This is a genomic window from Olsenella sp. An293 (assembly GCF_002159495.1).
Classification (GTDB): domain Bacteria; phylum Actinomycetota; class Coriobacteriia; order Coriobacteriales; family Atopobiaceae; genus Thermophilibacter.
The window spans coordinates 1-55,505 of the sequence record NZ_NFIT01000012.1 but is presented as its reverse complement, the minus strand read 5'-3'; the positions used below and the strand labels follow the sequence as shown (position 1 = coordinate 55,505).

Genomic DNA, 55,505 nt, shown 5'->3' with positions numbered 1-55,505 from the left:
GGCACAGCTCCTGCGAGCCTCGACGAAGAAGTTCAAGTACGCCGAGGTAGAGCGCGGTGGCAGGCGGACAAAGCTCATGGAGCCCATCGACTGGCTTGCGAGCGCGGGCATGGTCTCGGTGAACGAGCTGACCACGTGCACGGAGGCCCCCCTCGTTCCGTACGACGAGGACGAGGGCAGCTTCTTCAAGGTGTATCTGGCGGACACGGGGCTCATGTTCTATAAGCTCGCCGTCAACCCGCGTCTGTGGCTCGAGGCGGAGTCCTCCTCCAATCTGCCGGTCTCCGCGGATTTCCGCGGGGCCTTGGCAGAGAATGCGGTCATGCAGGCGCTCGCGGCCAACGACCTTCAGACGTTCTACTGGGCCCCGCCGTCCTCATGGGGCGGAACGGGTGAGCTGGACTTCCTGCTGCAGGACGACGAGATGCGGGTCATCCCCGTTGAGGTGAAGTCCGCCCGGAGCGTGCGCGCGCGTACGCTGGCGACGTTCATGGACCACGCCCACTCCCCGTATGCCGTGATTCTCTCCGAACGCGACTTTGGCCGGAGCGTGGACGACGATGGACGAGAGATTCGCGAACTTCCCCACTATGCGGCGTTTTGCCTGGGCGAGCGCTGCCGGAAGGCGCCGCTCTAGCGGAGACGAGCAGGGCCGCCCGCCCTGCCTGAGCAGCCCCCCACGCGCGCTCGATCGCCTTTTTCTCCCCACCCGTGCTAAAGCGTTTTCCGCCTTATTTGTCGTGGCGGGCCGGGCGTCGCGGGGATTGTCGGCTGGCCCAGAGCGCCGCCTCAGAGCGGGAGGGCGACCACCGCGGCGGCCGACGCGACGGACACGGCGAGCCCGATCGCCTCCCCCGCCAGGAAGCCCAGCCAGTGGGGGCGGACGTCGAGGTAGGCGTCCTCGAGATCCTCGGTCCCGGGGATCCTCACGCCGCGCCCCCAGCAGAACCAGAGGGTGTCGAGCACGAGGGCGTCCCAGAGGTTGACGACGGACCACAGCGAGAAGCACCAGCCGAGCGCGCCGGCGAAGTCCCGCGCGCCGGACGCCAGCGCCACGGCGGCCAGCAGGGCCACGAGCGCGAGCGCGACGGAGAGCTTCCTGGCGGCGGTGCGCCTGAGCTCGGGGATCCTGCCGGCATACTCGGGGAGCGCCCTCAGGCGCTCGCGGACCGCGGGCGGGAAGTCCTGGTACCAGAACATGGGGTCGCGCCTGAGCGACGCCCATACGGCGGCGGAGAACAGCAGGCAGGCCGCCGCGGCCTCAGCGGCGAAGAGGGCGGGCGACATCGCTCACCCCCTCCCGAACAGGTAGTCGAGGAGCTGCTCGCGCATGAGGGCGAGGTTCTCCGCGAGGGCGTCCGCGTGCAGGCGCGCCCGGTTCTCCCAGGCGAGCGCCATCACCTTCATCATGTTCGCCGCGACGTGGGGGTCGACGCCCTCGCGCATCCCCCTCAGGCGCGAGGCGATCGCCGCGAAGACCGCCTCGTCGGTCGCGGGGTCGAGCACGGACCTCCCGGGCAGCTTCCCGGCGAGCCACGCCATGTCCTCCGGGGAGACCTCGCCGAGGACGCTCTCGCCGCCGTCGAAGGAGAAGCGCCCGAGGAGCGCGGCGACCTCGCCTCGGCCGAGCCCGCCCCGCTCGCGGGCGAGGCCGTCGATGGCCCGCCACATTGCGGCCTTGCCGTGCGTTATGCAGGCGAGCGCGAACGCCTCCTTGGTCGGGTAGAGGCGGTAGAGCGTCCGCTTGCCGACGCCGACCCGACGCACCGCCTCCTCGACGGTCATCTTCCGCACGCCCTTCTCCCGGATGAGGGCGAGCCCGGCCTCGAGGAGGGCCTCCTCGGTCGGGTCGAGCGGCTGCGGCGGTATGGCTGCGGGCATGGCGTCTCCGTCCAACGTGGTCCTACGGGTTGGACGCTAACAGGTCGTGGAGTCCTGTCAAGGGGGAGAGTTCCTTCGTCGCGAAGCACATCGCCTTCATCGCCGGCGTGCGCATCCTCTGTTCTTCACTTGAGGCTCGACGAAAAATGGAGCCGCAGCGCTCGAGGGTGGTCATGGCATGAACCCCGCAGCAGAATGCCGCGACGAAGCCGCTCCGTTCGAGCGCGGTGCCATCCTGCGGGATCCAGGCCAAACGCCGTCTTCTTGACGGATACCGTGTCGTATTTGAAGCGAGGGGATCGTCAACGCGCCATCGGGCGCGCTCCGCCGACGTCCTCGCTCTTCACGGCCGACGAGCGAGAGTGTTTCGATACTCGCTTGGAAGCATGCCGGTTTCGCGCTGAAAGATTGTCGAGTATCCCGGGGTCAAAAATGATTCGGCTCGGTGACCATGCCGCCGGCAAGCCGCCGCGCGTCAGCGTTCCTAGAACTCCCCCTTGACTTCGTGAACGCCCTCCCTCTCGCCGAATCGACGCCGCCTCCACTCGCTCGGTGCGGTTCCGTATTCCCTCTTGAACGCGGAGGAGAACTTGCTCGGGTTCGCGTAGCCGACGCGCACGGCGGCTTCGGCGACGCGCGCTCCGCTGGCAAGCAGGGCGGCGGCGACCTCCATGCGCCGCTTGCGGAGGTACCCCGCGACAGTGCTCCCGTATGCCCGCGAGAAGTACTGGTTGAGTGTCGCCGCGCTCACACCGAACGCCGACGCTAGCACGCGGGCGTCGTGGGCGCAGTCGAGAGAGCCCTCGAGCTCGTCGTGCACGGCGGCAACGATGCGCATCTGGGCGCGTGTGAGGATGAAGCGGGGTCTGGCGCAGGAGAGGTCGCGACGTTGGAGGCCAAGCAGCAAGCCGAGAACCTCGTAGGTGGCCAGAGCCCTGTCGGGTGCTTCGACGAGGGCGGCGATGCGTCTCATATGCCCGTTGAGCTCGCCGTCGCCGCTGAGCACGGCGGCGCTGCCCGCCTGTCGCGCGATGGCCTCGACGGCATCCTCGTCATCGAGCAGCGAGAAGAGCGGCGATCGAGCGATACGCGTGTTCACGAACACCTCGACGCCCCGGTAGCGTCCCGAGGGGTACCGGAACTCGGCGGGGCGCTCCTGCGAGCAGCTGATGCACACCTCGCCGGCCGAGACCGTCGCCAGACCCCCGCTCGGGACGTCGACCTCGCAGCGGCCCTCGTGGCACAGGTTTATCGTCAGCCATTTGCCCCGCGAGAACGCGGGGAGGGGGACGGACGGGGCCTCTGGGACGTTGGGGCACCGCTCGCACGCGAAGTCGACGTTGGCGACGAACAGGTCGCGCGACAGGGGTCGGCCTCGCATGCACCCGCTCCCGACCGGGTGCGACAGCACCAGCTCGTAGACGCCGTCGGCGTCTTGGACGAGCTCGACGCCGGAGGCGACGCGCAGGCGCGTCCCCCGGTTGCTCTCCGTATCGGTGAAGGGTGCGTTTCCCATAGGCTATCTCCCGTTCGCGCAGTCCAGCCCCATTCGTCTCAAAAGTTTATTTTATCTAACTTGATGAGATTTGGAGCTGAACCTACATCGCGGAGCTGAGGGGGCATACGTTTCAGGCTTACTTTGGTGGCCGCGGGCGTCATGCCCGTTTAAGGAAAGGAGCGATTCCATGAGACTATGCGATGTGGCGACGGGGCTTTCTGTCCGTATCGCATCCGTATCCGGCGACGACCGGTTCGTCTCGCGCGTCACGGCCATCGGGCTGACGGAGGGATGCGCCGTCGAGGTCCTGCAAAACGTCAAGAACCGGCCCGTGCTCGTGCACGTGCGCGACAGCGACGTGGCGCTCGATCGCGGCGACTGCATGCGCATCGAGGTGGAGGTGGTCGCATGAGCTGCGAGAGATGTGTGGCTTCCTGTCCCGCGGCGGGAGGCGCGAAGGCGCCCGCCGCCCGCAAGGCGGCGGGCGGCGTCACGGTCGCGCTGCTCGGCCAGCCCAACTCGGGCAAGTCGACGCTCTTCAACGGGCTCACGGGAGCGCGTCAGCACGTGGGCAACTGGCCCGGCAAGACCGTGGAGCGGAAGGAGGGGACGTTCGAGCGCGGCGGCACGGCGTTCCAGGTCGTCGACCTCCCCGGCTCGTACGGGCTCGCGGCCAACTCGCCCGAAGAGGAGGTGACGCGCGACTACCTCGCATCGGGCGCTGCCGACATCGTGCTCGTGATGGCCGACGCGTCGCAGCTCGAGCGCAGCCTCTACATGCTCGCCGACTTCGTTGCGGCGTGCCCGGAGCAGCCGTGCCTGCTCGCTCTCAACCTCATGGACGTCGCCGAGAACCAGGGCAAGCGGATCGACGCCGTCCTTATCGCGCGGCGGCTGGGCGTTCCTGTGGTGCCGCTCGTCGCCTCGCGCCCCGAGGGGTACGGCGCGCTGCTTGACGCGCTTGCACGCACGGTGCGCGAGCGGCCCGTCGTGGATGGCGCGCGCCTGCGCGAGGGGATCGCTGCCGCCCCCGACACGATCCAGGGCACGGCCGCGGCGAAGTTCGCCTGGATCGAGGGGCTGCTCGACGGAGCGGTGGAGGCGCCCGCGCGCCCGCACGCGCTTTCGCGCTTCGATCGCGTGGTCACGGGCTCGCGCTGGTCGAAGCCCATCACCATCGGCATGATCTTGCTCGGGTTCATCCTGGCGTTCGTACCGGCCATCCCCATCATGATGCTCGGCGGCGCTATCTCGTCGCTCGGGCAGGTCGTGGCGGGCGCGCTCGCGCAGGCGGGCGCCCCCGATGTTCTGGGCAGCTTCCTCGCGGGCGTGGTGTTCAACAGTTTGTGCTTCGGCACCATGATGGTGGGCTACGTCTTCGGTATCAACCTTGTGTTCGGCCTCTACGAGGAGGCGGGCTACATGGCGCGCATCTCCTACGTGTTCGACCACACCATGGCGCGCTTCGGGTTGCAGGGCAAGTCGCTCATGCCCTTCCTCATGTGCCTCGGCTGCACGATGGGCGGCGTGTCGGGTTCGCGCGTCATCGACTCGTGGGGCCAGCGCATGCTCACGGTGATGATGGCCTGGGCCATCCCGTGCGGCTCGACCTGGGGCGTGGTTCCGGTGCTCGCCGTGGCGTTCTTCGGCGTGGCCGGCGCGCCGCTCGTGATCGTGGGCATCTTCGCCGTGACGATTCTCATCATGTGGCTCGTGGGTAGGGTGTTCGGCCCGCGCTTGGTGGCGGAGGGCGAGCGTGCGGGCATGGTCATGGAGCTTCCGCCGTACCATCGGCCGCATCTGGGCAACGTCGCGCGCGGCGCCCTGCTCAAGAGTCGACAGATGTTCGTGCGAGCCATCCGGGTCGTCGCCCTCTTCGCCTTCGCGATTTGGGCGCTCACCTACACCGCGACCGGCAGCGTCGAGGGGTCGGTGCTCTACGCGCTCGGTACCGCCATCGAGCCGGTCACGCGCTTCTTCGGCATGGGTTGGCAGACGTTCACCGCGTGGTTGTGCGCCCTCGTGCTCAAGGAGTCCGCACTCGGGGTGCTCTCGGGGCTCTTCACGGGTGCCGCGACGCCCAACGCCGTACTCGTGGGCGTCATGACCGGCGGCGCCGCCGCGGCGTCGAACATCGGCGAGGTCATGGCCCAGGCCATCTCCGCGCCCGAGGCGCTGGCGTTCATCTTCGCGTTCACGTTCAACATGCCGTGCGCGGCGAGCGTGTCGGCCACCTGGGGCGAGGTGCACTCCACGAAGTGGACCGTCATCACGGCGCTCTTCTACATCTGCTGCTCGCTGCTGTTGGGGTGCGTCGTTTATCACGTGAGCTCGCTGTTCTTGTAGCGGGTTGTGCCTGAGGGGAAGGGCTGGTGCGATAGGGCGAGCAAAGTGTGGCGCGCCGCGGCATCCGAGGGGTTCCGATTACCGGATGTGCCTGCGGTCGCCTGCTTGAAGAGGCTTTTGAACCTGGTAACTCCCATGCCGGCGACCGATGCCACCTCCTCCTGGCTCGCGCCATCGCGCCAACGTGAGTTCGCGAGCTCCATGGCGGCGAGGATCCCGACCCGCGCCCGGCGGTCCTCGGGCAGGGCCGCGACCGCGGTGCCGACGAGGGAGCCGAGCAGCATCCTCGCCGCCCCCTCGTAGACGAGCCCCGCCTCCGGGGCCGCAGGGTTCGTACGCGCGATCTCGTTGAGCGCCCCGTCGTGGTGCTCGACGACGGCCGCGTGGCCGAACGGGGCACCCACACCGAACTCATGGAGGCGGGCGGCCTCTACGCCCGCCTCGTCCGCATCCAGGCCGAGAGCCTCGGCTGGAGCATCTCTCGGCGCGCAACGGGCGCATAGCGCACGGTCTTCGTGGGGAGACGTGGGCCGGGGCGCACCGCCCTGGCCCACATAGCCCCTGGCCAGCGCCCCGGCTAGGGGATGGTATCGCCGACATGCTCCCGAGGCGTTTTCCACGCGTTCCGGCTCTGCCCGGTTAGGCCAATTCACTCAAAAAGCGGTGCCGGCAGGCTTCCCCTGGGCGGCCCTTTTTGTCCGTAAAGGCAAGAGGGGCCGTCTTTTTGTGTCCCGTGCCTCTCTTCAAAGAAAGAGGGGCAGGATGGAGCACTCCCACGATTCCGTCCGACGTGGCGCACGCGGCGCCTCCGTCACCGTGGCCTTCCCCGGCGGAGCGAGAGTCTCCGTCGAGGTGACGGATGAGGTCGCCAGCGCCCTCAGGGACATGCAGCGCGAAATATGGCGGATCGAGCGCAGGGAGGCCCGACACACGCTCAGCCTCGACGCGATGGGCACATTCGTCGCGTCTACCGGTCCGGAGTCCGAGCCGGGATTTGATTTCCTGAGCAAGTGCAGGACAGGCGAACTCGTTGCGGCCCTGGTTCAGCTTCCCGCCGTGCAGCTCCGCCGCCTCCTCATGCACGCGGTCGCACAGCTCCCCGTCAAGGAGATCGCCCGTCGCGAGGGGTGCTCCGAGCGCGCCGTCAAGTACAGCCTCGCGAAGGCGAGGAAGAGAATGAGGGAACTTCTTGCCTGTAGAGTGGGAATAGGAAATCTGGCAGTTATGGGGGCATAAATCGTCACTTTTGACAAAAATGTCCCGACAAACGCGATATTTGCTATGCCGGTCCCAGTCGAGAGGCTGGGGCTGGCATGCGTTTGTTTGGGCGGCGGGACTAGCTCGAGTGGGTTTGCTCCCTCGGCTACTATGGCGTCGCGATCGATGCATCCGCCGGTATTTGCCGGTGCGGCACGTCATGCCTCATGCAGGCAATCATGGGACTCGATGCTGGGGCGCCGCGGGGCGAGGCGCTTCCTCGGGCGCTCCTTCGGTCCCGTCCCTGCGGCAGAAGGCCGAGCTGGGCAGATGATAAAATGAATCCGTCTGATCACCGCTGGCGAGTGTCGGCACCTCACGTTTTGGAGGGGGCGCATGGACCACGATTTCTACGAGTGGGCGTCCGATGCTCCGCTGCGTGCGCCCGACGGGTTTTCAGAGACGGCGACTGCGGCGGGGGTTGCCGCCTCGGCTGCGGAGCGTAACGAGATGCTGGCTTATGCGCTCCAGACCTTCAGCCGCGGCCACGCGCAGCTGCTCGGGCGTATTCTCTCTGGATACGAAAAAGCGAAGAAGCTGCAAATCCGCGGGATGATCGGCTATGCGGCGGCTGCAGTGCTGGCCCTGGTAATCCTTCTGGCACTTCCGCTCTCCATGGATATGGAGCTCAGGGTTCTTGTGTGGCTCTCGTTTGCCGGGCTGCTCTTCATCCCGTTCATTCCCCTGTGGATTCTGCTCTGCAATCACATTCTCGCGCCCGATTGGAATACCTATGCGACGTGGTACCGCCGTCGGGACCGTAAGGGGCTCGGTTTCGAGGATCTCTATCGCGCCATGGGCATGACGCGCCCGTAAAGGCAGGGAGAAAAGAAGCTGCGCCGGCACTCATCCGCTACGAAAGCGAGAACGCTGAAGACAGCTCCCGCTTTCCGGTCGCAGCAATATCCACCTGATGTTCTCTGGCAATGGAGTATTTCGGCCCTGTTTTCTCCAAGTAACGCGAAAACAGGGCCGTGCTCATCTAAGAGGCGAGGGAAATCGGAGGCGTCGGTCGGCGCGCGGCAAGTTCTCGCTGCGCGCCGTGCCCGTTCCTATTTAGTCGCCTCGAACTCCTTCAGCACCTTCTCGATGTCCGTTCCCTTGACCTTCTTGAGCGCCTCCTTGAGCGCGAACCGTTCGACCAAACCGAGCTTCATATCGGTGATCGGCTTGCCATCGCGCAGTTTCACACTTGCCATGAGCAGGTCGCGCACGTCAAAGACGCTTCCCCATACCTCGGGCACGCCGCGGTCAACATCGCAGAGCGTGTAGACGGCCTCCATGCCCGTGCGCATGGAGTACTCCGTGGTGAAGATGGTGTCGCGAGGTGTCTCGGCAAACTGGCCGATGAAGGCGAAGTTGACCGCACCGTCGGGCACCACGTCGGGGCGGTCGCCTGCGGCGCGCGGCATGAAGAACGCCGTGATGTAGGGCATCATGACGGGCACCGTGTTGGCATGGTTCGCGGCGAGCTCGGCGATGCGCGCCTCCGGAACGCCCATGTGATAGAGCCACTCCTGGCAGATCTCCTCGCCGGTGCAGTCGCACATGGGCTTTTTCACGTAGTTGCCGGGCTCGTTGGGGAAGAGGCCGTACACCCACACGCACAGCTCGTTCTTGGGCTGGTCGCGGAATTGCTGCTGGCGGTTGAGCGTCCAACTCAGGAGCCAGTTGGAGTCGGTGCAGGTCACGATGCCGCCGGTGACCACGTGGCCGGTGAAGGGGTCGCGCTTGCAGATCGCCTGGATGTAGGGCGGGATCTCGCCGTCGAGGGTCGTCACCGTAGCGCTCATCCACTTGGTCTTCTCGGGGTCGCCGCAGAAGGTGTCGGGACGGCCGAAGCTGGGGTCCTGTTCCGCGATGCGGCGCCACATATCCCAGCCGCCGCCAGGGGCAAGCTCAGGCTTCCATGCAGCGGGTTTGTCCTGCGCGCCCATGGTGGAGTTTTCGACGCAGCCGCCGTTGGTGATGAAGACGAGGTCGTTTTCGGTGAGGTCGATGACCGTGGTCGCGCCGGGTTCGGCTTCGCCGCTCACGGCGGTCTGGCTCAGCACGATGCGCGTCGCCACCTTCTTCGCGGGCGAGCTGTAGGGGTTGCGCGGGAAGGCCTCCTGCTGGATGCGCTGGATGGTGTCCTGGCCGGTGCCGGTGTGCTGGCGCACCGGGCCCGCGCCGCCTCCGATGGAGAACCTGATGTCCTCGACCTTCGTGTTGAAGTGGAACTGCACGCCCGCTGCCTTGAGGTATTCGACGAGGGGCAAGATCATCGACTCGTACTGGTTGTACCTGGTGAAGCGCAGGGCCGAGAAGTCCGGCAGCCCGGCGATATGGTGGATGTAGCGTTTGATATAGAGCTTCATCTCGAGTGCGGAGTGCCAGTTCTCGAACGCGAACATGGTGCGCCAGTACATCCAGAAGTTGGAGGAGAGCACCTCGTCGTCAAAGAAGTCGGTGATGGGACGGTCGTAGAGCTTCTCGTCGGGTGTGAAGAAGAGCTCCATGATCTCCATAGCCGCCTTGTCCGAGAGGCCGAACTTCCCGGCGCATCCCGCGTCTTGCCCGCGGTTCTTCGTTGCGCGGCAGAGCGAGTAGTTGGGGTCTTCCTTGTTGAGCCAGTAATACTCGTCCAAAACGGAAACGCCGGGGGTCTCGATGGAGGGGATGGAGCGGAAGAGGTCCCACATCACCTCGAAGTGGTTGTCCATCTCGCGCCCTCCGCGCATGACGTAGCCGAGGCCGGGAATGTCGAGACCGTCGCATGCGCCGCCGGGCACGCTGTCTTTCTCGAAGATGTGGACGTTCTTACCTGGCATCTGGGCGTCGCGAACGAGGTAGCACGCCGCGGAGAGCGCCGCGAGGCCCGTGCCCACGATGTAGGCGCTCTTGTGCTCGATGCCCGCGGGTTTCTTGGGACGAGCAAATGCTTCGTAGTTGCCGCTTGAATAGTACATGACAGCACCTTTCTAACGTGCGCATCGGGCGTGTCCCGTGCGTCTCGTTCCATGGTGGAGCTGCGATGGGCGGCGCACCATAGACAGTGCCGTGCCTCTGTACGGTTTCTTATCAATACGGCCGGATTGTACAGATGGGCGAGAAAGGCGGGCGAGGTGCCCGTACCGCGTTCCTACGGAGCGGCAGATCCTTCCGGAACGCTCCCCTCGCTTCCGGCGATGTAGCCGCCGGGAATCTCGAGCCGGTCAAGCGCGGTTTCGATGGCGCCGTCTGCGATGGTAGCCACGCGCTGCACCAGCTGCTGCGGGTCGTCGCGCATGTCTCGGGCGATCCAGTCCAGAACCGTCCCGATGAGCGCATGGGCGAAGAAGCGCGCGATGAAGTCCCTGTCCTGCTCGCGCACATGCCTTCGTGCTGCGTGCTCGTCGACCACGCTTTTCACCAGGTCGCTCACCACAGGGACGAGAAACCGTTCAACCTGTTCACGGCTCATGTCGTGATAAATGCTCGCGATGAAGGGCTTGTTCTCGCGCAGGGCGAGAAACGTGTCAAGAAGGCCGGTCTGCCAGGTGTCGGCGGTCTTGTTGCCGGCGATGGCTCGTGCGGCGTCCTCTTCGCACGCCCATTCGACCAGGTCGTAGATGTCCTGGAAGTGATAGTAGAACGTCATGCGACTGATGCCGCAGTCGTTGGTGATGTCTGCGATGGTGATTTTGTTCAGGGGCTTCGTAAGCAAAAGGCGCTTGAGCGACTCCTCGAGCGCGCGTTTAGTGAGCTGACTTGGCATGGGCCCTCCCGATGGTCGTTTCTCTCCGTATACCCGTGCGCGCGAGGGGGATTTGCGGACAACGGTGGTGGCACAAACAGAGCTGGCCATATCGGATGGCGGACACGCTGGTTTGGGCAGGAATCCTGGAGCCTAGAAAAGGCTCGTTTGAAATTGCTCCCCACATACTGCTTGGGAGAAAAATGGGAATACGGCGTCGGCGTAAAGTTTCTGTTGGTTTGATGCGGGCGCGGAGCGTCCCTCTTCGGATGCAGGTGTCTGCCGCGCGTAGACCGACCGCGCACTCAACTTCGCTTACGTCTCAAGTTTCACGAGTCTGCGCTGGCACACGTCTCGTATGAACGCTGCGGCGTTGCTGCCGAGGAGCGCCCTCCCAAGCTATTTCAGCAGCCAATCAACGAGGCTGCGCTGCTCAATGCCGTTATGGTCCGTCGCGCCGATGCGGTCCAGGGTGAGCAGCGTCTTGGGGTAGGCGTCCCCCAGCAGCTCGAGCGGACGCAGCTCGCGACGCAGCGTCGCCTCGTCCAGTACGGACAGCGCGACCTGATAGTAATGCGGTCTGCCCTCTCGCTCGGCAACGAAGTCGATCTCCAGATCTCCCACACGCCCTACGCGCACCGAGTGATAGCGCCGCAGCAGCTCTAGATACACGACGTTTTCCACGCGATGCCCGAGGTCGCTGCCGTCGCGTCCGAGCAGCAGGTGTCTGAAGCCAAGGTCGCCGAGGTAGTACTTGCCCCCCTGCTGCAGCAGGCGCCGACCCTTGGCGTCATAGGGGTCGGCCTTGAAGATGAGGTAGCATTCCATGAGCGCGTTGAGGTACTCGCTGACGGTGGTCGGGGAGACTTTTGAGCCGTTGGCCGTCAGCGTGTCCGCGACCGTTTTGAGCGAGAAGCGATTTCCAACGTTATCGGCGAGAAAGGCGAGAAGCGCGCGCAAGACCGGAATGCTGATGCGGGGGTGCCGCGTCGCCACGTCTTTGACGAGGACGGTGTTGAGCACACCGTCAAGGTACTCGGACACGTCCTCGGCGGGCAGTAGGGAGGCGTACGGCATGCCCCCCAGCGAGAGATAGCGGTTGAGCAGCTCGGTATCGTCCGCGTCGTCCGTAAAGGCGGCGCGGGCACCACGATACTCCGCGAACGAGAGCGGCAGGAGTCGGAACTCAACATAACGGCCGGTAAGCAGCGTGGCAAGCTCGCTCGAGAGCAGATCGGAGTTCGAGCCGGTGACGTAGACGTCGCAGTCTTCGCGCGTATACAGCGCGTCGACTGCTCGCTCAAAGCCCTTGACGCGCTGGGGCTCGTCGATAAACACGTAGCAGCTCGGGGAGCTGATGCGGGCGACGACGTAATCGTAGAGCTCTTGCGGCGTGGTGGGGGCAGCAAAGTCCAGACGCTCAAGATCAACCGAGACGATTGACCTCTCGTTCACACCGGATTCGACAAGGGCTCGCTGGGCCAGTTTGAGCGCGGTTGACTTACCGCAACGCCTCAGGCCGGTCACCACTTTGATGACGTCACGGTCCTTCCAGCGGAGAAGCCAATCAGTTGCCTGAGGGCGCGGGACGATGACTGGCTGGTTTGTCATGAGCGAGTCCAATCTGTCCAAACAAATGGATAAACCAAGGAAATATCTTAATTTTATCCATTTATCTAGACGGATATCGGTGAATTGGTAAATCTATCCAACAAACTGGATGTATTGAGGAATGGAATCAGCTTTGCGGAGCATCACACATCACCTGCGTGCCGCGGCCGCGGAAGAACTCGTCCCTCATTTGGCCGAAGATCTGCACGGTCGCCTCGTTGGCCGCGCAATCGCCCTTCCTCGACATGCTCCGGATGAACCCGTTCTCAGCGAGCGTCCTGACGTACGCCGCATGCTGGTGCTGTCAGTCCATGTCATCGACCGCATGGGCTGCGTCCCCGCGCGCTACGCCCACGTGGCAGCCGCCTACGAGGCCATGCGCATCGACTGCATGGCCTACGGGGAGTAAGCTGGCCATCTGAAGGCGAGGGGCGGGCCGCCTGCCGGCGATGCTTTATGGCACAGGCTCGGTCTTGGGCTTCATTGCGCTCGTCGCGGTCCCCCTGCTGTTCTGGCTCGCGCTTAGGGCACGCTCGCTGCCGCCCTACCTGAACAAGACCTCGACGAGCACGACGAACGCCGCAATCGCGGCAACGAGGAGGGCGGCGAGCCCCCACGTCTTGGGGTTACCCCAGTTCATGGCCCAGCCGATGCCAAAGCGCCGAGGCACCACGACGGATGAGTCCTCGCGGTTCACGTAGAAGACGCCGAGGCGCCAAAGTTCGTCGTCATCGTAGTCGAGCGCGCTCGACGCCGTCATGCGCCGCAGAAGCCTGGAGCCCGCCTGTCCGTAGACGAGCGAGACGGCGAGGTTGGGCAGGATTGCGCCGATGATGACGACGACGAGTGCCACGAGCGACTGGTCCGCGGTGACGACGCCGGCGAAGGCGAGCGGCATGATCGCGATCGACGCGGTCACCACGATTCCCGTGACCAGCAGCGCCGCGCTCTGGGCGCGGGCGAACGCGCCGTACGCGATGGCGGAGGCGACGGGGTGCTCGGGCGAGGCCGGCCTGCGGCTCCGCAGGATCTGCCAGTGCGACGCGGTGAGGCACAGCGCCATGAACGCCTGGACGGCGAGCGGCATGGCGACGACCTGCCAGCCCTTGGCCATGTAATCGTCGACGATGCCCGCGGCGTCGAAGTGCACGGGCACGGGGTCGGGCATCGCAGGGTAGAGAGCAAGGGAGAGGGCGAGCGTCGCCAGGATCACGGGCACGTAGAGGAGGTCCCAGGCGAGCGGGAGCGGGCGGGGCGCGTTTGCCTCGGCGGCGCCGACGACGGCGGCGAGCCGGGCCGCGCGCGTCTCCCAGCCCTCGGCGCGCTTGATCGCCCGCACGCGGGCGCGGAAGACGAGCATGAGCGCGAAGCCCGCCGCGACCGGTATGCATACCACCGCCGCCATCGCGAGCGGGAGCGTGGAGGAAAGCGCCAAGGTGGCGACGGCGGACGCGGCCGAGATCGCGAGGACGCAGGCGAGAAAGACCCGGCGCATGCGGCGGATGCGGGGGTCTCCCTGTGCCGCCTCGGGCACGCTTACCGCAAAGGCCTCGCGCTCGCGGGTGAGCCAGGGCGTGGCGGCGATGAGGCAGCCGGAGAGGAAGGTGATGAGCGCCATCGACGCGTTGGTGGCGAGTGCTATGAGGTCAGGCGACATGTGCGCTCCCTAGTCCAGGTTCTGTGCGGCGCGTTTGGCGGCCGCGAGAAATGCGTGCCGGGTGCCGCCGGACGCCTTGAACTCGGTGGCGAGCTTGGCAAGGGCCGCTTCGAGCGCGGCCTCGCCCATGCCGGCGGCGGGGTCGGCCGGTGTGTCTGCAACGTAGGCGCCGCGCCGGCCGAGCATGATAACGTAGCCCTCGTCACGCAGCGTCGCATAGGCCTTGTTGACGGTGTGCAGGTTGATGCCCAGGTCCTCGGCGAGCGAGCGCACGGAGGGCAGGGCGTCGCCGGGCCGCAGCTCGCCTGAGGCGATGCCTGCGATGACGGCGTCGCGCAGCTGCAGGTAGAGCGGGGCGTCCGATAGCTTGTCGACGGTGATGACCATGGCGTGCCCGTTTCCGAAAATTGTTCTATATGAACTATAGCAAATGGAGCAGATGAGTGGTAGCATGCCGTCAACTGTTATAGCTGAGCTATAGCAGAACTAACAACTGGAGGCGTCAGGAGGAACCATGGAAACGCCCGTCCTCGATGTGAGCCGCTACCGGAAGGAGTACCGGGGCAAGGTCGCCGTGAGCGACCTCTCGCTCGCGGTGACGCCCGGCGAGATCTGCGGCTTCATCGGCCACAACGGAGCCGGCAAGACCACGCTCATCCGCTCGGTGGTGGGCGCGCAGCCGCCCACGTCGGGCACGGTCCGCGTCTGCGGCCGCGACGTGTGGCGCGAGCCCGTGGCGGCCAAGCGCCTCATGGCCTACGTGCCGGACAACCCGGACGTCTACGACTTCCTCACCGGCATGCAGTACCTGGACCTGATCGCGGACGTGTTCGGCGTGGACGCGGCGAGGCGTAGCCAACGTGTGAACGAACTCGCGGGGCGCCTGGAGCTCGCGGACGCCCTCGGCGACCCCGTCTCCGCCTACTCCCACGGCATGCGCCAGAAGCTCGTGCTCACAGGCGCGCTCCTGCACGACCCGGCGCTTTTGGTGCTGGACGAGCCCTTCGTGGGCCTCGACCCCTCGGCCTCCCACGAGCTCAAGGCCATCCTGCGCGAGCGCGCCGACGCCGGCGGCGCGGTGTTCTTCTCGTCCCACGTGCTCGAGGTCGTGGAGCGGCTCTGCGACACCGTGGCGGTGATCCGCCGCGGCGAGCTCGTGGCCTCCGGCCCCACCGACGAGGTGCGCGGCTCGGCCTCGCTCGAGGACGTGTTCCTCGAGCTCGTGGACGAGAAGGACGCCGCCATCCCGTCGCGCCGCTAAACCTGTTCTCAAGACCAAGGAGGAACAGCCATGAAGTCCGCAAAGACCCACATCGTCGCCAGCACTGCCCTGTGCGCGCTCACCCTCGCCGTGACCCTCGCCGCCCGCGGCATCCTGCCCGAGCAGGTTCCCATGCAGTGGGGCCTCACGGGCGAGGCGAGCTCGTTCTGGCCGCGGGACGCCGTGGTGTTCGGCGTGCCCGCCGCCTGCGTTGCGATCAACCTCCTCGTCTCGGCGAGGCTCGCGGGCAGGGGCGAGGGGCGCGCCGCCATGTACTACATAGCCCCCGCCGTCGCGCTCCTCGCGACCGCCGCCATCGTGTTCCTGGGGACGAGGTGATGGCGATGCCCGCCCTTCGTCCTGGTCGTGCGCTCCGCCCGCTGCTCTCGCTGCAGGCGCGCTCGCTCCTCTACGGCCTCGGCTTCCGGGGCGGGAGGGGCCGCGCGCGGCTGCTCGGCGCCGCGGCGCTCGTCGTCCTGCTCGCCGGCATGGCGGCGGCCTACATGTGGGTGCTCGGGGGTAGCATGGTCGCCGTCGGCGCGGCCGGGGCGATCCCGGCGCTCGCCGCGCTTGCGGGCTCGCTGGCCGCGGTCGCGCTCGTGTTCGTGAAGGCCCCGGGCACGGTCTTCGGATGCCGGGACTACGACCTCGTGGCGGCGCTGCCGGTCCCCGTGCGCACGGTGGTGCTCGCGCGGACGGCACCCCTATACGGGTTCGGCGCCGCGCTCTCCGCGCTGCTGTCGGCGCCGCTCTACGTCGCGTACTTCTCGGCGGTGTCTCCGACCCCGGGAGCGGTCGCGACGGCGGTCGTCGTGTCCGTGCTGGCGCCGCTCGCGCCGGCGGCGGTGGCCACGCTCGTGTCGCTTGCGCTCACGTCGGTCGCGGTGCGGTTCCGGCATGCGGGGGCGGTGCAGCTCGTGCTCTCGGTGCTCGTGGTGACGGGCGTCGTCGTCGGGTCGTTCGCGCTCGGCGGCGCCTCTTCGGGGGCGGATGACGCCGCCGCCCTCGCCGCGATGGGCGACGTCGCGGGCGCGCTCTCCGCGGCCGTGGCCTCTGCCTACCCGCCGGCCGCTTGGGCGGCCTCAGCGGTGGGCGGGGCCTCGGCTGCGGGCTTTGCCGCCTTCGCCGCACTCTCGCTTGCGCTTCCGGCGCTTGTCACGGGGACCCTCGCGGCGTGCTATCCGCACGCGAACGCCGTGGCGACCTCCGGGCCGCGCCGCCGTGCGCATGCGGCTGAGGCATCTCGTTCGGCTGCGAGCCCGCTGCGCGCCCTCGCGGTCAAGGAGCTCCGCCGGATCGGCTCCATGCCCTTCTACGCGATGAACAGCTGCGCGGGGCTCATCCTCATGGTCGTGGCCGCGGGCGCGGTCGCGCTCTTCGGCGTGGATGCGCTCCTCGCCTCGGGAATCATCAACGGAGTGCAGCTCGACGCGCGGGCCGTCGCGGCCCTGCGCGTCCAGGTCGACGCGGCGCTTCCGTGGGTCTTCGGTTTCTGCGGCGCGATGTCGCTCACCGCCGCCCCCGCGGTCTCGCTCGAGGCGCGCGCGAGCTGGCTCATGCTCACGGCGCCGGTGGGCGCCGGGACGGTGCTTGGCTCCAAGCTCCTCGCCAACCTCGTGCTCGGCGGGGCGGCGGTTGCGGTCTCCGCCGTCGCGCTGCTGGCGGGCGGCACCGGCCCGCTCCTGGTGCTCCAGTGCGTCGTCTGCGCGATGGGCATGCTCACGGGCTTCGCGGCGCTCGCGCTCGCCATCGACGCCTCGCGCCCCAACCTCTCCTGGACCACGCCCGCCGAGGTCGTCAAGCGCGGCCTGCCCATGATGGTCGGGGCGCTCGGCGGGGCCCTCGCCTCGCTCGGCCTCGGGTTCCTCTCGGCGACCGCCGTCGGCTCCCTCGGGCCCGCGACGTCGGTCGCGATCAACCTCGCCGCCCCCGCCGCCTGCGCGCTCGTCGGCCTCGCCGCCCTCCGTGCGGTCGCCCGTCGCGGGTTTCCGGGCCCCGGCTGGGGCGAGTGACGCCGGGAGGGGCCGTCACGAGAAGTCCCCACGGCAGCCCCTCCCCGGCACCTCCCGCCGCCGGCACCTACCTCACGAAGAGACCCCCGCTGAGCACCCCGTAGGCCACCACCAGGGCGAAGAGCGCCAGGACAACGCAGCCGACGACGAGGAACGCCCGCCAGGCCCTGAGCGCCGCCTCCTTCCCTCGCTCGACGTCCGAGTAGATCGACGAGATCCGCTTGTCGGACTCGTTGAGGGCGCGCACGTCGCCCACGTCGACGCCCCTCACGAGCTCGTCGAGGCTCATCTCGTAGTAGTCGGACAGCAGGACGAGCCGCTGGAAGTCTGGGTAGGACTGCCCGAGCTCCCACTTCGACACCGTCTGCCTCGAGACGCCGAGCTCGTAGCCGAGCTGCTCCTGCGAGAGCCCCCGCTTCCTTCTGAGGTCGGCGAGCCTGTCGTTGAAGTTCATGGTCGTTCCTTTCGGTCGGTTCTGAGGTATGCACCACCCGGGTGCGAGACCATGGAACCGCGCGGCGGGCACGGGCGCCACCAACGACGGTTGGCAATCCGTCAACCAAGGGCGGCGTCGGGCGAGGTTGCAGCGGCTAGGGCGCGGACACAGGGCGCCCGGTCTCGATGAACGCGATCAGCTCCTCGAGGTCGTCGAAATCGTCGTAGTCGCCCGTGATGCCCTCGCGGTGGTAGACGACCCCCGCGGCCTCGTTCCGCTCGAGGCAGTCCAGGAGGCGCCCCTCGCCGAACCTGCGCGCGAACTCGCCGAAGGCGCGCGCCTTGAGCTGGGCGCCCGCCATGGCGTCGCAGCCGCTCGGGCACTCGTAGCAGTGGGCGAGCCCCCGCCCCGTCGAGCACGACCTCACCTCGCAGGTGGCGGCGTCCGGGCAGGACTCGGACTCGCAGCCGTCGCACTCCGAGCACAGGCAGCAGGCGAGCCCGCACCGCGCGATTCCCAGCTCTCTCCTCATGAGGGCCCCCTTGTTAACGAACGTATGTTCCTGTACCATGATGCTACCACAAGCGAGGACGGAGGCCACGATGGCGTACGACTTCAAGAGGGAGTTCCGCGACCTGTACCAGCCCAAGACGGCTCCGGCGCTCGTCGACGTTCCGGCGATGACCTTCGCCGCCGTCGCCGGCGCGGGGGACCCCAACGAAGAGGGGGGCGCCTACAAGCGCGCCCTCGAGCTCCTGTACGCCTTCTCCTACACGGTCAAGATGTCGAAGATGGGCGACTGGCAGCCCGAGGGCTACTTCGACTACGTGGTGCCGCCGCTCGAGGGCCTGTGGTGGGGCGGGGAGGGCGCGTTCGACGGGACGGGCGTCGCCGACAAGGCGGCCCTCTCGTGGGTGTCGCTCATCCGCCAGCCCGACTTCGTGGCGCCCGGCACCCTCCCCGCGATTCGCGAGATGGCTGCCGAGAAGAAGCCCGACCTGGCGGGAGCCCTCGAGTCGGGCGAGCTCCGCCTCGTGCGGTTCTCGGAGGGGCGCTGCGCGCAGTCCATGCACAGAGGTCCCTACGACGAGGAGGGTGCCACGATCTCGAAGCTCGCCGCCTTCGTCGGCGCGCAGGGCCTTCGCCTCGACATCGGTGAGGTAGGAGGCTCGCGCCCGAGCGACGTCCTCGGCGCGCTCGACTGCGACGGCGGCGTCCCCTCCTTCCGCCTCCACCACGAGATCTACCTGGGCGACCCCAGGCGCACGAAGCCCGAGAACCTCAGGACCGTCATCCGGCACCCGGTCGCTTAGGGACGACCATGGACCTCTCGCGCATAGACGCCCGTCTGCTCTCGCGCCCCGGCGCCACGAAGGCCCTCCACGAGAAGTGGGGCTGGATGGTCTACTGGGTCGGCGGCAGGCAGTTCGCCTGCGAGTTCGTCGCCTCTCCCGACGCCAAGCCGCCCTACGCGGGGCGCCACCTGCTCTCGCTCAAGTGCGACCCCGACCGCATCCTGGAGCTGCGCGCCGAGCACCCGGGCGCGGTGCTGCCCGGCTACTACTCCGACGGGCGCACATGGGTCTCCGTCGACCTGGACGCCAACCTTCCCGAGGGGCTCGTGCTCGACCTCTGCGACATGAGCTACGACCTCGTCTTCGCTAGGCTGCCCAAGCGCGTGCAGCGGGAGGTCGCGGGCGCGTAGCCGCGCAACGATTTGTTTCTCGACGGGCGGCCCGGCCTCCGGGACAATGGGCGGGAAGGACCCGTACGAGAGGAGCCCCGATGATCATGCTCAAGGACGCGCTCGCCCGCCTGCGCCGAGAGCGCGGGCTCACCCAGGAGGAGCTGGCGCGCCGGCTCTACATCACGAGGCAGGCGGTGAGCCGGTGGGAATGCGGGGCGACCGAGCCCGGCATCGACATGCTCAAGCTCATCGCCCGCGAGCTGGACGTGCCCGTGACCGCCCTCCTCGACATGCCCGAGCACTACTGCCAGAGCTGCGGCATGGTGTTCACCGCCCCCGGCCAGCACGGCCACGAGGCCGACGGATCCGAGGCCGAGGACTTCTGCCGATGGTGCTACGAGGGCGGCTACTACACCGATGACGTTACGATGGACGAGATGATCGAGGACTGCGCCCCGCGCATGGCGGAGGCGATGGGCTGGACCGTGGACGAGGCGGCCTCGCTCCTCGGCGCGGTGCTGCCGACGCTTCGCCGCTGGGCATGAGAGCCTTACGCAAGTCCGAATTGCCGATAAGGGCTTTTGACGCCTAAGCAGAGCAGAATCATCCAATAGCCCACACCCCACCACCACCCGCTGCCCGTCGAGGGTCGACCGCAGCCCACCCGCCTCCGCTCCGTCGCGCGCACGGCTCGGAAACCGCCCCGCCCTGCGCGGAGAGCGCCACTCACGGCCATGCCCGTCGCTCCGGCTGTGTATTGCTCCGCGGCTCGGGCCAGCCAGCTCCGCCTGCGTGTTGCTCCCGGCTCAGGTCAGCCGGCTGCGCCGTCTGCCCTTCGCGGCGGTCGCACACTCCGGCTGCGCCGTCTGTCCCTCGCGGCGCTGCGCATACACAGCCTCCGCTCTGGGCATGGCCTGCCGGGAGTTTGACGTGCGCAGGGCGGGTCGGTTCCTCGCGGCGGCGCGCACTCCGCTACGGCAGATGGGCTGCTGCCCTTTCGCCCTCGTTCGCGGGTGGTGGTGGGGTGTGGGGCCGGACGGGCGAGGATTCTCTGCGCTCCTCATTGTTGACCAATGTTCAATCGAGGCGTACAATCCATCCCGAGGAGGTGTCAGCCGTGACCAGAACCGTGATGGACCCCGAGGAGCGCAGGCGCGAGCTGCTGGCCTGCGCCATGAGGCTCTTCGCCGAGGAGGGCTACGACAACGTGTCCGTGCGGGCCGTGGCGCGCGCCGCGGGCGTGGCGCCGGGGCTCGCCTACCACTACTTCGACTCCAAGGAGAAGATGTTCGCCGAGGCCATCGGTGACTACGCCCGCCGCTGCGCCGAGGGCATCTGCGAGTCGCTGGACGACGATGAGCTCTCTTTGGACGAGAGGCTCGAGCGAGCTCTTGATCTCGGCGCGAGCGGTGACTACCCCTACGCCGCATTCTTCCACGCCGAGGGGCACGGCGCGCTGCACGACAGGCTCTCGCTCGCCATGTGCGAGGCGGTGCGGCCGCACCTGCGCGCCGCGCTCGAGGCCGACGCCGCCTCGCGCGGCGCGTCGGCGCCCGACGCCGACGAGCTCGCCGCGATCATGACCTACGGCGCGGTGGGCCTCGCCTCGGGCCCGGGCATGCCGGACGGGGCCGCGGCCGCCGCCCGCCGCTACCTCCGCGCGCTGCTCGCCGAGTTCCGCTCGGGGGCCGCCGCCGACTAGGGATCCCGCCCCGGCTGTCGCCGGGGCTCTTTTCGGCCGATTGTATTGAACAATGCTCAACAGAAAGGACGCGAGATGGAGAATAAGATTGACGAGAAGGACGCCGAGCTGCTGCGCTCACGCTCCCGCGCCGCCTTCGACGCGCAGGCGCCGACCTACGACGAGAGCATGCAAGGCGAGCACGCGCGCCGGCTCTACCCGCACGTGCTCGCGGAGGTGGCGCGCGCCGTGGCCGGGAGGCCCGCCCCGCGCCTGCTCGACCTGGGCTGCGGCACGGGCGCCCTCGCCGAGCTGGTGCTCGAGGGGGTCCCGGGCGCGAGTCTCAGCTGCGTGGATCTGTCGCCGAGGATGGCCGAGGCTGCGAGGGCGCGCCTGGGCGGGCGAGCCGAGGTCCTCCTCTGCGACGCCGAGCGCCTGCCCTTCCGCGACGGCTCGTTCGACGCTGCCTGGTGCAACGACTCCTTCCACCACTACCCGGACCCCGAGCGCGCCGCCTTCCAGGCGTGGCGGGTGCTCGCGCCCGGCGGCGCGCTCGTCGTCGGCGATGCGTGGCAGCCGGCGCCCGCCCGCGCGATCATGAACGCGTGGATGGCGCATTCGCGCGAGGGCGACGTCCGCATCTACTCCGAGGCCGAGATGCGCCGCATCCTCGGCACCTGGTTCAGCGACGTTGCCTGGCTCCGCGTGGGCCAGACCGCCTGCGTCGCCGTCGCGCGCAAGGGTGCCTGATCGCCCTGTCAGTATGATCTCCCACGGCGATCGCGCAAGCACAAAAGCTTTGCTTATACAATAATATCTTTCTGTTATAGATTATTACAGAAGCAATTCTTTCTGTTAGGAGCGCTATGGCGGGAAGAACCCCTATACCGGTGTCGCGTGCGATGCGTACCATTGCGGCCAATCTCGACCTGGCGCTTCGCCAGCAGCGCATTACGCTTGAGCTGCTCGCTGAGGGCGCTCTCGCGATAGGTGAAACCGCCTCACGGAAGCCCGAGGGCGAGACCCGCCGCGCGCGACGAGCGCGACGCCCGCAAAGGTGACGAAGGGACTGTCCCTTTGCCGCCCTTTGTCACATAGTCCAGTCTGCGCTTTGGGTCTGCAGGCGGACCATGCGGGCGAAGAGGCCGTCCGCGGCGAGCAGCTCGGCGGGCGCGCCCTGCTCCGCCACGCGGCCGTCCTCGAGCACCACGATCTTGTCCGCGCTCATGACGGTGCGCATGCGGTGGGCGATCACGATGACGGTCTTGCCGGCGAGCAGGCGCGAGAGCGCGCCCTGGACCTTGGTTTCGTTCTCCACGTCCAGGCTCGCCGTGGCCTCGTCCAGGAGCACAATCGGCGCGTCCTTGAGCAGCGCCCGCGCGATGGAGATGCGCTGGCGCTCGCCGCCGGAGAGCTTGGCGCCGTTCTCGCCGATCATCGTGTCGTAGCCCTGCGGCAGGCGGCTCACGAACTCGTCGCAGTTGGCCGCTCGCGCCGCCGCGAGCACCTCCTCGTCGGTGGCTCCGCGCCGTCCCAGGCGGATGTTGCCCATCACCGTGTCGTCAAAGAGCAGCACGTCCTGGAAGACCACGGAGAAGTCGCCGAGAAGGACCTCGGGGTCCACGGCTGCCACGTCCACGCCGCCCACGGTTACGTGTCCCGCGTCGGCATCCCACAGGCGCGCCGCCAGCCTCGCGCAGGTGGACTTGCCGGAGCCGGACGGTCCCACGAGCGCCGTGACCTCGCCCTCGCGCGCCGTGAACGTCACGCCGTCCAGGACCTTCTCGCCGCCGTCGTAGGAGAAGGACACGTCCTCGAAGGTAACGTCGTGCCCGGTAGGCTCGTACGCCTCGCCGCCCTGCGCGAGGGGCTCCTCGTAGAAGCTCTTCATGCGCGCTGCGGCGGTCTTGGCCGAGAAGAGCTCTGCGATGAGCATGAGGCACTGGTCGAAGGGCGCGTAGATGCGGCTCACCACCAGAAGGAACGCGAAGAGCGTCATGAACGTGCAGGAGCCCTCCAGGATGAGCGCCGCGCCCACGAGCACCGTGGTGGCAAGGCCCAGGCGCAGCACGATCTGGGCGCCGTTGACGGCGATGCCGCAGGCGATCTCCGAGCGGGCGGCCTGGCGCTCCGCGGCGTCGACGTCCGCATGAATGTGCTCGAGGTAGCGCCCCTCCTGGTTGGTCGCGCGAACCTCGCGCACGCACTCGAGCGCCTCCTGGATGTCCTCCGAGGTGGCAAGGCCGCGCATGCGCGTGGCCTCCATCATGGGCTGAAGCGCGCGCCGCGCGCCGAAGAGGATGGCGAGCCCCACCGGGCAGCTCCAGAGCGACGCGAGCGCGAGCCGCCAGTCAAAGGAGAACAGGCAGACGGCCGCCACGGCGAGCGTGATGTAGGCGCCGTAGAGCTCAGGCAGCACGTGGCTGTAGGCGTGCTCGGTGGTCTTGACGTCGGTCATGAGGGTCTCGGTGAGGTCGGCGAGGTCGCGGCGGCCAAAGAAACCCAGGGGCAGCTTGCGCAGGCGCTCGGCGAGGCCGATGCGCTGACGACCGCTCTCCTTGTAGATGACGCCGTACTGGTAGTAGTAGGCCCAGTACTCCGTCACGAAGAGCGCGACGGCAAAGGCGACGAGGCCAGCTGCGTACGGGAGGAGGTTCGGCAGCGGCGCGCCCTCGGTGAGGTGCGCCACGAGCTCGCTCATGAGCAGGTAGAGGGCGCCCACGCCGCCAAAGACCACGAGGTTCGAGGCGGCGGTCCACACGGCGCCGAGCTTGACGTTGCGCATGCCCTCGTCGGTGAGGGCGTACTTCTCCTGAATGCTCATCTACTCCACCTCCGTGGCGCTCGTGATGCGCCAGCTCACGGACTTCTCGTAGTCGGCCCACATGCGGGCGTAGAGGCCGCCCGCCGCCAGCAGCTCGTCATGCGTGCCCTGCTCGGCCACGCGTCCGGCGTCGAGCACCACGATCTTGTCGGCGTTTCGCACCGTGGAGAGGCGGTGCGCGATCATGAGGACGGTGCGCGCCGAGCCGTCGCGCCCGCGGGCGAGGCGCTTGAAGGCGGCCTGGATCTTGACTTCGTTCTCGGGGTCCGCGAAGGCCGTCGCCTCGTCGAGCACCACCACCGGAGCATCCTTCAGGATCGCACGGGCGATCATGAGGCGCTGCACCTCGCCGCCGGAGAGGTGGGTGCCGCCCGTCCCCACGAGCGTGTCGGCGCCCTGGGGCAGCTTCTCCAGGATGTCCGCGCACTGCGCGGCCTCAAGCGCGGCGAGCGCCTCCTCGCGGGTGGCCTCGGGGCGTGCGGCGCGCACGTTCTCCAGGATCGTCTGGCGGAAGGGGCGGTTGGCCTGGAAGACAAAGGCAACGCGGTCCATGAGGTCGTGCGGGTCCATCTCGCGCACGTCCACGCCGCCGAGCGTCACGCGTCCGGCGTCCACGTCCCAGAAGCGCGGCACGAGGCTCGCCGCCGTGGTCTTGCCGCCGCCGGAGGGGCCCACGAGCGCCACCGTCGCGCCGGCCGGCACCTCAAAGCTCACGTGGTCAAGCGCCGGAGCGTCTGCCCCCTCGTAGGTAAAGGTCACGTCCTCGAAGCGGATGGCGTTGCCCGCGGGCGTGCGGGGCGCGCCGGGAGCGGAGATCACGGGCGCGGCCAGCACCTCCTCGACGCGCGAGACCGCGTCCGCAGCAGACTGGAACGCCTCGGACATGAACATCACGCGGGTCATGGCGGTGGGGATCACGGCCGAGAAGATCGCGTAGAACGCGAAGTTGGCCAGGAAGCGCGCGAAGTCCCCCTCGCCGGGAGCAACGAGGATCGCCGCCGGCACGAGGAAGATCGCGACGCCGTTGATGATGGTGAGCGAGAGCGACTGCGGCGTCTGGCACCACTTGACGGCGTAGTCCTGCGCGAGCCGCGTGAACTCCTCGATGGCGTCATGGAACGCGCGGAAGCTGTAGACCGTCTGCTGGAAGACCTTGACCACGGGGATGCCGCGCACGTACTCGGTGCCGGTCTTGTTCATCTTGACGAGCGACTCCATGTAGCGCGTCATGAAGTCCATGCCTCGCCCGCCCATCATGTAGAACATGCAGCCGAGCGAGATGATCACCGCGACAAGGCACGCGAGGCCGAGTCGCCAGTCAAAGACGAAGAACAGCACCAGCATGCCGACGATCATGGCAATGCTGCCCGCGGTGTCAGGGAGCTTATGGGCGAGAAGCCCCTCGGTCTCGGCGGCGCATCCGTCCACGACGCGGCGAAGCGCGCCGCTCGCATGCGTGTCGAAATAGCCGAGGCTCGCGTGCATGAGGTGGTCCGTGGTGCGCTTGCGCATGTTGGACGCACAGCGGAAGGCCGCGAGGTGCGTGCACATGAGGCCGGCGAAGTAGATGAGGATGCTCGCGGCCGCAAGGCCGAACGCCCACCAGCCGTACGCAGCGATTCCGGTGGCCGCACCCCAGTCGGGGGCCACGGCGATGAGGTCGCGCGCCACGAGCCAGACGCAGACGTACGGGCCAAAGCTCACGAGCATAGAGACGGCCGAGAGCGCGCAGCCCAGGTACGTGAGGGCCTTGCGCGGACCGGCGAAGGCGAGCAGGCGGCTCACGGCGCCCTTGCCGCGGGCGTTGCTCGCCTTGTTTGCTTGAGAGTCAGACATCGAAGCCTCCTTGCCCTCGTGTCTTGATTGGCATTCCGTCGCACCGTATCATGGGAGCCGTTACTTGTTAGCTACGGTTAACTAACCTTGGACGATTCCTCAAGGGAGATGGACGAACCCTCAAGATGACGGGCATGGGAGACATTCCCCGCGAGCTCGTTGCGCTCTTCGAGCCGCAGGTCGAGCAGCTTGGCGTGCGTCTCGAGCGCCGGGGCGGCATCTGGGTGGGCGAGGCGCGAGGCTCCATGGCAACAGGCTCGATGTGGCTCTGCGCGCCGGCGCCGCACTGCCTCGTGCTCTGTCACGACGTCACTCCGCTTGAGGACATGCCGCTCTTCGAGGGGTCGCTCGGGCCGTACGCCTGCGCCTGTACGATGGGAGACGACGCGGTGGCGTGCTCTCGGGACTGCGGGCTGCCGATGCGCCTTCTTGGCTGCGATGGCTACCGTCTGCGGGACGAGGTCGCCACGTTCGTCGAGCACGGCCCCCGCTCGCTCTCAAGCCGCCTGCTTGCCGACCACGCCTATCGCTCTCGCTCCGTCATCTTGCTGCCCGACTTCTTCGACGAGCTGGACCGCAGCTATCCGGGGGAGTTCGGTGGGCTCTTCTCGGCGTTTGAAGGCTCCTGGGGCCCCAAGGCCAAGGGGGCGATTCGCCATGCGCTCGCCAACATACCCGCGAGTCCTCCGCTCGGCCCCGGTGGGTCGCTCGGACTTCTCTCGACCGTCACCTCCCTCATGGCTTCTCTGGCGGCGGACGGGAGAGGTACCGAACAAGATGAGGGTTCACTGGTGAGTCGCGCGAGGAGGTTCTTGTCGGCTGCCGTCGAGGAGAGCGGCGTGCCACCTTCCGTCGACGCGCTCGCGCGCAGGCTCTACGTGAGCCGGTCGCGGCTCTGCGACGCGTTCAGGCGCGAGATGGGACAGAGCGTGGGCGCATATGCGCGCCAGCTGCGGATGGAGCGCGCGCGCCGACTCCTCGAGGACGGGAATCGTAGTGTCTCCGAGGTCGCCGTCCTTCTCGGCTACCCGAGCCCCTCGGCCTTCTGCCACGCCTTCTCCGACTTTACGGGAATGTCCCCACGTGCGTGGGTCAAGGGGAACAGCTCCTTTTAGATCAAAAGGGGACAGACCCCTTTTGACCCACCTATCTGAGCAGCGCCTCCATGAGCCACGCGATTCCGTAGCCGATGAAGAAACCTACCGCCATCCCAAAGAGTGCCCAGCCTACGATGCGCACGACCTTCATCCAGCGAGGAATGAGGCGCTCGCGCCGGCCGCGCTTGGTGTCGCGGTCCACCGGCTCACCGTTCCAAAAGGCAAGAACCTCCTGGTAGGTGACGAGGTCATGCTCCCGCTTGATGCGGTCGGCCCATCGCGCGGCAAACAGGGCGATGCCCCAGAGCACGATTACCAGCGCCAGGCTGGGCGACGTTTGCAGAATCGAGAGGTCCCACACGGTCATCTGGCACACCCACCAGACCAGGGCGAGTACCATCAGCACGATGAAACCCACCATCACGTAGCTCAGGCGTTTGACCAGCCGCGCGTCCTTCTCGACCGTCTCTTTCATGGCGTCCACGTCTCCTCTCACGAGCTCGTCGATGGTCGTGCCAAAGACCTGCGAGAGGAGCAGCAGGCTCTGGACGTCAGGGTAGGTCTTGCCGTTCTCCCACGAGGAGACAGTTCGTTGACTGTACTGTCTAAATTGCTTCCGAAACCTGCAGGTCAGAGGTACCGTCAACAAGCTGAAGCCGAGGGCTCTCCTGCTGCTGGTACGAATCTGGTACGAATCGTTCGCCGGTTTGTACCGCCCCTCTGAGAACCTCGTAGGAGCGTCGCGAGGGACGCGAGTGGCGGACCTTGCAGATCTTCCCCGCAGGCGCCCCCTCCGCATATCTCGTCATGAACTCCTCCTCGGCCCCGACGCTCAGGAAGGCGTCCTCGACGACGTCGGCAGCCTCGCGCTTCTGGTCCATGTTGACGTGCGTGTAGATGTCCATGGTGATCTGCGCGTTGGCGTGCCCGGCGAGCTCCTGCATGACCTTGGGGTGAACCCCCTGCTCGGCGAGCATCGAGAGGTACGAGTGCCGCAGCTCGTGGAGGCACCAGCCATCGAGGCCGAATGCCGCGCGGTCGCGCTTCCACCACTTGCCGAGCGTGTCGGGATTGGCTCGCTGGGCGTAGAAGTCGAGGACGACGGGCGTGTCCTCGTCCTGCTCCGCGTAGCCGGTCCGGTGGTGCCGGTTCACGTAGTTCCTGGTCTTGAAGTACTCCCTCTGGGCCGCCTTCCGGCGCAGCAGCGCCTCGCAGACGAACTCGGGCATGGGAAGGCGCCTCGTCCCGGCGCGCGTCTTGGTCTCCTTGAGGTTGCGGAAGCAGTCGAAGCTGTGGCTCACGGTGAGGACGCGGTTGTCGAAGTCGACGTCGCGCCAGGACAGCGCGCAGATCTCGCCTCGCCTGAGGCCCATGGTGATGGCGAGGAAGTACGCGATGTCGCACGAGGTCTCGACCTCCAGCTGGTCGATGAGGGAGCGCATGCGCGCGGAGGTGAGGGCCCGCCGCTCCTTGGTGTCGTTCGCCGGGGTCGCCACCCTGTCGAGGGGGTTCCTGACGATGGTCTCCTCGTTCACCAGGTGCTTGAAGAACAGGTTCAGCATCTTGTGGAGGCGGTTGAGGTAGGCGCCGCTCGACGGCTTCCCGGAGAGCGTGTCGCCCTGCCGCATGGCGAGGTACATGTCCTCTATCATCTCGGGGGTGATGCTCGCCACGTCGGCCTTCCCGATGTGGCGCGAGATCGCCTTGAACTGGACCCGGTAGCGCTTGTTGGTGTTCTGGGTGAACTCCCCGGACTGCTCGCGCCTGTCCATGAAGTCCGCAGCACACTCCTCGAAGGTGGTGCCGGTGCGCTTCCAGACCTTGTCGTCCTCGATCTCCTCGATGAAGTCGCGCAGGGCCTTCTTGGCTTGGGTGTAGTTCATGTCGCTCACGCGGCGCGTGCGGGTCTTGTACTTGCCCGTGCGCGGGTCGAGGCCCACGGGGACGCGGAGCTGCCACTTGCGGCACTTGCTCTTGGGCTTGTCCTTCTCGAGCTGGACGATGGTGCCCTCTCCTGTGACCTTAGCCATGGCTCACGCCCCCTTCCTGCGGACGGGGCGGCCCTCCGCGACCCAGCGGCGGACGCGGGCCGCGATGTCCCTGCAGAAGAGCTCCTGACTCGCGTCGAGCGCCCTCTTGTCATCGGCGCGGGCCGGCTCCTCCGGCCTCCTGTCGCGGCTCTCGCTCTCGGCAACCATGCGATCACCTCCTCCCCTGGGGACGGGGGCCGTCGGCCTCGGAATGCTCCACGAAGTCGAGGTAGCTGTCCACGAGGGCGCGGCCTGCGCCGGTGAGGGCGTCGTAGCGGGACTGGACGGGGTGCTCGTCGGGGGCGTCGATGTCCTCGCGGCCGACGACGAGGTCGATGGAGCAGCCGAGGCGGTCGGCGATGGCCCACGCCGCCGAGAGCGGCACGGCCATGCCCGGACCCTCGGGCTGGCGCTCGTAGCGCGAGTAGGTGGACGCGGGGATGCCGAGCTCCGCGGCGAAGTCCCTGGCGCTGCGGTAGCCCGCCTCGCGGCGGAGGCGCTGCAGCGTCCTCTTCCCGCTGATGGGAGGGGCCGCCTTTGTGGAAGTGTCACGTGGTGGCATATAATGTCACCGTCCTCTCTAGTTGGCTCTGGACTGGACAACAGGGCCCACGGGAGCTGCAACTCCCATGGGCCCGCCCTCTTTCTACGGCCTTCCCGCGTCGCCCCCCTTCTGGCCGCCTCTTCCGTCGAACTCTATGAACACGCGTCTCCCGCCCTCTAGGGACGGGTGGTACGACATGCCGGCACCCCCGGAACCTATCTGCCCGTGCGAGCGGTCGTACGCCTGCATGATCCGCGCGATGTTCTGCTCGTCGAGGATTCTGCTCGCCTTTGTGGAGGCCCTGCCCCGGCGCTCCTCCGCGCGCCTGGTGACGAACTCCTCGAACCCCTCGCGGCGCTCCTCACGGGTACCGAAGGCGATGAGGTCGTCGAGCTCGCCGCGCCCGTCGAGCTCCTGCTGCCACAGACGCTCGTAGCGCCACGCGAGCTCGTCGAAGCGGCGGTCGGCCTCCGCCTCCTCGCGCTGGCGCCTGAGGCCGTCCTGGTGGAGCAGGAAGGAGAGGAACTGGTCGAGGGCGAGCTTGGACTCCTCGGAGAGGGAGTCGTACTCCTCCTGGACGTCTCCGCGCAGGGCGCGCACGTCCACCTCCTCGCGGCCGACGATGACGTCGATGGGCACGCGGAACCAGTCCGCGAGCTTCCGCGCCGCGCTCATGGTGATCTTGTCGGGGTTGCTCTCGTAGCGCGCGTAGGTGGACGCCGGGATCTTCACGACCTTCGCGAACTCCGCCGACTTCTTGAACCCCGCCGCCTTCCTGAGCTCCAGAAGAGCGCTCGCCATCTGCCATACCTCCCGAGTTGTGTGCGTTCTGTGGCGGTGCGTTGCCCCACCTGACTGGAAGGGCGCAACACTATGCAACAGAAGATAGCACTCAGCGACAATCTGAACAACCGAACAACACCATTCTACACCAAATAGCGCTAACAATCTCACGCCGTGAGATTTGCTGTGATATTCTACGGCTGCGCGGGGAGGCGGCGGCCCACCACGTGGCACCGCCGCGCCGCGCGCCCGGTCCAGAGCCAACCGAGGAGACAGAGGGGAAGGCGAGAGAAGCGATGAAGGCGAGGTTCGAGGACGTGCCGCTGTTCATGACGCCGAGCGAGCTCGCGCAGGTGACGGGCGAGCACGTGGGGTCGATCAGGAGGGGCATCATCGAGGGCAGGATCCCGGCCGACAAGGTGAACGGGCGCTGGCGCATCTGCCGCGACGTGGTGTTCCCGAACGCGAGCAGGGGGACGTCGTATGACGGTGGGAAGAGGGAGTAGGCGCGCCGCCCCGCGAGAGCGGACGGGCGCGGTTGCCGCCGCGCCCGCCCAGTGCGAATCCCTGGCCGGAATCGCGGGGCACAGTGTAGCGCACGCGCGCGGAGTTTCCGAGGGGGTGCGCTCCCATGGCTGACCTGAGGGGCGTGCCGGCGGAGCTGCGCCGCGAGCCGCGCTGGGTGTGCTGGCGGCGCGAGGAGCGCAACGGCAGGGCGACGAAGCTGCCCGTTGACGCCCATACCGGGCGCATGGCCAAGAGCACGGACCCGGCGACCTGGGCGACCTTCGAGGAGGCCGTGGCTGCGGTGGCGCGCTGGCGCTGCGACGGCGTGGGGTTCGTCTTCGGGCCGGACCGCGCGTTCACGGGGCTCGACCTCGACCACGTGATTTCGGATGGCGTGCTCGACCCCGCGTACCGCTGGGTGGTCGAGGAGGCCGGGACCTACACGGAGGTCTCGCCGTCCGGCGACGGGCTGCACCTGATCTTCAGGGGCGCGAAGCCCCAGGGCGCCGAGCGCTCGCGCAAGGGGCAGCCCGGCGGGCGCGTGGTGGAGATGTACGACCACGACCGGTACTTCACGGTGACGGGAATGGTGTTCGAGGGGCACGGCGCGGTGAGCGCGAACCCCGGCGTGGTCGAGAGGGCTTACCGCACCTGGATCGAGCCGGAGCGGGCCGCCGCTCAGCCGACGCTCTCGGAGGCGCCGGCGGCCGGTGTCGGCGTGGACGACGAGGAGCTGCTGGGGCGCATGTACGCCTCCCGCAGCGGGGGCGCGATCCGCGCCCTCATGGCGGGCGACTGCTCGGCGCAGGGCGGCGACCGCTCGGCGGCGGACATGGCGCTGTGCTCGCACCTCGCGTTCTGGTGTGCTGGCGACGCCGCGCGCATGGACCGGATCTTCCGCAGGAGCGGCCTCATGCGCGACAAGTGGGACAGCAGGCGAGGCGGCACCACCTACGGGGCGCAGACGATAGAGCGGGCGATAGAGGGCTGCACGGAGTTCTACCGGCCGAGGGCCGCACGTCCCTCTCGCCCCGCGCGCACCTCTCGCGTCAATGATAGGAACATGTGTTCGACCTCTGCGCCGGGCACGGACGAAGGGGTATCCCCGGACGAGGAGGCGCCGGACTTCGAGACGGCGCCCTCTGTGGAGGGGTGGATGGTCGACGCGCGCGGGAGGCTCTGGACGTGCGACCGCGACGGCGAGCCCACGCGCTCCGTGACCTCGACGGCGCCCTGGGTGGCGGCCGACCTCGTGGACGTGGACACCGGCGACGTGCGCGCCCTCGTGCGCGTGACGGTGCCCGGCGGCGTGCGCGAGCGGGCGCTCGACCGCGAGGTGCTGCTCAACCAGAGCAAGGTGATCGGCGCGCTCGCGCCGCTGGGCGCCAACGTGTCCTCGGCCAACGCCAAGGACGTCGTGCGCTACCTGACCGACGTTGAGCGCCGCTACGGATGGGCGCGTCCGCGCGCGAGGAGCGTCGTGCACCTGGGGTGGGCGGACGGCCCGCTCTCCGCCTTCATGCCCTACGACCTGGGCGAGGGCGGCGTGCGCTTCGACCCCAGCCCGGACGAGGCGGTGAAGGCGCGCCCCTTCATGGAGCCCGCGGGCGCGCTCGCGGCGTGGGTGGAGGGCGTCGCGCCGGCGCGGGCCGCCTCCATGGCGTTCCGCTGCGTGCTTGCGGCGAGCTTCGCCTCCCCGCTGGTGTCTCTCCTGGGCGTGCAGACCTTCATCGTGTACCTCTGGGGGCGCTCGCGCTCCGGCAAGACGCCGACCCTCAAGGCCGCGGGCAGCGTGTGGGGCGACCCCACCGAGGGCGCGGACAGCTACTTCCGCACCTTCGCCGACACGCCCAAGAGCATCGTGCGCGCGGCGGCCCTTTTGCACGACATACCCGTGATCATCGACGAGCTGCAGAGCAAGGGCGCCGTGGGCGGCCAGGCGGGCAAGCGGCAGGTCGTGGAGGACCTGCTCTACTCGCTCTCGCTCGGGCACGAGCGCGGGGCGCTCAACAGCGACCGCACGATGATGCGGGCGGGCTCGTGGCGCTGCCTCACGATAGCCACGGGCGAGATCCCCATCGTTGGGTCGTCAACCCAGCAGGGCGCGGCGAACCGCACCCTCGAGCTCTGCGCGGAGCCCTTCGAGGACGTGCGCGCCGCCCAGGCGATGCACCACCTCGTCTCCGCGCAGCACGGCACCGCCGGGCGCGCCTACGTGGCCGCGCTTCGGCGAAACGACGCCGCCTTCTACGCGGGGCAGTTCTCCTCCGTGCGCGACGCCGTGTGCGCCGCCGCCGGCGGGCACCCGCAGGCGGACAACGTGGCGCTGCTCGCGCTCGCCGACGCCCTCGCGCAGTTCTACGTGTTCGCGCCGGGCAGCGACTGGGCGGCGTGCCTGGAGGGCGCGATGCTGATGGCGCGCTGGGCGCTCGTGAACGCCACGGGCGCGGACGGCGGCGACACCGACGTGAAGGCGATCCAGTTCGTGGCCGAGTGGCTGGTGCGCAACCGCCTGCACTTCGAGAGCTCGGCGGAGATGGACCGGCTCGAGCGCTGGGGGTCGGTGGAGCAGTACCGCGACCGGCCGGGGTTCTGCTGGTGGGTATTCTCGTCCGTGCTCGACCAGGCGCTCGCGGGCGCCAACTTCGACCGGCAGAAGACGCTCAGGCGCATGGCCGACGAGGGCGTGCTGCTGCCGGGCTCCGGGCGCGGTTTCACGCGGCAGAAGCGCTTCGGCGACTCGCGGGTGTACTGCGTGTGCGTGGACAACGCGGCGCTCGAGGCCATGCTCGAGCGCTCGGCGGGCGCGCCTCCCTCGGTGGCGCCGTCTCAAGGGGGCGGGCCATGCTGAGACACGGGTCGAGACGCCCCTGGCGGCTGGTGAGGGTGCGCGTCCCCTCCTCATGTCTCAACGTCTTGACGGGGACGAGACATGAGGGGACGTCGCGCGCGGGCGGGCGCGGGCGCGCGCACGCGCGGGCGGGGGCCTTGGGCGCGGTTTCGGTCGAGACGTTGAGACGGGCGGCGTTCTCGCTGGTGGCGGGGCTGGTCGGCGTCTCATGCGGGCGCGAGACGCGCGGGTGCGGTGGCTTGAGACGCGGAGGGAGGTGCGCGCGATGAGCTGGTGGACCGAGGAGCAGGACGACGTCCTGCGCGAGGTGAGCTTCCGGGGGGCCGCCTACGCCGCCGCCGAGATCGAGCGGCGCTGCGGAGTGCGCCACTCGGTGCGGGCCGTGGAGATGCGGGCGAGCCGGATCCACTGCTCGCTCGCCGTCCAGACGGTGTGCCCCTCGTGCGGGGCCGTGGGCGTGAAGATCAACCGGCAGACGGGGATGTGCCCGCTGTGCACCGAGCGCTACCACCTGGAGCAGGAGCGCGCCTTCAACGAGCAGCTGGAGCGCGAGCGGGCGGCGTGCGAGGAGTCCGCCGAGCTCGCCGACGTGCGGCGCGAGCGGGACATGATGCGGCAGCGGAACAGCCGGCTGTGCAGGAAGTACGGGCTCAAGGGGAAGCGGGGGCGGAAGGGTTAGAATGGTAGATAGCGGGCGTGCACCTGGGTGAGGAACCGAGGCCCACGCCAGACAGGCAGCGTTCCGATCAGGAAAAGTCGGCGCGTGTGCCTGCAAATCGCGAGGCACGCCCCGACAGAGATGACGGGACACGGCCTCGTAGCGAGGAGAGGCACCCTGCCCGGGTTAATTCACGGGCGGCCGGGTGCCTTTCCCTCCTTTTGTGACGCGCCCGGAGAATCCACCGTGAGAGGTTCTATCGACTTTCGCGGGGGTGATGCGCATGGCGAGGCGTCCGAAGCTGACGCAGGAGATGGTTGACGAGGCGATCCGCCTCAAGGCGGACGGCCTCTCCAATGGTGACATCGTGTGCGCGCTGGGGATTCACGAGTCGACGTTCTATCGCTGGATCGGCGAGCCGAAGAACAAGCTGCAGCGCGAGTTAAGCGAGGGACTAAAAAAGGAGGAGAGCGCGTTCAAGCGGACGCTGCTCACGACCATCCGCTCGGCGGCGCTGGCGAGAAACCAGTACTGGACGGCGGCGGCGTGGCTGCTCGAGCGCAAGTACCCCGACGAGTTCGGCAAGGCGGATCGCCAGCGCGATGATGCCAAGGCGGACGCCGCGCCGAGGATCGTGCTCGGCGTGGTGGCGCAGCCGGTGCAGCAGACGCTGCCGCTTGACGGGCTCGGCGAGGAGCGCGCCGATGGTTGACGCCTCCTCGCTCGTCATCCCGCGCTTTCACGACGTGCTCGGCGACGTGATGGCCCACGGGCACACGCACTACTGGCTGCACGGCGGGCGCGGCTCCACGAAGAGCTCGTTCATCAGCGTGTGCATCGTCCTTCTCCTCCTGGCGCACCCGGAGGCGAACGCGGTGGTGGTGCGCAGATTCTCGAACACGCTGCGCGACTCGGTGTTCCAGCAGGTGACGTGGGCGATCGCGGCGCTGGGGCTCGACGCGTGGTTCCGGGCGCGCATCTCGCCGATGGAGATAACGTACCTGCCCACGGGGCAGCGCATCGTGTTCAGAGGAGCGGACGACCCGCTCAAGCTCAAGGGCGTGAAGTTCACGCGCGGGTACTGCGCAGTGACGTGGTTCGAGGAGCTCGACCAGTTCGACGGCATCGACGCGGTGCGCTCGATCCTGAACTCGCTCAGGCGCGGCGGCGAGGACTTCTGGATCTTCTACAGCTACAACCCGCCCCGGACGCTCTGGAGCTGGGTGAACCGCGAGAAGCTGGAGCGCGAGCGGCGGGCTGACACGCTGGTTCGTCAGAGCTCGTACCTCGACGTGATCGAGAGCCACCCGGAGTGGCTGGGCGGGCCCTTCGTGGAGGAGGCGGAGTACCTGCGCGAGGTGGACGAGCAGGCGTGGCGCTCGGAGTACCTGGGCGAGGTCACGGGGACTGGCGGCAGCGTGTTCAACAACGTGGTCTCGGCGCGCCTGTCCGACGCGGCGTGCCGGGGCTTCTCGCGCACGCGGTGCGGCGTGGACTGGGGCTGGTTCCCGGACCCGTGGCGCTTCGTGCGCTGCGGGTGGGAACCCGGCGAGAGGAGGCTCACGATCTTCGAGGAGCTCTCGGCGAACAGGAAGACGCCCTCGGAGACGGCGGCGATGGTGGTCTCGGCGCTCACCTACGCCGACAGGCCCGGCGAGGACGCCTACCTGCACGACGAGCTGGTGTGGTGCGACGACACGCCGGACGGCAAGCAGAGCATGGCCGTGTGGCGGCGCGACGCGGGGCTGCGGGTACGGCCGGCGAGGAAGTCGAACATGCGCAGGCTGTCCTACGAGTGGCTGGCGGGGCTTCGGGAGATCTGCATCGACCCTGAGCGGGCGCCCCTGGCCTACGAGGAGTTCCGCCTCAAGGAGTACGACCGCGACCGGGACGGCACGTGGGTCGACGAGATCCCGGACGGCAACGACCACAGCATCGACGCGGTGCGCTACGCGATGATGGACGATGTGCTGAGGGGTTGACGACGCGAGCGTTCTTCTCGGCAGCTAAATAAACGTGAGAACGAAGAGCGAGACGTGCGTGAGCGCAGGTTGGCTGCGGGCGGAGTCCTCGACATAATCGCGGGGCGGCGCCGAAAACCTCCAGTTGTGGAGGGCAGCGCGCCGTCCCGTGTGGCCATTATACGGGCGGCATGCGGGAGTTTTCCACATTGGGGCCTCCGGGCGTTCTTCTCGGCATGAGACGCTTTGGAACACGGGGCAACGCTTCGCGCGGAGCGCCGGGATGTTATCGACAAGTTCTCGCGGGAATGTGCAAAACCGCTGGTGGCGGTGCGTGCTCGGGCGTTCTTCTCGCCTAGAGCGCAATTCAGTTGGCTACTGAATCTCGAACGTTCTTCTCGCCTGGCGCTCTTTGTTCTTTGCCCTTTGTGACGGGCGGGTTCAATGGGCGTGTTCGGACGAGGCGGGGAGGTGAGCCCATGGGCGTGAGCGATGACGAGTACTGGGTGCCGGAGCATGTGAGGGCGTGGCTGCGGGGGCTGGGGTTTACGCTTCCGCTGGAGGACATGGAGCCGCACATACGGGCGTGGGACAGGTGGATGCGGGCGCTCGGGGACTTCTACGACTACCGGGACACCGACGGGATGGGGCGCGTGTACGAGGTGCATCGGCGTTCCATTCATCCCGCCATGAGGGTCTGTCGGGAGTGGGGGTCGCTGCTGCTGAACGACAGGACGCAGGTGGCGTGCGACGAGCAGGCTTGCACGGACTGGCTCGCGGCGTGGATGGCTCGGACGGGGTTTCTCGCGAGCGCGCAGGAGTGCGTGGTGCGGGCGTTCGGCCTGGGGACCGGGGCGTTCGCCCTGTGGGTGGACGCGGGCTCGGGCGAGGTGCGGGTGAGGCGCTACGACGCGCGGATGGTGGTGCCGCTCACGTGGGACGAGGAGGGCGTCACCGAGTGCGCGTTCGTGACGAGGGCGTTCTGGCGCGGGCGCGCGGTCGACCAGGTGCAGCTGCACCTGAAGGGTGCTGCGGACGCGCTCTTCTCGCCAGGCGAATCATCTGGAGGGGCTTCGGCGGCGGGTCCTTCTCGCCTAACTGACGATGAAAGCGAGGGCACGTACCGAATCGTGACGGCCTGCTTCGATCGCGACGGGAACCGCGTCGAGCCGGAGGGCGTGTGCCCGGTGTACGATACGGGCTCGTCGTGGCCGACCTTCTCGATCGTCAAGCCGGCCATCGACAACACGCGCGTGGACATGTCACCGTACGGGCAGTCGGTGTTCGCCGATGCTGTGGACGCCATCCAGGCGGTCGATTTGTGCTACGACGCGATGATGTCGGAGATCGACAACGGGAAGATGCGCGTGTTCCTCTCGGACGTGATGTTCGATACGGAGCGCGACGGCAAGGGTGGCAAGGTCTCCATCCCCTTCGGGCGCCAGGACTGCACGGTGTTCCGGAAGGTCATGAGCACGGAGGACACGATCCACGAGTTCGCGCCGACGCTGCGCACCGAGGCGCAGGCGCGGGCGTTCAGGGTCGCGCTGCAGACGCTCGGGGACCTCTGCGGCTTCGGCATCAACTACTTCGACCTCGAGAACGTGGGGTACGTGAAGACGGCCACGGAGGTGTCGGCTGACAACTCGGCGCTGATGCGCAACATCCGCCGCCACGAGCACGCGCTCGAGGGCGCGATCGCGGGCATCTGCCGCGCGCTGCTCGCGGCCGAGCGCAGGCTCGGCGTGGGGCTGCCCGACGAGGGGCTCGTGCGCGTCACGTTCGACGACAGCATCATCACGGACACGACGGCGGAGAAGCGCCAGGACATGGACGAGGTCGCGGCGGGCCTGCTGGAGCCGTGGGAGTACCGCCGCAAGTGGTGCGGCGAGGACGAGGCGACCGCCCGCAGGGGCGCCGCCCGGGCGGGCACCGGCGACGCCGGGCGCGGGCGAGCCGGATCCGCCAAAGAAGCACTGCAATTTTGATACAATGTGTATCAGGGTTGCGGTGCTTTTTCTTGCTCTTTTCAGAATAATCTGATAGTATAAAGTAAATCTGGTATTTAGGAGAAGGATATAAAAAATCAACGCATTTTATTGCCCTATTTATACGCCCTTATCACCATTGTCTGTACCTTCCTGGTAGGTCAGCTTATCCTGTGGTTTGTACCGGACAACACGAATATCTGGGCTTCCGTGCTGTTCATTTTCATGAATCTGCTGCCGATGCTGGTTGCCTTTGGTTTCGTGCAGATGTCCGGTGAAATGTCTGGAATAGGGCAAATTCTTAAAGCGGCGTTTTCACCGCACGAACGCCGGTATGCCTATGTCACCGCTCTGGCGGTGCCGCTTATCTATTATGGAATATCAGTTTTACTGGGAAATGTGACTTTTACCGGTTCCCCATTTTCGGCCATGATTGCCTATTTCCCCTGGACGCTTTTGCAGGGCGGACTGGAAGAGGTGGGGTGGCGATGGTATCTGCAAACCCATATATCCATAAAGAAAAGTTTTGTGCTGAAAATGCTCGTTATATCCGTCATCTGGTTTATATGGCATTTCCCCATCTATCGTCTGCCGTGGATCACGGCTGGTTCCTCCAATTACCTCATCTTTTTCCTGATGATACTTGGGAACACATTTACCCTGGGTGCAGTAAAAGAATTGTCGCGCGGCTCCATTCCTTGCATTCTCGCCCATATGCTTATAGACACAGCGGCGGTCACCATGCTTGTTGGGAGCAATTTAACAAAAGTAGCTTTGCTTGTCGGCGTGGAAATTATCCTCTCTGTGATTCTGGTAGGCATATTGGGCCGCAGGCAAAAGCAGCAAAGCCAGGTCTGAACCCCCTTAGCGCAAAGTGAACCCCCTAACGCCAAAGGGGGTTCACTTGTATCACAATTAGGGTCATTTGCCAGCGCCGGGGCCGACGGCGCTAAGGCGCGCGCCGCAGGGCGGACGTGACGACGGCGTGCGCGCCCGCATCGGTTGCTGTAGGCCGCGCGAGAGCGGAGGGAGCAGGCTGAGCCCCCTGGCGAGGGCAGACCGCGCAGCGGGCTGACCCGAGCCGGCGGCGAAGACGCGACCGGAGCGGGGCGCGGCCGTGAGGCTGGCTCCCGCGCGCACGACGGCGGCACGGACGCCCCGTGCGCGCGACGCAGCGGCGGCGGTCACGGCGCGCTCGGCCCCTGGTTGGCAGCGGCCGGTGGCGGCGGTGCCGGGCGGGCGGCGAAACAATCGCCCTTCTCGACGTTCTTCTCGCCCTGTACTTGTCGACAATTCTCTATCGTCTGTCGAAAACGAGGCGCAGGTCAGACGTACTGTTGTGAAGCGTCGTCCCTCTCATCATCCCTTGTGGGACAATCGTCTCGGACGAGGAAGGGAGGACGCCGTGGAGGGACGCGACGTCGCGCGGTTCGCGCGCGAGCTCAGGGAGAGGATCGAGGAACGGGGCGCCGCCGCGCTCGATAGGTTCGACTGGGCGGAGCGCTTCTGGGGGCTCGGCTTCAGGATGGACTGCGGGCACTCGTACGAGGAGCGCTACGACATCGCCCTGCACGACGCGCGTGGCCTCAGGCGCGAGCTCTCGCGCATCGACGACGTGCAGACGCTCGGGGACGCGTGCTTCTCGCAGTGCCGCTACATCACCCACTGGGCGATGGGCCCCTGCGACGATCTGGTCGAGTGGCTCGGGGTCGCGCTCGCGAGGCTCGAGGAGCTCGCCGGCGGCGTCGAGCTCGCCTGGGACGACGAGGCGGACGCCTGGCGGAAGGCTGGCGACCGCTGAGGGCGCGGCCGCGACCGGGACCGACGGAGCCGGACCGCGCGCGGCGCGGTTGCCGGAGGCGGCCTCGGCAACGGCCCCGTCGCACTCGGGCACGGGCCTCGCGCCGGGACGCCCGCCGCCGGGCTGGGTGACGACACTGCCGGCAGCGGACGAGCGAGACGGCGCAGCAGCCCGACTGCCGTAGCGGAGTGCGCGCCGCAGCGAGGGGCCGACCCGCCCCGCGCGAAGGTTGACCGACGTCAGGCCGCCCCGGACGCGGAGGCTGTGTATGCGCGCGGTGCGAGCGACAGACGGCGGAGCCCGAAGCATGCGCCCGCCGCGAGGGGCGGACGGCGCAGCCGGCCGGACCGAGCCGGGCGCGATGCGAGGGCGCAGCCGGCTGGAGCGAGCCGCGGCGCAATACACAGCCGGAGCGGGCGGGGCGGCCGTGGGACCGGCCCTCGCGCGTGGGGCGGGGCGGGCCCGAGCCGTGCGCGCAACGGAGCGGAGGCGGGCGGGCTGCGGACAGCCCTCGATGGGCAGCGGACGGCGGTGGCGGCACCCCGGGTGGCGGCGGGCAAAACTCGAGCAGGATTGGGCTGCGTCCAGGTGGTCGCTACGGCAATGGGTTTATCTCGGGTCGTTCGGATCGAGCATGGTGACGTGCCGACGTTCTTCTCGTTCTTCTCGTTCTTCTCGCCTTGCACGGCCCTGACTTTTCAACATGACCGGTCCCTGTGGGATAATGATTGCATTGTGTTATGGACCGTCACGGCGTGTGCCGGATTGGATGTGCGTTAATGCCGACTCTCAACTGGATGGGCAAGGAGAAGGTGGTCAACCACCACCGCGACGTCCCGTATCGCGTGCTCGAGCGCGTGCCCGAGAAGGGAGTGCTTGACAGTCGCGGTTCGGACTGCGGGAACATGGTCATCCACGGCGACAACCTCGAGGCGCTGAAGGCGCTGCTGCCCGAGTACGAGGGCGGAGTCGACTGCATCTACATCGATCCGCCGTACAACACCGGCAACGAGGGGTGGGTCTACAACGACAACGTGAACGACCCGCGCATCAGGAAGTGGCTCGGGCAGGTCGTCGGCAAGGAGGGCGAGGACTTCAGCCGTCACGACAAGTGGCTGTGCATGATGTACCCGAGGCTCCAGCTGCTGCGGAAGCTGCTCGCGCCGACTGGGGCGATCTTCATCAGCATCGACGACACGGAGCTCGCTAACCTGCGGCTCGTGTGCGATGAGGTTTTCGGGGCGTTCTGCTTCGTGGCGAACGTGTCATGGCAGCGAACGTATGCGACGAGAAATGACTCCAAAGGCATCCCCGCCGAGGTCGAACACGTGCTTGTCTACGGTAAACAGCCGGAGTGGCAGCCGGGGAGGCTTCCGCGCACCGCTGAGATGGACTCGAAGTATAAGAACCCCGACAACGACGATATGCCGTGGAGGAGCAGCGACGCCTTCGCGCCGGGAGCAGCCACACACCAAGGCATGGTGTACGCGATACAACACCCATTCACCGGCGAGCTGCTGTACCCGTACAACGGCTCCTGTTGGCGATACCAGCAGGATTTGATGCTCGACTACATGACCGGCTGGTGCCCGTACGTTCTCAGGGACTTGGATGATGCAGAGCGCAGGGCTGAGGTCTGCGGCATCGATGTCTCCGAGGTGCGCGAGGGCGTCAAGGGCATCGTGCTCGCCCAGTCTGTCGAGGAGTCGCGAGCGCTGGCATCCAAGATTTTGAAGACGGGTCCTTGGCCTCGATTCTACTTCACGAGGAATGGCAAAGGTGGCATAGCGAGAAAGACGTATCTTGATAGCGTTGGTGGACGCCTGCCGACCAACTACTGGCCTCATTCAGAGGTCGGCCACACCGATGAGGCCAAGAAGGAGCTCAAGGCAATCTTCGACGGAAGGGTTCCCTTCGACACCCCAAAGCCCACGCGCCTCATAGAGCGGGTGCTGCAGATCACCGCGAAGCCCGACGCCCTCGTGCTCGACTCGTTCGCGGGCTCCGGCACGACGGCCCACGCGGTCATGCGACTCAACGCCGCCGACGGCGGAAACCGTCGCTTCATTCTCGTTGAGATGATGGACTACGCAGATACCGTTACCGCCGAGCGTGTTCGTCGCGTCATCTCGGGTTACGGCGAGGGGAACAATGCTGCCGAGGGCGTCGATTCGGGCTTCTCCTACTACGAGCTCGGCCCCGCGCTCTTCCAGAGCGATGGCGCCCTGAGTCCCGTCGTCAAGCGCGCGGACCTCGCGCGCTATGTGTGGGCGAACGAGACCCGCGCTCCCTACGAGGACCTCACGGACGAGCACCCCTACCTCCTCGGCGAGCACGCGCAGGCGGTCTACTACCTCGCCTGGGAACCCGGGGAGGAGATGACGCTCACCTACGAGCTTCTACGCGAGCTCCCGCGCAAGGGGTCTCCGACCGTCATCTACGCCGACCGTTGCGCCATCGCGCCCGAGCGCCTGGACGAGATGGGCATCGTGTTCAAGCGCGTGCCCGACCAGATAGCGAGGATCTGACCATGGAGCTGAAGCAGTACCAGAGGGACGTCCTCAGGGAGATCGGCCGCTTCGCAAGGACGTACGCGATGACCAGGGACGCGGCGACGGCGTACGGCGTCTTCATGAACGCGATCGGGCTCACGCCCGGGCAGGGCGGCGTCGAGCGCTACCGCGACGACCTCGGCGGCGCTCCGAAGGTGTGCGTGAAGGTCCCCACCGGAGGCGGCAAGACCTTCATCGGCGCGAGCGCCGTGCGCGTGCTGACAGAGGCGCTGCCCTCGGCCGCCAACGTCGTGGTGTGGCTCGTTCCGAGGCGCGAGATCCTCTCGCAGACCATCAAGAACATGAGGAACCCGGAGCACTTCTTGCGCATGGCGCTCGACCGCGACTTCGGCGGGCGCGTGGAGGTGCTCGACAAGGAGGACGGCCTGCGAGGCCGCTCGTTCACCGCCGCGACCGTGGGCGAGCAGCTCACGCTCTTCGTGCTGTCCTACGACTCGTTCAAGAACAAGGACGGGAGGCGCGCCTACGCGGAGAACTCGGCGCTCGCCGGGCTCACGGCCCACCAGCGCGACGCGGGCACGGCGGTCGAGGTGGACGGCGCCGACGACACCGCGCTCATCACCGCGCTCGCGGGCACGAACCCAATCGTGATCGTGGACGAGAGCCACCGCGCGAGGAGCAAGCTCTCGCTCGACATGCTCAAGAACCTCAACCCGCGCTTCGTGCTGGAGCTCACGGCGACGCCGGCCAGGGGCGCGAACGTCATCGCCCAGGCGACGGCGCGCCAGCTCAAGGCCGAGGAGATGGTGAAGCTCCCCGTGGTGGTGTACCGCCGCCCGGACAAGCGGACGACCATCTCCGACGCGGTGGCGCTGCAGAGGAGGCTCGAGGCCATCGCCGAGCGGGACGAGGGGCGCACCGGGCGTTACATACGCCCCATCGTTCTCTTCCAGGCCGAGCGGCGCGGCGCCGAGGGCGCGGAGACCTACGCAAAGCTCAAGGCGAAGCTCGTGGAGGGCGACATCCCCGAGGAGCAGGTAGCCGTGCGCACCGGCGACGTCGACGAGATCGGCGGCGCGGACCTCATGGCACGTGACTGCCCCATCCGCTTCATCATCACCGTGGAGGCGCTCGCCGAGGGCTGGGACTGCCCGTTCGCCTACGTGCTCGCCACCGTCGCCAACAAGAGCTCTCAGGTGAGCGTCGAGCAGGTCGTGGGCCGCGTGCTGAGACAGCCCCACGCGGCGCGCGCGGGGGCGCGCAGCCTCAACATCGCCTACGTGCTCACGGCGTCGGCGGACTTCGACGCGACGCTCACCCAGGTGGTCGACGGCCTCAACGGCGTGGGCTTCTCCCGCGAGGACGTGGAGACCGCCGGGACCGCGCCTGCCCCCGCTCCCCGGCAAGGGCGAGCGGGGCTCCCCGCCTCAGGACTCGCGGCAACCCCGGACGACGCCGAGGGCGACGACCTCGACCTGGACGGACTCGACCTGAGCGCGTCCGACAACGCCGGCGCCGGCACCGAGGCGGCGACCGTTGACGACATCATCGCCGCCTCCGGCGACATCGAGGAGCGCTTCGAGGAGGGGGCGGGCCCGGAAGGGGCCGGCACCCTGCTCGGCGGCCTGGGAGGGGGCTCGAACGTGTACGGCATGCGCACCGAAGCGGCGGGCTCTGCGGCAAGCCTTGCGATCCCACAGTTCATGGTTCGCGTGGACGGCGGCATATTCACCGACGACGAGACCTGGAAGCCGCTCGACCGCGAGGACCTGCTCGCGGACTTCAGGCTGTCCAAGTACGGCATCAACCAGGTGAGCATCAACCCGGCGACGTTCTCCGAGGCGCGCGAGGTCGACCTCGCCGCCGACTCCGACGAGTACCGCATCCGCTGGCTCGAGGACGACGTCAGAAAGAACATGGCGATGCTCTTCGCCAACATGTCCGACGAGGGCAAGCGCGAGAGCCTGAAGGCGCTCGTCCTCAAGGCGATGGCCTCGCAGTTCAAGAACACCTTCGGGAGCGCCCAGCTCACGGGCTACATCGCCCGCGTGGTGGACGACATGGACTCACCCGTCGTGGACGCGTGCCTCCACAGCGTGGGCGGCGTCGCACGCGCCGTCACGGACGCGGTGCGCGAGCTCGCCGACGACTTCTGCGAGGAGCGCTTCGGCAAGCTTCTCTCGCGCGGGGACGTGAGGCTCGCGCCCGAGTACCGCTTCCCCGAGTCGTTCGTGCAGGCGAACCCCATGACCAGCTACGACAAGGGTCTCTACGAAGCGGAGGACGGTCGCGTCGACGGCGTGGAGCGCAGGATGGTTGACCTGCTGGCAAACAGCTCGCGCGTCGTGTGGTGGCACCGCGTGGTGGAGCGCAAGCCCGGCGAGTTCAGCATCAACGGGTTCGTCAACCACTACCCGGACTTCCTCGCCCTGCGCGACGACGGCGTGCTCATGGCCATCGAGACCAAGGGCGAGCACCTGGCAGAAGATGCCAAGCGCAAGCTGAGGCTGGGCACGCGGTGGTCCGACATGGCGGGGGCGGGCTTCGGGTACTTCATGGTGTTCGAGCGCGAGGCGCTGGACGAGGCGAACGCGTTCACGCTGGCGGAGTTCGGGTCGGAGATTTTGGGGTGATTTAAGGAGGGCATTTGGCGATAACACAGTTAGAAAAGGGTATCTTTCTCTCCTTGTTTAACAGGGGCGGATATGTGCTCGACTTCTCCACCAACGATTTCGACAACTTCACCCTCATGAGTGTTGGGGTTGCTCTCTGCGAGCGTTACCAATTGTCCAAAGGGAAATCCCTCACTGCATACCTTGACGATTGCGCAGACGGTGACGCACTCAAGCTATTGAACGATTTACTAGAGTATTACGAGCTTCACTATGAAGATGAGTACGTTAAGCCCGACGTGAGCGAAAAGCGCCCATACAGCCACATCCGCTACTCTGCGGAGTATGCCCGCTACTATCGCAAGGCACGTGCCGTCATTGATCGCGAGATTGCGGAACACAATCCGTTCGAGGGTGCCTCCGAGTATCTCAAGGAACAGTTCTCCTCCGAGTACATGACCGCGCAGATCAACTCGCTTATGGAGCTACGCACCACGAATCCGACAGACGCCATCGGGAAGGCTAAGGAACTCGTGGAGAGCTGCTGCAGGACCATCCTCAAGGAGACTGGCGTCAAGGTGCCCAGCAGCTGGGGAATGAACGAGCTGATTAAGGAGACAAAGAGGAGGCTCGACATCGATACGGAGAGCGTTTCCAGCGATCTCCCTGAGGCTCAAACGGTCAAGAAAATCCTAGGAAGCCTCACCGGCCTCGTCGGGGGGATCGCCGAGTACCGGAACAGCTGGGGTTCCGGACATGGAAAGGCGGCTGACTTCGAGCCCCTGTTCGTGCGCCATGCCAAGCTCGCAGTTGGTTCGAGCGTCACTCTCGTTGAGTATCTCTGGGACACGTACCTTTGGAGAAAAGAGAAGGGGCATCTGAGATAGACAGGGTCCTGATAGGCGATAGACCAGCACGGGAGGATGATTTTGGAAGGGCTTACGAATAGTCAGGAATCTGCGCTTGCTCGAATCTGGATGGCACAACGCTCTCTCCCTGACGACTTTACCGAATGGGGCATAACGGACGATCTTCTCGTTCTCCGCGACTGCGGCATGATCGACATGCAGACTGATTGGGGACAAACGCTTGCCTTTGTGCGGTGCCTCCTACCTTTGGGACGCGATCACTACACAAAGGCCCGCAAGGCTCGAAAGCGCTGTGCGAACCTGCGGGACTCTGCCGATGAGCTCATAGGACGGCTGTGCGCTGACTGCGACAAGGACGGCAGCGATGTCCCTCCGAAGTATTACGAAGACCGCCTTGATGACTATCGGGCCCTAAGCCGTGCGGGGTTGCTAGATGTCATGTGGGCAGACAACAGGCCCTACCACGTTCGGATTACTGACAAAGGATTTGAATACGTTGAGGGCGATTTCATGATGGAGGCTACCGTGAATATCGAAAACAACTTCACCAACAACAACGTAATTAACGGGGGAAGCGCGAGCGCGAATGCTGAGGCGTCTGCCGAAGCAAGCAGCGCCGTTACACTGGGAATGACGATTCAGGCGCTTCTCGACACAGAACTCGAAGCCGAGGTAAAGGAAAAGGCAGAAGCCTCTCTCAAGGAGCTGGATGCTGCCGCGCGGAACAAGGACAAGTCAGGCTTCGCGGAGAAGCTTGAGCGAGCTGCGAGTATCGCAAAGAGCACTTCTGTTCTTGCCGGGATTATGCTCCCATTTTTCAAGACCGCAATCCAGCAGCTCCTCGGATAGACGCGGCGAGGCGAGAGGTACGCAAAAGTCAAACCTGCCTACCCCCGTCCTCTACGATTAGCCCGATACGACTACGGTTTGCGAGTGCGGCAAAGCTCGATCCCAGCCACACGCTCGGCTCACCGGGGCCGAGGACAAGGGGCATGCGGTCGTGAACCGGCGCGACGCTGGCGTTGGGCGCGGTGGTGACGACGGAGAAGAGGCCGTCCTGCTGGACGGCGGCGAGCAGGAACGCTCGGGCGCCGGGGAGGCGGAAGCGGTACTGGCGCTTTACGGGCTTTCCGGTGCGCTCGCTGACAGCCTTCTCGGTAGCATGGCTCTCGTAGAACGCCCGCACGGGCACGAGGCAGCGGCCCTCCGCTATTGCCTTTGCCCACATGCCGCGCCTGCCCAGGCGCAGCTGCTCGAGGGCGGACTCTATCCGCGTGTTGAAGACGGCATGGGGCCTGCCGTCGAGCGGGAAACCCCACTCGAGCGTGGCCACGCGGAGGCCGCCCGCGCCGTCCGGCACGAAGAGCGGGACCTGCGAGCCGGGACGCGCGTCGTGGAGGGGGTCGGGCGCCTCTATGTAGCGAATGGCGTGGCGGCCCGTCCCGCGCGCGCCGAGCGCGGCCTGGGCCTCCTCGGCCGTGAGCGGGCAGAACCTCACGCACATGGTCGCGCCTCCCTACGTCATTCCAGCTTGCCCCGTTGCACCCATTATCCCCGGCAGAACCCCTTTGTGACAGCCCCGTAGCCTGTACCCATCGTTTGGGTGCGGGCTCTTTCTCTGCCCGCCTGGATGGAAAGGCAGGGCCCCTATGGGTGGCGAGGACGATGGCAAGGCCGCGCAGGTGCAGGTCGCGGGTGAGCCGCAGGCGCAGGGCGACCAGGCGGCGCAGGCGGCGGTGACGGCAGGGCTCCGGGGCGCGGACGCCGGCGGCGGCGACGACGCTGCCGCTAAGGCGCGCAAGGACTACGAGGCTGCGCTCGCCGAGCGCGACGCGCGCATCGCTGAGCTCGAGGGCGAGATCGCCGAGGCGGCCAGGACCGCAGAGGGCGCGGAGGCCCTGCGCAAGGAGATGGAAGAGCTGCGACGGCGCGGCGACGAGGAGCGTGTGGGCTTCGAGCTGCAGATCGCTGGGGCAAGGAACGTCAAGGCTGCTCGCGCGCTGCTCCCCGACTACGACAACGACATAGACAAGCTGAGGGCTGCGGAGCCATGGCTGTTCGGGGCGGGTGCCGGCGTGCTTGAGGGCGCGACGGGGCTGCCGAACGCGGGCGCGGCGACGGACGAGGGGGCGCAGCTCAAGCGCTGGCGGAAGATCGCCGGCATCGAGGACGAGAAGGAGGAATAGGCCATGCCGAACTCTATCGCATACACCAAGAACTACACGAGCATCCTGGACGAGGTGTACAAGCGCGCGGCGTGCTCGACGTGCCTGAACTCGCCGCGCCGCATGGCGCGCGCGGGGCGCAACGCAAAGGAGATCATGGTCCCGAAGATTGAGGTGTCCGGCCTGGGCGACTACACGCGCAACGTGGGCTACAAGACCGGCAGCATCACCTACGAGTTCGAGACCAAGACGTTCAACTACGACCGGGGCATCAGGCTGCTCGCCGACGTGATGGACGTCGAGGAGGCGGGAGTCCTCGACTGCTTTGTGGCAGCCGGTAGCGAGCTCCAGCGCACGCAGGTGGCGCCCGAGGCCGACGCGTTCACGTTCGCGGAGATCGCGGGGCACGAGGGCGTGGCGCCCGCCGTCGAGGATTTCTCGGACGCCGACGCCGAGGACGTGCTGGCGTCGCTCCGCGCGGCGACGAACGCGATGGACGAGGCGGAGGTGACGACCGGCAGTCGCATCCTGTTCATCACGCCGACGCTCAAGGGCGTGCTGGACGACTTCTCGCTCGCGAACCCGGCGCGCAGCAACCGCGTGCTCGAGCGCTTCTCTCGCATCGTGGAGGTGCCGCAGACGCGGTTCTTCTCGGCCATCACGCTGAACTCCGGCGAGGAGGACCAGTTCGGGTACTCGTGCGCCGAGGGCAGCTACGTCAAGACGACGGACAGCTCGGTCACGCCGGGGAAGACGTACTACACCGAGAGCGGCGGGGTGTACTCCAAGGTATCCTCGCCGAGTGCGGGGAGCCTCACCAACTACTACGAGCTCGTGGGGGCGGGCGCGCCGATCAACTACATGGTGGTGGAGCGCTCGGCCGTGATCAAGTTCGACAAGCACGTGGCGAGCCGCGTGTTCAGCCCGGACGAGCTGGAGAACCTGGACAGCTACATGATGAAGTACCGCAAGTACGGCATCGTGGAGCTCCTGGACAACAAGCTGGACGGCGTGCACGTCTCCTGCGCGCCGCTGGCCTAGTGGACGGGGCGACGGGCGCGGCGGGCTGCGGCCCCGCGCCCGTCTCCTTCGGCTTCTACCTCGACGGGTACGGCGGGGCGCTCGCCGCCGAGGCGTTCGCGGAGGCGCTGCCGGCGGCGGTGCGGTGCGTGGGTGCGCTCACGGGGGCGCGCGAGGTGCGCGATGAGTGGGATGGGGGCGCCGCCGACGCCTGGCGGCGCGCGGTGTGCGCGGCCGCGGACGCCTTCGCCGAGTACGGCGAGGGGCGCGTGGGCGGCTTCTCCATCGGGTCCTTCTCGGTGACCAACTATCGCGACGACGGGACGACCGGCTCGGAGGTGGCGCGGGGGGCCGCGCTCGCGGAGCTCGCGGGCACGGGCCTCTGCTTCTCGGGGGTGCGCCGATGAGGTACCTGAGGCCGATACCCAGGAGGCTGCTGCCCGACGACATGCTGGTGTTCCTGCCCGCGGAGGGCGGCGGGCGCGGCGAGAGCCGCCTCGTGCGCCACGTGAGGTTCGAGCGCACGGAGGGTGTCGTCTCCGACGCGCACCGCTCGGCCGACGCGGGGCACGGGACGGTGTTCGTGGACGCGGTGAACTCCGAGGGCGCCCTCGAGGTGCCGGCGGGCGCGCGCGTGCTCATCGGCGCGGGGCCGTCGATGCTCGTGCGGGCCTGCAGGAGGTGCTGCGTGGTGCGCGGCCAGGTGCACCACTGGGAGCTGGAGGTGGGCTGATGGCATGCTCCGAGCCCCTCGGCGCGTACGTGCCGACCGACTGGGACGCCGAGGGCGGCGGGGTCGCCGGCGCCGTGGCCGCGCTGCTCCGTGCGCTGGGCTACGGCAACGCGTTCTGCTCGCCGCCGCCGGCGCGCCTCTGCTGCGAGCCGATCGTGCTGACGCAGGGCGCCTGGCAGCGCGAGGCGCGGCTCGCGGACGGCGCGGAGCGCGGGCGGGTGCCCGTGGGCGTGCTCGTGTGCTGCGAGGACCCGCGCGACGCGGAGGCGACCTGCCGCGCGGTGGAGCGCGACCTGCGCCGGGACTCCTGGACGGGCTCCGGCGAGGGCTGGAGGTGCAGGGTGGCGGCCGTGGACTCCGGGGGCTCGGCGCCGAGGGGCCGCGACGGCTCCGGGCGCTGGCTCTGGGGGTTCACGCTGATTCTGACGGTGGTGATCGACTTTGGCGGACAGGGTTAGGGCCGGTCGCGGCGTGGACGACCGCGACGTGGTGCGCAGGAGCAGCCCGCTGCAGAGGGCGGCGCAGGGCGCGCGCGAGCAGCGTGCGGGCTCGGCGGAGACCGACCGCATGGGGCGCGAACAGCAGCGCCGCGCGACGGCCTACGGGCGGGCGCGGGGGCGGCTGTGAGCTCCATCGTGTACAACGGGCACGACCTCTCGGGGTACGTGACGGCCGAGCTGGTGGAGCCGGCGGGGCACGCTCTGGAGCCGAGGGCGCTCGCGGTGCCGGGGCGGCCTGGCGCGGCGCTCTTGGGGTGCGAGCTGCCGCCGAGGGTGCTGCGGGTGCGGCTCTTCCTGGACGCGGGGATCTCCCTGACGGCTGACGAGCGCTCCGAGATCAGGCACGAACTGTACGGGTGGCTCGTGGCGCCCTCGGGCGCCGAGCTCGAGCTGCCTGGCGAGCCGGGGCTCTCGTGGCGGGACGCCGTGGTGACGGACGCCTCCGACTGGGACTCGCTCTTCGAGGACGGCAGCTGCGAGCTGGCGTTCACGTGCTTCGACCCGGTGGCGTACGGGGAGGGGAAGTCGAGCGCGGCGGGCACAATGACGGTCGGCGGCACGTGGGCGACGTGGCCGGTGGTGACGCTGACGGCGCTGGCGGGCTCCTCCGTGAAGGTGGCGGACGGGCTTGGGCGCTACGTGCTCGTGGAGCGGCAGTTCTCCGCAGGCGACGTGGTGGTAATGGACTTCGCATCCGAGGCCGTCACCGTTGACGGCGTGGACGCGGCGTCAGGCGTCGCGGTAGAGAGCACGTTCTTCTCGCTCGAACCCGGCTCCCACGCCCTGGCCTTCTCCGGGTGCTCGGCGCACACCGTCGAGTGGGTGGAGAGGTGGCTCTAGATGGTGCCGACGCTCTACCTCTTCGACCGCTTCGACGAGCGGCTGGGGATCCTGCCCGCCGTTGGCGCGGTGACGCACGCAGAGGAGATCGGCGGCGAGGACACGATCGAGTTCGACTGCCTGGCCGCGCCCGAGAAGGGCGAGCGGCTGCTGTGGCGCGACCCGGCCGACGGCGTCTGGCACGAGCATGTGGTGGTGCGCACCGACGAGCCGATGGGCGAGCCGGCGCACGTCTACGCGGAGTCGTCGCTCTGCGAGCTGCTGGGCGACTTCGTCGAGGAGATACAGCTCGTGAGCAAGACGGCCGCGCAGGCGCTCTCCTCGGTGCTCGGGGTCACGCGCTGGACCGCGGGAGATGTGGGCGTCGGCGACGCGACGCGCGGCTGCCTGCTCTACCACGTGAACGCCCTCGCGGCGCTGCGGCGCGTCGAGGAGGTCTGGGGCGGCGAGGCCGAAGCCGTCATCGCCGTCTCGGGCGGGCGCGTGAGCTCGCGGACGGTGAACCTGCCCGCGCGGCGGGGCGCATGGCGCGGGGCGCGCTTCTCCTATGGCAAGACGCTCGCGGCGTGCACGCGCACGGTGCTCGAGGACGAGGTGTTCACGGCGCTCTACGGCTACGGGAAGGGCCTGCCGGTCTACGACGAGCAGGGCGTGGCGACGGGAGGCTTCACGCGGCGGCTGACCTTCGGTTCCGTGAACGGCGGCGCGAACTGGGTCGGAGACGAGGCCGCGCGCCTGGTGTGGGGCAGGCCGGATGGCGCGGGCGGGAAGGCACACCGGTTCGGGCACGCGGTGTTCCCGGACTGCGAGGACGCAACGGAGCTGAAGGCGCTGACGCTGGCGGCGCTCGCGGCGGCGTGCGAGCCGCGCGTCTCCTACGAGGTGGATGTCGCGGCCGTGGACGGCGGCGCGGGCGTGCGCCTGGGCGACGACGTGGCGGTCATCGACTCGTCGAGAACCCCCGAGTGGCACCTGCGCGCCCGCTGCGTGCGGCGCGTGCGCGAGCTCGGCGAGGGCGCGCCCTCGGTGCGGCTCACGCTGGGCACGGTCGAGCGCACGGCGTGGGCGGCCTCGGCCGACGTTGCCGCGCGCGTGACGGCGGTCGAGGAGACGGCGGCGACCGCGTCGGACACGGTCGCCTCCTACGAGGACCTGGGGAGCGAGGAGTTCTGACATGAGTGACGAGAGCACGTTCCCGCTGGACGGCGACGGGCTGCGCGAGGTCGTCTGGGACGAGTGCGACGCGCCCTTCGCGGGGCCGTTCGTCGCCTCTCCCGCGGACGCGGTGGGGCGCGGCATCGCGCTCGCGGTGACGCGCGGCGGCGAGGCGGTGGACCTGACCGGGGCCTCGCTCTACCTGCTGTGGCGCCACCGCGAGCTGCGCGTGCGCGGATGCGAGCCCCTCGAGGAGGTCGACGCCGAGGCGGGAAAGTTCAGGGTCTACTGGCCCGCCGCGATGGCATGCGCCGAGGGGACCGTCGACGCGCAGGTCATGGTCTCCTGGGACGAGCGTGCGCTGTCGTCGCTCTCCTTCACGGTGCTGGTGGGGCCAGCGCTCGTCGGCGGCGAGGGAGGGGGCTCCGACGGCTACTCGATGTTCCTCGACGCCATACAGAAGTACGAGAACGCCGACGCCCTCATCTCCGAGGCCGTGGCCAGGGCACAGGAGGCCGTGGCGACCGCGCAGGGCGCGGTGGCCACGGCGGGGCAGGCCGTCGAGGCGGCGCAGGGAGCCTCCGGCGCGGTCGCGGCCGCCAACGCGGCCGCCGCTGCCGCGACGCAGGCAAAGGACGGGCTGCTGGAGGCGGCCGAGCGCGGCGACTTCGACGGCGCCGACGGCCTCCCTGGCGCCGACGGCGAGGACGGGGCGCCGGGAGCGGACGGGCAGGACGGCGCCGACGGCGTGAGCCCCACGGCCAAGGTGGAGCAGACCGAGACGGGCGCGGTGGTGACGGTCACGGACGCGACGGGCACCACCACGGCGACGCTCGCGCACGGCCCCAAGGGAGACAAGGGCGACGACGGGGAGAGGGGCGAAAAGGGGGACCCCTTCGAGTACGCCGACTTCACCGCCGAGCAGCTGGAGGCGCTCCGAGGCCCCAAGGGCGACAAGATGACGCTCGACGACCTCACCGAGGAGGAGATCGAATCCCTGCGCGGAGAGAAGGGTGAAAAGGGTGACCCGTTCACCTACGGGGACTTCACGCCCGAACAGCTTGCCGCGCTGCAGGGGCCACAGGGCGTCCAGGGGCCTCCGGGCGAGGACGGCGCCGACGGCCAGGACGGAGAGAAGGGCGACAAGGGGGATCCCTTCCTCTACTCCGACTTCACCGCCGAGCAGCTGGAGGCGCTGCGCGGGCCGCAGGGCGTGCAGGGCCCTCCCGGCACCGACGGAGCCGACGGGGCGCCGGGGGCGGACGGCGCGGACGGCGTGGGCTGTACGCACTCGTGGAGCGGCACGGTGCTCACCGTGACGAGCGCGAGCGGCACGAGCTCGGCCGACCTGCGCGGCCCCAAGGGCGACGCCTTTACCTACGCGGACTTCACCACCGAGCAGCTCGAGGGGCTGCGCGGCGAGGACGGGGCCGACGGCCAGGACGGTGCACCGGGGGCGGACGGCCAGGACGGGGCCGACGCCGAGATCACGGGCGCGACCGCCACGGTGGACTCGTCCACGGGCACGCCGTCCGTGACCGTGACGCTCGGCGGCACGCCGGGGGCGCGCACGTTTGCGTTCGCCTTCTCCGGCCTCAAGGGCGAGGCGGGAGAGCAGGGGCCGCAAGGCGCGCCCGGGCAGGACGGCTCCGACGGCGCGCCGGGTACGACGCCCGACCTCTCGGCCTATGCGACGAAGCAGTACGTCGACCAGGCGATCGCCGACCTTGACGACCTGAGCGGGGTGGAGTTTTGATGGCCGTTGGGACGATAGACAAGGGCGTGCTCACCGACATCGCCAACGCCATCCGCGTTCAGAACGGCGGCACCGACACCTATCTGCCCTCCGAGATGGCGGCGGCGGTGCTGGCGCTCGACGGGACCCAGGCGGGGACTCCCTACCAGGCGGTGGCGGCGACGGGCACGGGCGTGATCTCGGATGCCGTCTTCGACGGCATCGCCGACGCGATCCGCGCGCAGAACGGCCTTGCCGATACGTACAAGCCGAGCGAGATGGCGCCGGCGATCCTCGCGCTCTCCTGGGACACCGGCGTCAAGATCCGCGCGCTGCTGCTCTCGGACGGGACGCTCGAGTTCAACTACCGCGACGGGCGGTCCTCGTCGGTGCCCGGCGCGGTCATCCTCAAGGCATGGGAGGTCGACCCGGAGGGCTACTCTTCGGCGGGCTCGAGGCCCTGGGACGACGACAAGCTCTCCGTCACGCGGGCGGTCATCGACGAGGACATGGAGGGCAGCGCCCTCGCCAGCGCCGCCTACCTCTTCCACGGCTGCGAGAACCTCGTGGAGGTCGAGGGGTTCGGCCACCTCGTCACGCCGACCAACATGAACCAGATGTTCGTGAGCTGCGCCTCGCTCGAGACGATATGGGCGGACAGCTTCTACGGGTCCGTCGAGAGCGGGACGCTCATGTTCAGCGGGTGCCGGCGCCTCGTCGGGGAGAGGGGGTACGTCCCGGAGCAGTCGGACGACCACCTGAACCTGCACTTCGAGTCGACCGGCGTGCTGACCCACCCCGATGGGTCGGAGGACGAGCGCGAGTGGTTCCGCTGCTTCCTCTATGCGGACGGCGAGCTCGTGCTGACGGCGGCGACCGCGCCCGAGGCGGGGCGGGAGCTGGTCTCGTCGGGGCGCCTGTGCGCGAACGCCCGGTACAACTCGGTGGGCTACCAGCCCTGGTACGACCACCGCAACGACGTGGAGGCGGTGGAGATCGCCGCCGACATGGCGACCTACGACCACGTGAACACGAACTACTGGTTCTACGGGCACCAGGCGATCACCGACGTGACGGGGATGGGGAACCTCCACGGCGTGCGCGAGATGCAGCACACCTTCAACAGCTGCACGGGGCTCACGGAGATCGACCTCTCCGGGCTCGACCCGTCCTCGCTCGAGGACCTCGCCTACACCTTCGGCGGGTGCGGCTCGCTCGTGACGATCTGGGCGGACGCCGACTGGGCGCTGCCCGCCTCCGGCGTCTCCGGCTTCCAGACGTTCTACCAGTGCACGTCCCTCGTGGGCGGCGCGGGAACGACCTACGCGGGCTCGCGCGCGGGCTACCAGTACATGAGGATCGACGGCGTGGGCGGCGCGGGGTACCTCACCGCGAAGAGCTCTTGACAGGCACCCCTCCGGCGCGTGCGGCGCCTGCG

Annotated in this window: 55 protein-coding genes (1 of these 55 running past the window's edge); 36 read left to right on the top strand and 19 right to left on the bottom strand. The window is 67.9% G+C overall.

Going from position 1 to position 55,505, the window contains the following annotated elements; genetic code table 11:
- Positions 1-637 carry the end of an ATP-binding protein gene (locus tag B5F85_RS08435; protein WP_343203476.1) on the top strand. It extends 788 nt beyond the left edge of the window, so the window shows 637 of its 1,425 coding nt (coding positions 789-1,425); its start codon lies off the left edge, out of view; its stop codon occupies positions 635-637.
- A gap of 152 nt (positions 638-789) precedes the next feature.
- Here the strand turns inward: B5F85_RS08435 and B5F85_RS08430 are convergent, their stop codons facing one another.
- The 3 genes from B5F85_RS08430 to B5F85_RS08415 form a co-directional block, all read right to left on the bottom strand.
- A complete protein-coding gene (locus B5F85_RS08430; RefSeq protein ID WP_087316298.1) occupies positions 790-1,287 on the bottom strand; it encodes a hypothetical protein in 498 nt (165 codons plus the stop codon).
- Positions 1,288-1,290: 3 nt separating this feature from the next.
- Complete coding sequence (locus B5F85_RS08425) at positions 1,291-1,881, bottom strand: TetR/AcrR family transcriptional regulator (protein ID WP_087316296.1); 591 nt, start codon at positions 1,879-1,881, stop codon at positions 1,291-1,293.
- A 484-nt stretch (positions 1,882-2,365) separates the two neighbouring features.
- The gene (locus B5F85_RS08415) at positions 2,366-3,397 is read right to left on the bottom strand and encodes an AraC family transcriptional regulator (RefSeq protein ID WP_087316292.1); all 1,032 of its coding nucleotides are present in this window, start codon (positions 3,395-3,397) and stop codon (positions 2,366-2,368) included.
- Between the two features lie 169 nt (positions 3,398-3,566).
- Between B5F85_RS08415 and B5F85_RS08410 the strand changes: the two genes are divergently transcribed.
- Both B5F85_RS08410 and B5F85_RS08405 read left to right on the top strand, forming a co-directional pair.
- A complete protein-coding gene (locus B5F85_RS08410; protein WP_087316290.1) occupies positions 3,567-3,791 on the top strand; it encodes a FeoA family protein in 225 nt (74 codons plus the stop codon).
- A complete protein-coding gene (locus B5F85_RS08405) occupies positions 3,788-5,725 on the top strand; it encodes a ferrous iron transporter B (RefSeq protein ID WP_087316288.1) in 1,938 nt (645 codons plus the stop codon). Before B5F85_RS08410 ends, B5F85_RS08405 begins: the two co-directional genes overlap by 4 nt.
- Here B5F85_RS08405 and B5F85_RS08400 read toward each other — a convergent pair.
- Complete coding sequence (locus B5F85_RS08400; RefSeq protein ID WP_087316286.1) at positions 5,701-6,129, bottom strand: hypothetical protein; 429 nt, start codon at positions 6,127-6,129, stop codon at positions 5,701-5,703. The two genes, B5F85_RS08405 and B5F85_RS08400, sit on opposite strands and share 25 nt — an antisense overlap.
- 358 nt (positions 6,130-6,487) lie before the next feature.
- On the opposite strand from B5F85_RS08400, the gene B5F85_RS08395 reads away from it, so the two are divergent.
- Both B5F85_RS08395 and B5F85_RS08390 read left to right on the top strand, forming a co-directional pair.
- Positions 6,488-6,961, top strand: coding sequence for a sigma factor-like helix-turn-helix DNA-binding protein (locus tag B5F85_RS08395; protein ID WP_087316284.1), 474 nt, complete (start codon positions 6,488-6,490; stop codon positions 6,959-6,961).
- A 357-nt stretch (positions 6,962-7,318) separates the two neighbouring features.
- A complete protein-coding gene (locus tag B5F85_RS08390; RefSeq protein WP_087316282.1) occupies positions 7,319-7,798 on the top strand; it encodes a hypothetical protein in 480 nt (159 codons plus the stop codon).
- A 236-nt stretch (positions 7,799-8,034) separates the two neighbouring features.
- On the opposite strand, the gene B5F85_RS08385 is transcribed toward B5F85_RS08390, so the two are convergent.
- The 5 genes from B5F85_RS08385 to B5F85_RS08365 all read right to left on the bottom strand — a co-directional run bounded on the left by B5F85_RS08385 (position 8,035) and on the right by B5F85_RS08365 (position 14,355).
- On the bottom strand, positions 8,035-9,933 hold the full coding sequence (locus B5F85_RS08385) for an oleate hydratase (protein ID WP_087316280.1): 1,899 nt from the start codon (positions 9,931-9,933) through the stop codon (positions 8,035-8,037).
- Positions 9,934-10,106: 173 nt separating this feature from the next.
- Entirely contained in the window at positions 10,107-10,721 is a 615-nt protein-coding gene (locus B5F85_RS08380) for a TetR-like C-terminal domain-containing protein (protein WP_087316278.1), read from the bottom strand.
- Positions 10,722-11,099: 378 nt separating this feature from the next.
- Complete coding sequence (locus tag B5F85_RS08375; protein ID WP_087316276.1) at positions 11,100-12,311, bottom strand: ATP-binding protein; 1,212 nt, start codon at positions 12,309-12,311, stop codon at positions 11,100-11,102.
- A gap of 544 nt (positions 12,312-12,855) precedes the next feature.
- Complete coding sequence (locus B5F85_RS08370) at positions 12,856-13,968, bottom strand: DUF1648 domain-containing protein (RefSeq protein ID WP_087316274.1); 1,113 nt, start codon at positions 13,966-13,968, stop codon at positions 12,856-12,858.
- A 9-nt stretch (positions 13,969-13,977) separates the two neighbouring features.
- A complete protein-coding gene (locus B5F85_RS08365; RefSeq protein ID WP_087316272.1) occupies positions 13,978-14,355 on the bottom strand; it encodes a GntR family transcriptional regulator in 378 nt (125 codons plus the stop codon).
- A gap of 127 nt (positions 14,356-14,482) precedes the next feature.
- Between B5F85_RS08365 and B5F85_RS08360 the strand changes: the two genes are divergently transcribed.
- The 3 genes from B5F85_RS08360 to B5F85_RS08350 are packed head-to-tail and all read left to right on the top strand — an operon-like array spanning position 14,483 to position 17,241.
- Positions 14,483-15,229, top strand: coding sequence for an ABC transporter ATP-binding protein (locus B5F85_RS08360; protein WP_087316270.1), 747 nt, complete (start codon positions 14,483-14,485; stop codon positions 15,227-15,229).
- A gap of 30 nt (positions 15,230-15,259) precedes the next feature.
- A complete protein-coding gene (locus tag B5F85_RS08355; RefSeq protein ID WP_087316268.1) occupies positions 15,260-15,568 on the top strand; it encodes a DUF1648 domain-containing protein in 309 nt (102 codons plus the stop codon).
- A gap of 5 nt (positions 15,569-15,573) precedes the next feature.
- Complete coding sequence (locus B5F85_RS08350; protein ID WP_087316266.1) at positions 15,574-17,241, top strand: hypothetical protein; 1,668 nt, start codon at positions 15,574-15,576, stop codon at positions 17,239-17,241.
- A 67-nt stretch (positions 17,242-17,308) separates the two neighbouring features.
- On the opposite strand, the gene B5F85_RS08345 is transcribed toward B5F85_RS08350, so the two are convergent.
- Complete coding sequence (locus B5F85_RS08345) at positions 17,309-17,695, bottom strand: helix-turn-helix transcriptional regulator (RefSeq protein WP_087316264.1); 387 nt, start codon at positions 17,693-17,695, stop codon at positions 17,309-17,311.
- A gap of 136 nt (positions 17,696-17,831) precedes the next feature.
- Positions 17,832-18,209 (bottom strand): hypothetical protein, encoded by a 378-nt coding sequence (locus tag B5F85_RS08340; RefSeq protein WP_087316262.1) that lies wholly within the window; start codon positions 18,207-18,209, stop codon positions 17,832-17,834.
- Positions 18,210-18,279: 70 nt separating this feature from the next.
- On the opposite strand from B5F85_RS08340, the gene B5F85_RS08335 reads away from it, so the two are divergent.
- The 5 genes from B5F85_RS08335 (at position 18,280) to B5F85_RS08315 (ending at position 21,795) form a co-directional block, all read left to right on the top strand.
- Complete coding sequence (locus tag B5F85_RS08335; RefSeq protein ID WP_087316260.1) at positions 18,280-18,990, top strand: GyrI-like domain-containing protein; 711 nt, start codon at positions 18,280-18,282, stop codon at positions 18,988-18,990.
- Positions 18,991-18,998: 8 nt separating this feature from the next.
- Entirely contained in the window at positions 18,999-19,382 is a 384-nt protein-coding gene (locus B5F85_RS08330; RefSeq protein ID WP_087316258.1) for an MmcQ/YjbR family DNA-binding protein, read from the top strand.
- A gap of 80 nt (positions 19,383-19,462) precedes the next feature.
- Positions 19,463-19,909, top strand: a complete 447-nt coding sequence (locus B5F85_RS08325) for a zinc ribbon domain-containing protein (RefSeq protein WP_204204712.1) — start codon at positions 19,463-19,465, stop codon at positions 19,907-19,909.
- A gap of 572 nt (positions 19,910-20,481) precedes the next feature.
- On the top strand, positions 20,482-21,066 hold the full coding sequence (locus B5F85_RS08320) for a TetR/AcrR family transcriptional regulator (protein WP_087316256.1): 585 nt from the start codon (positions 20,482-20,484) through the stop codon (positions 21,064-21,066).
- 75 nt (positions 21,067-21,141) lie between these two features.
- Positions 21,142-21,795: a class I SAM-dependent methyltransferase gene (locus tag B5F85_RS08315; RefSeq protein ID WP_204204703.1), complete on the top strand. Its 654-nt coding sequence runs from the start codon at positions 21,142-21,144 to the stop codon at positions 21,793-21,795.
- A gap of 340 nt (positions 21,796-22,135) precedes the next feature.
- Here the strand turns inward: B5F85_RS08315 and B5F85_RS08305 are convergent, their stop codons facing one another.
- Together B5F85_RS08305 and B5F85_RS08300 are read right to left on the bottom strand one after the other, a co-directional pair.
- Positions 22,136-23,869, bottom strand: a complete 1,734-nt coding sequence (locus B5F85_RS08305) for an ABC transporter ATP-binding protein (protein WP_087316252.1) — start codon at positions 23,867-23,869, stop codon at positions 22,136-22,138.
- Positions 23,870-25,705, bottom strand: coding sequence for an ABC transporter ATP-binding protein (locus B5F85_RS08300; RefSeq protein ID WP_204204700.1), 1,836 nt, complete (start codon positions 25,703-25,705; stop codon positions 23,870-23,872).
- Between the two features lie 134 nt (positions 25,706-25,839).
- Between B5F85_RS08300 and B5F85_RS08295 the strand changes: the two genes are divergently transcribed.
- On the top strand, positions 25,840-26,820 hold the full coding sequence (locus B5F85_RS08295; RefSeq protein WP_239386810.1) for an AraC family transcriptional regulator: 981 nt from the start codon (positions 25,840-25,842) through the stop codon (positions 26,818-26,820).
- A gap of 31 nt (positions 26,821-26,851) precedes the next feature.
- Here the strand turns inward: B5F85_RS08295 and B5F85_RS08290 are convergent, their stop codons facing one another.
- The 5 genes from B5F85_RS08290 to B5F85_RS08275 all read right to left on the bottom strand — a co-directional run bounded on the left by B5F85_RS08290 (position 26,852) and on the right by B5F85_RS08275 (position 30,177).
- Complete coding sequence (locus tag B5F85_RS08290; RefSeq protein WP_239386808.1) at positions 26,852-27,451, bottom strand: helix-turn-helix transcriptional regulator; 600 nt, start codon at positions 27,449-27,451, stop codon at positions 26,852-26,854.
- Positions 27,408-28,832: a site-specific integrase gene (locus B5F85_RS10900; protein WP_239386806.1), complete on the bottom strand. Its 1,425-nt coding sequence runs from the start codon at positions 28,830-28,832 to the stop codon at positions 27,408-27,410. Before B5F85_RS10900 ends, B5F85_RS08290 begins: the two co-directional genes overlap by 44 nt.
- Before the next feature lie 3 nt (positions 28,833-28,835).
- The gene (locus tag B5F85_RS10685; protein ID WP_158094587.1) at positions 28,836-29,000 is read right to left on the bottom strand and encodes a hypothetical protein; all 165 of its coding nucleotides are present in this window, start codon (positions 28,998-29,000) and stop codon (positions 28,836-28,838) included.
- Positions 29,001-29,004: 4 nt separating this feature from the next.
- Positions 29,005-29,394 (bottom strand): helix-turn-helix transcriptional regulator, encoded by a 390-nt coding sequence (locus B5F85_RS08280; RefSeq protein ID WP_087316248.1) that lies wholly within the window; start codon positions 29,392-29,394, stop codon positions 29,005-29,007.
- Between the two features lie 84 nt (positions 29,395-29,478).
- Positions 29,479-30,177 (bottom strand): helix-turn-helix transcriptional regulator, encoded by a 699-nt coding sequence (locus tag B5F85_RS08275; RefSeq protein ID WP_087316246.1) that lies wholly within the window; start codon positions 30,175-30,177, stop codon positions 29,479-29,481.
- A 278-nt stretch (positions 30,178-30,455) separates the two neighbouring features.
- Between B5F85_RS08275 and B5F85_RS08270 the strand changes: the two genes are divergently transcribed.
- The 12 genes from B5F85_RS08270 to B5F85_RS08215 all read left to right on the top strand — a co-directional run bounded on the left by B5F85_RS08270 (position 30,456) and on the right by B5F85_RS08215 (position 46,768).
- Entirely contained in the window at positions 30,456-30,665 is a 210-nt protein-coding gene (locus B5F85_RS08270; protein WP_087316245.1) for a hypothetical protein, read from the top strand.
- A gap of 125 nt (positions 30,666-30,790) precedes the next feature.
- Positions 30,791-33,517 (top strand): DUF927 domain-containing protein, encoded by a 2,727-nt coding sequence (locus tag B5F85_RS08265; protein WP_087316243.1) that lies wholly within the window; start codon positions 30,791-30,793, stop codon positions 33,515-33,517.
- Positions 33,518-33,782: 265 nt separating this feature from the next.
- Entirely contained in the window at positions 33,783-34,196 is a 414-nt protein-coding gene (locus B5F85_RS08260) for a hypothetical protein (RefSeq protein WP_087316240.1), read from the top strand.
- Positions 34,197-34,458: 262 nt separating this feature from the next.
- A complete protein-coding gene (locus B5F85_RS08255; protein WP_087316327.1) occupies positions 34,459-34,887 on the top strand; it encodes a hypothetical protein in 429 nt (142 codons plus the stop codon).
- Positions 34,880-36,157 carry a phage terminase large subunit gene (locus tag B5F85_RS08250; protein ID WP_087316238.1) on the top strand — a complete coding sequence of 426 codons (1,278 nt, stop codon included), beginning with the start codon at positions 34,880-34,882 and terminating at the stop codon, positions 36,155-36,157. The genes B5F85_RS08255 and B5F85_RS08250 overlap by 8 nt, the downstream gene beginning before the upstream one ends.
- 458 nt (positions 36,158-36,615) lie before the next feature.
- On the top strand, positions 36,616-38,124 hold the full coding sequence (locus B5F85_RS08245) for a hypothetical protein (RefSeq protein ID WP_239386804.1): 1,509 nt from the start codon (positions 36,616-36,618) through the stop codon (positions 38,122-38,124).
- Positions 38,125-38,235: 111 nt separating this feature from the next.
- Positions 38,236-38,982 carry a CPBP family intramembrane glutamic endopeptidase gene (locus tag B5F85_RS08240; protein ID WP_204204699.1) on the top strand — a complete coding sequence of 249 codons (747 nt, stop codon included), beginning with the start codon at positions 38,236-38,238 and terminating at the stop codon, positions 38,980-38,982.
- A 547-nt stretch (positions 38,983-39,529) separates the two neighbouring features.
- Positions 39,530-39,925 carry a hypothetical protein gene (locus B5F85_RS08235; RefSeq protein WP_087316234.1) on the top strand — a complete coding sequence of 132 codons (396 nt, stop codon included), beginning with the start codon at positions 39,530-39,532 and terminating at the stop codon, positions 39,923-39,925.
- A gap of 779 nt (positions 39,926-40,704) precedes the next feature.
- Complete coding sequence (locus tag B5F85_RS08230; RefSeq protein WP_087316232.1) at positions 40,705-42,453, top strand: site-specific DNA-methyltransferase; 1,749 nt, start codon at positions 40,705-40,707, stop codon at positions 42,451-42,453.
- Between the two features lie 2 nt (positions 42,454-42,455).
- On the top strand, positions 42,456-45,071 hold the full coding sequence (locus B5F85_RS08225) for a DEAD/DEAH box helicase family protein (RefSeq protein ID WP_087316229.1): 2,616 nt from the start codon (positions 42,456-42,458) through the stop codon (positions 45,069-45,071).
- Between the two features lie 14 nt (positions 45,072-45,085).
- Positions 45,086-45,937 carry an abortive infection family protein gene (locus tag B5F85_RS08220; protein ID WP_204204697.1) on the top strand — a complete coding sequence of 284 codons (852 nt, stop codon included), beginning with the start codon at positions 45,086-45,088 and terminating at the stop codon, positions 45,935-45,937.
- A gap of 168 nt (positions 45,938-46,105) precedes the next feature.
- Positions 46,106-46,768, top strand: a complete 663-nt coding sequence (locus B5F85_RS08215) for a hypothetical protein (protein ID WP_143786159.1) — start codon at positions 46,106-46,108, stop codon at positions 46,766-46,768.
- A gap of 28 nt (positions 46,769-46,796) precedes the next feature.
- On the opposite strand, the gene B5F85_RS08210 is transcribed toward B5F85_RS08215, so the two are convergent.
- The gene (locus B5F85_RS08210) at positions 46,797-47,423 is read right to left on the bottom strand and encodes an SOS response-associated peptidase family protein (RefSeq protein WP_087316225.1); all 627 of its coding nucleotides are present in this window, start codon (positions 47,421-47,423) and stop codon (positions 46,797-46,799) included.
- 145 nt (positions 47,424-47,568) lie between these two features.
- On the opposite strand from B5F85_RS08210, the gene B5F85_RS08205 reads away from it, so the two are divergent.
- The 10 genes from B5F85_RS08205 to B5F85_RS08165 are packed head-to-tail and all read left to right on the top strand — an operon-like array spanning position 47,569 to position 55,473.
- On the top strand, positions 47,569-48,105 hold the full coding sequence (locus B5F85_RS08205; RefSeq protein ID WP_087316223.1) for a hypothetical protein: 537 nt from the start codon (positions 47,569-47,571) through the stop codon (positions 48,103-48,105).
- Positions 48,106-48,108: 3 nt separating this feature from the next.
- On the top strand, positions 48,109-49,125 hold the full coding sequence (locus B5F85_RS08200) for a hypothetical protein (protein WP_087316221.1): 1,017 nt from the start codon (positions 48,109-48,111) through the stop codon (positions 49,123-49,125).
- The gene (locus B5F85_RS08195; protein WP_087316219.1) at positions 49,125-49,511 is read left to right on the top strand and encodes a hypothetical protein; all 387 of its coding nucleotides are present in this window, start codon (positions 49,125-49,127) and stop codon (positions 49,509-49,511) included. Before B5F85_RS08200 ends, B5F85_RS08195 begins: the two co-directional genes overlap by 1 nt.
- Positions 49,508-49,837, top strand: a complete 330-nt coding sequence (locus B5F85_RS08190) for a putative minor capsid protein (RefSeq protein WP_087316217.1) — start codon at positions 49,508-49,510, stop codon at positions 49,835-49,837. Before B5F85_RS08195 ends, B5F85_RS08190 begins: the two co-directional genes overlap by 4 nt.
- A complete protein-coding gene (locus B5F85_RS08185) occupies positions 49,837-50,295 on the top strand; it encodes a hypothetical protein (RefSeq protein ID WP_087316215.1) in 459 nt (152 codons plus the stop codon). The genes B5F85_RS08190 and B5F85_RS08185 overlap by 1 nt, the downstream gene beginning before the upstream one ends.
- Entirely contained in the window at positions 50,279-50,464 is a 186-nt protein-coding gene (locus B5F85_RS10580; RefSeq protein WP_143786158.1) for a hypothetical protein, read from the top strand. Before B5F85_RS08185 ends, B5F85_RS10580 begins: the two co-directional genes overlap by 17 nt.
- The gene (locus tag B5F85_RS08180; RefSeq protein WP_239386802.1) at positions 50,461-51,177 is read left to right on the top strand and encodes a distal tail protein Dit; all 717 of its coding nucleotides are present in this window, start codon (positions 50,461-50,463) and stop codon (positions 51,175-51,177) included. The genes B5F85_RS10580 and B5F85_RS08180 overlap by 4 nt, the downstream gene beginning before the upstream one ends.
- The gene (locus B5F85_RS08175; protein WP_087316213.1) at positions 51,178-52,350 is read left to right on the top strand and encodes a phage tail spike protein; all 1,173 of its coding nucleotides are present in this window, start codon (positions 51,178-51,180) and stop codon (positions 52,348-52,350) included. It begins immediately after the preceding gene.
- Position 52,351: 1 nt separating this feature from the next.
- Positions 52,352-54,088: a collagen-like protein gene (locus B5F85_RS08170; RefSeq protein WP_087316211.1), complete on the top strand. Its 1,737-nt coding sequence runs from the start codon at positions 52,352-52,354 to the stop codon at positions 54,086-54,088.
- Positions 54,088-55,473, top strand: coding sequence for a hypothetical protein (locus B5F85_RS08165; protein WP_087316209.1), 1,386 nt, complete (start codon positions 54,088-54,090; stop codon positions 55,471-55,473). Before B5F85_RS08170 ends, B5F85_RS08165 begins: the two co-directional genes overlap by 1 nt.
- Positions 55,474-55,505 lie beyond the last annotated feature (32 nt).

Coding starts and splice junctions, on each gene's coding strand:
- B5F85_RS08430 (WP_087316298.1), bottom strand. CDS start 1,287: ATGTCGCCCGCCCTCTTCGCCGCTGAGGCCGCGGCGGCCTGCCTGCTG.
- B5F85_RS08425 (WP_087316296.1), bottom strand. CDS start 1,881: ATGCCCGCAGCCATACCGCCGCAGCCGCTCGACCCGACCGAGGAGGCC.
- B5F85_RS08415 (WP_087316292.1), bottom strand. CDS start 3,397: ATGGGAAACGCACCCTTCACCGATACGGAGAGCAACCGGGGGACGCGC.
- B5F85_RS08410 (WP_087316290.1), top strand. CDS start 3,567: ATGAGACTATGCGATGTGGCGACGGGGCTTTCTGTCCGTATCGCATCC.
- B5F85_RS08405 (WP_087316288.1), top strand. CDS start 3,788: ATGAGCTGCGAGAGATGTGTGGCTTCCTGTCCCGCGGCGGGAGGCGCG.
- B5F85_RS08395 (WP_087316284.1), top strand. CDS start 6,488: ATGGAGCACTCCCACGATTCCGTCCGACGTGGCGCACGCGGCGCCTCC.
- B5F85_RS08390 (WP_087316282.1), top strand. CDS start 7,319: ATGGACCACGATTTCTACGAGTGGGCGTCCGATGCTCCGCTGCGTGCG.
- B5F85_RS08385 (WP_087316280.1), bottom strand. CDS start 9,933: ATGTACTATTCAAGCGGCAACTACGAAGCATTTGCTCGTCCCAAGAAA.
- B5F85_RS08380 (WP_087316278.1), bottom strand. CDS start 10,721: ATGCCAAGTCAGCTCACTAAACGCGCGCTCGAGGAGTCGCTCAAGCGC.
- B5F85_RS08375 (WP_087316276.1), bottom strand. CDS start 12,311: ATGACAAACCAGCCAGTCATCGTCCCGCGCCCTCAGGCAACTGATTGG.
- B5F85_RS08370 (WP_087316274.1), bottom strand. CDS start 13,968: ATGTCGCCTGACCTCATAGCACTCGCCACCAACGCGTCGATGGCGCTC.
- B5F85_RS08365 (WP_087316272.1), bottom strand. CDS start 14,355: ATGGTCATCACCGTCGACAAGCTATCGGACGCCCCGCTCTACCTGCAG.
- B5F85_RS08360 (WP_087316270.1), top strand. CDS start 14,483: ATGGAAACGCCCGTCCTCGATGTGAGCCGCTACCGGAAGGAGTACCGG.
- B5F85_RS08355 (WP_087316268.1), top strand. CDS start 15,260: ATGAAGTCCGCAAAGACCCACATCGTCGCCAGCACTGCCCTGTGCGCG.
- B5F85_RS08350 (WP_087316266.1), top strand. CDS start 15,574: ATGCCCGCCCTTCGTCCTGGTCGTGCGCTCCGCCCGCTGCTCTCGCTG.
- B5F85_RS08345 (WP_087316264.1), bottom strand. CDS start 17,695: ATGAACTTCAACGACAGGCTCGCCGACCTCAGAAGGAAGCGGGGGCTC.
- B5F85_RS08340 (WP_087316262.1), bottom strand. CDS start 18,209: ATGAGGAGAGAGCTGGGAATCGCGCGGTGCGGGCTCGCCTGCTGCCTG.
- B5F85_RS08335 (WP_087316260.1), top strand. CDS start 18,280: ATGGCGTACGACTTCAAGAGGGAGTTCCGCGACCTGTACCAGCCCAAG.
- B5F85_RS08330 (WP_087316258.1), top strand. CDS start 18,999: ATGGACCTCTCGCGCATAGACGCCCGTCTGCTCTCGCGCCCCGGCGCC.
- B5F85_RS08325 (WP_204204712.1), top strand. CDS start 19,463: ATGATCATGCTCAAGGACGCGCTCGCCCGCCTGCGCCGAGAGCGCGGG.
- B5F85_RS08315 (WP_204204703.1), top strand. CDS start 21,142: ATGGAGAATAAGATTGACGAGAAGGACGCCGAGCTGCTGCGCTCACGC.
- B5F85_RS08305 (WP_087316252.1), bottom strand. CDS start 23,869: ATGAGCATTCAGGAGAAGTACGCCCTCACCGACGAGGGCATGCGCAAC.
- B5F85_RS08300 (WP_204204700.1), bottom strand. CDS start 25,705: ATGTCTGACTCTCAAGCAAACAAGGCGAGCAACGCCCGCGGCAAGGGC.
- B5F85_RS08295 (WP_239386810.1), top strand. CDS start 25,840: ATGGGAGACATTCCCCGCGAGCTCGTTGCGCTCTTCGAGCCGCAGGTC.
- B5F85_RS10900 (WP_239386806.1), bottom strand. CDS start 28,832: ATGGCTAAGGTCACAGGAGAGGGCACCATCGTCCAGCTCGAGAAGGAC.
- B5F85_RS10685 (WP_158094587.1), bottom strand. CDS start 29,000: ATGGTTGCCGAGAGCGAGAGCCGCGACAGGAGGCCGGAGGAGCCGGCC.
- B5F85_RS08280 (WP_087316248.1), bottom strand. CDS start 29,394: ATGCCACCACGTGACACTTCCACAAAGGCGGCCCCTCCCATCAGCGGG.
- B5F85_RS08275 (WP_087316246.1), bottom strand. CDS start 30,177: ATGGCGAGCGCTCTTCTGGAGCTCAGGAAGGCGGCGGGGTTCAAGAAG.
- B5F85_RS08270 (WP_087316245.1), top strand. CDS start 30,456: ATGAAGGCGAGGTTCGAGGACGTGCCGCTGTTCATGACGCCGAGCGAG.
- B5F85_RS08265 (WP_087316243.1), top strand. CDS start 30,791: ATGGCTGACCTGAGGGGCGTGCCGGCGGAGCTGCGCCGCGAGCCGCGC.
- B5F85_RS08260 (WP_087316240.1), top strand. CDS start 33,783: ATGAGCTGGTGGACCGAGGAGCAGGACGACGTCCTGCGCGAGGTGAGC.
- B5F85_RS08255 (WP_087316327.1), top strand. CDS start 34,459: ATGGCGAGGCGTCCGAAGCTGACGCAGGAGATGGTTGACGAGGCGATC.
- B5F85_RS08250 (WP_087316238.1), top strand. CDS start 34,880: ATGGTTGACGCCTCCTCGCTCGTCATCCCGCGCTTTCACGACGTGCTC.
- B5F85_RS08245 (WP_239386804.1), top strand. CDS start 36,616: ATGGGCGTGAGCGATGACGAGTACTGGGTGCCGGAGCATGTGAGGGCG.
- B5F85_RS08230 (WP_087316232.1), top strand. CDS start 40,705: ATGCCGACTCTCAACTGGATGGGCAAGGAGAAGGTGGTCAACCACCAC.
- B5F85_RS08225 (WP_087316229.1), top strand. CDS start 42,456: ATGGAGCTGAAGCAGTACCAGAGGGACGTCCTCAGGGAGATCGGCCGC.
- B5F85_RS08215 (WP_143786159.1), top strand. CDS start 46,106: ATGATCGACATGCAGACTGATTGGGGACAAACGCTTGCCTTTGTGCGG.
- B5F85_RS08210 (WP_087316225.1), bottom strand. CDS start 47,423: ATGTGCGTGAGGTTCTGCCCGCTCACGGCCGAGGAGGCCCAGGCCGCG.
- B5F85_RS08205 (WP_087316223.1), top strand. CDS start 47,569: ATGGGTGGCGAGGACGATGGCAAGGCCGCGCAGGTGCAGGTCGCGGGT.
- B5F85_RS08200 (WP_087316221.1), top strand. CDS start 48,109: ATGCCGAACTCTATCGCATACACCAAGAACTACACGAGCATCCTGGAC.
- B5F85_RS08190 (WP_087316217.1), top strand. CDS start 49,508: ATGAGGTACCTGAGGCCGATACCCAGGAGGCTGCTGCCCGACGACATG.
- B5F85_RS08185 (WP_087316215.1), top strand. CDS start 49,837: ATGGCATGCTCCGAGCCCCTCGGCGCGTACGTGCCGACCGACTGGGAC.
- B5F85_RS08175 (WP_087316213.1), top strand. CDS start 51,178: ATGGTGCCGACGCTCTACCTCTTCGACCGCTTCGACGAGCGGCTGGGG.
- B5F85_RS08170 (WP_087316211.1), top strand. CDS start 52,352: ATGAGTGACGAGAGCACGTTCCCGCTGGACGGCGACGGGCTGCGCGAG.
- B5F85_RS08165 (WP_087316209.1), top strand. CDS start 54,088: ATGGCCGTTGGGACGATAGACAAGGGCGTGCTCACCGACATCGCCAAC.